The 57,671-nt window shown below is 55.8% G+C and carries 54 protein-coding genes, 1 tRNA gene and 2 riboswitches (2 of these 57 running past the window's edge); of the genes, 35 read left to right on the top strand and 20 right to left on the bottom strand.

The features are described from left to right. The 3 genes in view from hypE to L2W48_RS05625 are tightly spaced (each overlapping or abutting the next) and all read right to left on the bottom strand, a layout consistent with a single transcriptional unit that may run on beyond the window. Positions 1-909 carry the 5' portion of a hydrogenase expression/formation protein HypE gene (hypE, locus tag L2W48_RS05635; protein WP_236098463.1) on the bottom strand. It extends 78 nt beyond the left edge of the window, so only the first 909 of its 987 coding nucleotides appear in the window; the start codon lies at positions 907-909; its stop codon lies beyond the left edge, outside the window. After that, positions 897-1,982 carry a hydrogenase formation protein HypD gene (gene hypD / locus L2W48_RS05630; protein ID WP_236098470.1) on the bottom strand — a complete coding sequence of 362 codons (1,086 nt, stop codon included), beginning with the start codon at positions 1,980-1,982 and terminating at the stop codon, positions 897-899. The genes hypE and hypD overlap by 13 nt, the downstream gene beginning before the upstream one ends. Next, positions 1,969-2,214 carry a HypC/HybG/HupF family hydrogenase formation chaperone gene (locus L2W48_RS05625; protein WP_236098472.1) on the bottom strand — a complete coding sequence of 82 codons (246 nt, stop codon included), beginning with the start codon at positions 2,212-2,214 and terminating at the stop codon, positions 1,969-1,971. The genes hypD and L2W48_RS05625 overlap by 14 nt, the downstream gene beginning before the upstream one ends. A gap of 301 nt (positions 2,215-2,515) precedes the next feature. Here L2W48_RS05625 and L2W48_RS05620 point away from each other — a divergent pair, with 301 nt between their 5' ends. From L2W48_RS05620 to L2W48_RS05560, 13 genes are all read left to right on the top strand, one after another. Next, complete coding sequence (locus tag L2W48_RS05620) at positions 2,516-3,859, top strand: sodium-dependent transporter (RefSeq protein ID WP_236098474.1); 1,344 nt, start codon at positions 2,516-2,518, stop codon at positions 3,857-3,859. A 156-nt stretch (positions 3,860-4,015) separates the two neighbouring features. Next, positions 4,016-4,333, top strand: a complete 318-nt coding sequence (locus L2W48_RS05615; RefSeq protein WP_236098475.1) for a thioredoxin family protein — start codon at positions 4,016-4,018, stop codon at positions 4,331-4,333. 156 nt (positions 4,334-4,489) lie between these two features. After that, a riboswitch (glycine riboswitch) is annotated at positions 4,490-4,603 on the top strand. Positions 4,604-4,683: 80 nt separating this feature from the next. After that, positions 4,684-5,079: a GrdX family protein gene (locus tag L2W48_RS05610; RefSeq protein ID WP_236116509.1), complete on the top strand. Its 396-nt coding sequence runs from the start codon at positions 4,684-4,686 to the stop codon at positions 5,077-5,079. A 374-nt stretch (positions 5,080-5,453) separates the two neighbouring features. Then, on the top strand, positions 5,454-6,740 hold the full coding sequence (locus L2W48_RS05605; RefSeq protein WP_236098478.1) for a glycine/sarcosine/betaine reductase component B subunit: 1,287 nt from the start codon (positions 5,454-5,456) through the stop codon (positions 6,738-6,740). Between the two features lie 75 nt (positions 6,741-6,815). Next, on the top strand, positions 6,816-7,292 hold the full coding sequence (gene grdA / locus L2W48_RS05600) for a glycine/sarcosine/betaine reductase complex selenoprotein A (RefSeq protein WP_236098486.1): 477 nt from the start codon (positions 6,816-6,818) through the stop codon (positions 7,290-7,292). Between the two features lie 24 nt (positions 7,293-7,316). Further along, complete coding sequence (gene grdB, locus L2W48_RS05595; RefSeq protein WP_236098487.1) at positions 7,317-8,633, top strand: glycine reductase complex selenoprotein B; 1,317 nt, start codon at positions 7,317-7,319, stop codon at positions 8,631-8,633. Between the two features lie 471 nt (positions 8,634-9,104). Then, positions 9,105-10,463 (top strand): alanine/glycine:cation symporter family protein, encoded by a 1,359-nt coding sequence (locus L2W48_RS05590; protein ID WP_236098489.1) that lies wholly within the window; start codon positions 9,105-9,107, stop codon positions 10,461-10,463. Between the two features lie 128 nt (positions 10,464-10,591). Next, a riboswitch (glycine riboswitch) is annotated at positions 10,592-10,682 on the top strand. A gap of 297 nt (positions 10,683-10,979) precedes the next feature. Next, positions 10,980-12,074, top strand: coding sequence for a glycine cleavage system aminomethyltransferase GcvT (gene gcvT, locus L2W48_RS05585; protein ID WP_236098491.1), 1,095 nt, complete (start codon positions 10,980-10,982; stop codon positions 12,072-12,074). 14 nt (positions 12,075-12,088) lie between these two features. Then, positions 12,089-12,475: a glycine cleavage system protein GcvH gene (gene gcvH, locus L2W48_RS05580; RefSeq protein ID WP_236098498.1), complete on the top strand. Its 387-nt coding sequence runs from the start codon at positions 12,089-12,091 to the stop codon at positions 12,473-12,475. Positions 12,476-12,494: 19 nt separating this feature from the next. Then, the gene (gene gcvPA / locus L2W48_RS05575; protein ID WP_236098499.1) at positions 12,495-13,832 is read left to right on the top strand and encodes an aminomethyl-transferring glycine dehydrogenase subunit GcvPA; all 1,338 of its coding nucleotides are present in this window, start codon (positions 12,495-12,497) and stop codon (positions 13,830-13,832) included. Between the two features lie 4 nt (positions 13,833-13,836). After that, positions 13,837-15,306 carry an aminomethyl-transferring glycine dehydrogenase subunit GcvPB gene (gene gcvPB / locus L2W48_RS05570; protein WP_236098500.1) on the top strand — a complete coding sequence of 490 codons (1,470 nt, stop codon included), beginning with the start codon at positions 13,837-13,839 and terminating at the stop codon, positions 15,304-15,306. A gap of 10 nt (positions 15,307-15,316) precedes the next feature. Continuing rightward, complete coding sequence (locus tag L2W48_RS05565) at positions 15,317-16,678, top strand: dihydrolipoyl dehydrogenase family protein (RefSeq protein WP_236098501.1); 1,362 nt, start codon at positions 15,317-15,319, stop codon at positions 16,676-16,678. Positions 16,679-16,763: 85 nt separating this feature from the next. Then, the gene (locus L2W48_RS05560; protein ID WP_005658650.1) at positions 16,764-16,937 is read left to right on the top strand and encodes a putative motility protein; all 174 of its coding nucleotides are present in this window, start codon (positions 16,764-16,766) and stop codon (positions 16,935-16,937) included. A 50-nt stretch (positions 16,938-16,987) separates the two neighbouring features. Here the strand turns inward: L2W48_RS05560 and L2W48_RS05555 are convergent, their stop codons facing one another. The 13 genes from L2W48_RS05555 to L2W48_RS05495 form a co-directional block, all read right to left on the bottom strand. Beyond that, positions 16,988-17,950: a P1 family peptidase gene (locus L2W48_RS05555; protein WP_236098503.1), complete on the bottom strand. Its 963-nt coding sequence runs from the start codon at positions 17,948-17,950 to the stop codon at positions 16,988-16,990. 158 nt (positions 17,951-18,108) lie between these two features. Continuing rightward, positions 18,109-18,184: transfer RNA gene (locus L2W48_RS05550), tRNA-Glu, on the bottom strand. A gap of 49 nt (positions 18,185-18,233) precedes the next feature. Continuing rightward, a complete protein-coding gene (locus L2W48_RS05545; RefSeq protein ID WP_236098504.1) occupies positions 18,234-19,031 on the bottom strand; it encodes a DUF4198 domain-containing protein in 798 nt (265 codons plus the stop codon). Between the two features lie 209 nt (positions 19,032-19,240). After that, positions 19,241-20,521, bottom strand: a complete 1,281-nt coding sequence (locus L2W48_RS05540; protein WP_236098505.1) for an amidohydrolase — start codon at positions 20,519-20,521, stop codon at positions 19,241-19,243. Continuing rightward, entirely contained in the window at positions 20,518-21,741 is a 1,224-nt protein-coding gene (locus L2W48_RS05535) for a M20 metallopeptidase family protein (protein ID WP_236098508.1), read from the bottom strand. Before L2W48_RS05535 ends, L2W48_RS05540 begins: the two co-directional genes overlap by 4 nt. Positions 21,742-21,850: 109 nt before the next feature. Further along, complete coding sequence (gene grdD / locus L2W48_RS05530; RefSeq protein WP_236098509.1) at positions 21,851-22,999, bottom strand: glycine/sarcosine/betaine reductase complex component C subunit alpha; 1,149 nt, start codon at positions 22,997-22,999, stop codon at positions 21,851-21,853. 19 nt (positions 23,000-23,018) lie between these two features. Further along, positions 23,019-24,554 carry a glycine/sarcosine/betaine reductase complex component C subunit beta gene (gene grdC / locus L2W48_RS05525; RefSeq protein ID WP_236098510.1) on the bottom strand — a complete coding sequence of 512 codons (1,536 nt, stop codon included), beginning with the start codon at positions 24,552-24,554 and terminating at the stop codon, positions 23,019-23,021. Positions 24,555-24,720: 166 nt separating this feature from the next. After that, positions 24,721-25,041, bottom strand: coding sequence for a rhodanese-like domain-containing protein (locus L2W48_RS05520; RefSeq protein WP_236098512.1), 321 nt, complete (start codon positions 25,039-25,041; stop codon positions 24,721-24,723). A gap of 142 nt (positions 25,042-25,183) precedes the next feature. Beyond that, positions 25,184-26,689: a BCCT family transporter gene (locus L2W48_RS05515; RefSeq protein ID WP_236098513.1), complete on the bottom strand. Its 1,506-nt coding sequence runs from the start codon at positions 26,687-26,689 to the stop codon at positions 25,184-25,186. A gap of 103 nt (positions 26,690-26,792) precedes the next feature. Then, positions 26,793-28,103 carry a glycine/betaine/sarcosine/D-proline family reductase selenoprotein B gene (locus tag L2W48_RS05510; protein WP_499776491.1) on the bottom strand — a complete coding sequence of 437 codons (1,311 nt, stop codon included), beginning with the start codon at positions 28,101-28,103 and terminating at the stop codon, positions 26,793-26,795. 18 nt (positions 28,104-28,121) lie between these two features. After that, positions 28,122-29,435, bottom strand: coding sequence for a glycine/sarcosine/betaine reductase component B subunit (locus L2W48_RS05505; protein ID WP_236098515.1), 1,314 nt, complete (start codon positions 29,433-29,435; stop codon positions 28,122-28,124). 252 nt (positions 29,436-29,687) lie between these two features. Next, entirely contained in the window at positions 29,688-30,335 is a 648-nt protein-coding gene (locus L2W48_RS05500; RefSeq protein ID WP_236098517.1) for a response regulator, read from the bottom strand. Next, on the bottom strand, positions 30,313-31,416 hold the full coding sequence (locus L2W48_RS05495; RefSeq protein WP_236098519.1) for a PAS domain-containing sensor histidine kinase: 1,104 nt from the start codon (positions 31,414-31,416) through the stop codon (positions 30,313-30,315). The genes L2W48_RS05500 and L2W48_RS05495 overlap by 23 nt, the downstream gene beginning before the upstream one ends. 103 nt (positions 31,417-31,519) lie before the next feature. On the opposite strand from L2W48_RS05495, the gene thrC reads away from it, so the two are divergent. After that, positions 31,520-32,716 (top strand): threonine synthase, encoded by a 1,197-nt coding sequence (gene thrC / locus L2W48_RS05490; RefSeq protein WP_236098521.1) that lies wholly within the window; start codon positions 31,520-31,522, stop codon positions 32,714-32,716. A gap of 63 nt (positions 32,717-32,779) precedes the next feature. On the opposite strand, the gene L2W48_RS05485 is transcribed toward thrC, so the two are convergent. Both L2W48_RS05485 and yedE read right to left on the bottom strand, forming a co-directional pair. Beyond that, positions 32,780-33,001 carry a sulfurtransferase TusA family protein gene (locus L2W48_RS05485; protein ID WP_236098522.1) on the bottom strand — a complete coding sequence of 74 codons (222 nt, stop codon included), beginning with the start codon at positions 32,999-33,001 and terminating at the stop codon, positions 32,780-32,782. A gap of 14 nt (positions 33,002-33,015) precedes the next feature. Further along, positions 33,016-34,107, bottom strand: coding sequence for a YedE family putative selenium transporter (gene yedE, locus L2W48_RS05480; RefSeq protein ID WP_236098524.1), 1,092 nt, complete (start codon positions 34,105-34,107; stop codon positions 33,016-33,018). A 257-nt stretch (positions 34,108-34,364) separates the two neighbouring features. Between yedE and L2W48_RS05475 the strand changes: the two genes are divergently transcribed. The 21 genes from L2W48_RS05475 to fusA all read left to right on the top strand — a co-directional run bounded on the left by L2W48_RS05475 (position 34,365) and on the right by fusA (position 56,155). Beyond that, positions 34,365-34,550 (top strand): putative Se/S carrier protein, encoded by a 186-nt coding sequence (locus tag L2W48_RS05475; RefSeq protein ID WP_407928672.1) that lies wholly within the window; start codon positions 34,365-34,367, stop codon positions 34,548-34,550. Positions 34,551-34,568: 18 nt separating this feature from the next. Beyond that, entirely contained in the window at positions 34,569-34,760 is a 192-nt protein-coding gene (locus L2W48_RS05470) for a hypothetical protein (RefSeq protein WP_005658615.1), read from the top strand. After that, positions 34,760-35,170: a translation initiation factor gene (locus tag L2W48_RS05465; protein WP_236098526.1), complete on the top strand. Its 411-nt coding sequence runs from the start codon at positions 34,760-34,762 to the stop codon at positions 35,168-35,170. The genes L2W48_RS05470 and L2W48_RS05465 overlap by 1 nt, the downstream gene beginning before the upstream one ends. A gap of 29 nt (positions 35,171-35,199) precedes the next feature. Further along, positions 35,200-37,107 (top strand): transketolase, encoded by a 1,908-nt coding sequence (locus L2W48_RS05460; RefSeq protein WP_236098527.1) that lies wholly within the window; start codon positions 35,200-35,202, stop codon positions 37,105-37,107. Position 37,108: 1 nt separating this feature from the next. Then, the gene (locus tag L2W48_RS05455; RefSeq protein WP_236098528.1) at positions 37,109-37,915 is read left to right on the top strand and encodes a tRNA (adenine-N1)-methyltransferase; all 807 of its coding nucleotides are present in this window, start codon (positions 37,109-37,111) and stop codon (positions 37,913-37,915) included. Further along, entirely contained in the window at positions 37,902-38,462 is a 561-nt protein-coding gene (locus tag L2W48_RS05450; RefSeq protein ID WP_236098530.1) for an epoxyqueuosine reductase QueH, read from the top strand. The genes L2W48_RS05455 and L2W48_RS05450 overlap by 14 nt, the downstream gene beginning before the upstream one ends. Continuing rightward, on the top strand, positions 38,455-39,447 hold the full coding sequence (locus tag L2W48_RS05445) for an AIR synthase related protein (RefSeq protein ID WP_236098531.1): 993 nt from the start codon (positions 38,455-38,457) through the stop codon (positions 39,445-39,447). Before L2W48_RS05450 ends, L2W48_RS05445 begins: the two co-directional genes overlap by 8 nt. Further along, on the top strand, positions 39,448-40,563 hold the full coding sequence (locus L2W48_RS05440; RefSeq protein ID WP_236098534.1) for a M24 family metallopeptidase: 1,116 nt from the start codon (positions 39,448-39,450) through the stop codon (positions 40,561-40,563). A gap of 87 nt (positions 40,564-40,650) precedes the next feature. After that, positions 40,651-40,809 (top strand): rubredoxin, encoded by a 159-nt coding sequence (gene rd / locus L2W48_RS05435; RefSeq protein WP_005658603.1) that lies wholly within the window; start codon positions 40,651-40,653, stop codon positions 40,807-40,809. A 188-nt stretch (positions 40,810-40,997) separates the two neighbouring features. Next, positions 40,998-41,759: a transporter substrate-binding domain-containing protein gene (locus L2W48_RS05430; protein ID WP_236098536.1), complete on the top strand. Its 762-nt coding sequence runs from the start codon at positions 40,998-41,000 to the stop codon at positions 41,757-41,759. Positions 41,760-41,896: 137 nt separating this feature from the next. Then, the gene (gene miaB / locus L2W48_RS05425) at positions 41,897-43,225 is read left to right on the top strand and encodes a tRNA (N6-isopentenyl adenosine(37)-C2)-methylthiotransferase MiaB (protein WP_236098538.1); all 1,329 of its coding nucleotides are present in this window, start codon (positions 41,897-41,899) and stop codon (positions 43,223-43,225) included. Positions 43,226-43,243: 18 nt separating this feature from the next. Continuing rightward, complete coding sequence (locus L2W48_RS05420; protein ID WP_236098539.1) at positions 43,244-43,927, top strand: ComEA family DNA-binding protein; 684 nt, start codon at positions 43,244-43,246, stop codon at positions 43,925-43,927. Beyond that, entirely contained in the window at positions 43,928-45,340 is a 1,413-nt protein-coding gene (locus L2W48_RS05415) for a ComEC/Rec2 family competence protein (RefSeq protein ID WP_236098541.1), read from the top strand. It abuts the gene before it with no gap. A 16-nt stretch (positions 45,341-45,356) separates the two neighbouring features. After that, on the top strand, positions 45,357-46,118 hold the full coding sequence (locus L2W48_RS05410; protein ID WP_236098543.1) for a type III pantothenate kinase: 762 nt from the start codon (positions 45,357-45,359) through the stop codon (positions 46,116-46,118). Next, positions 46,102-47,139, top strand: coding sequence for a tRNA dihydrouridine synthase (locus tag L2W48_RS05405; RefSeq protein ID WP_236098550.1), 1,038 nt, complete (start codon positions 46,102-46,104; stop codon positions 47,137-47,139). Before L2W48_RS05410 ends, L2W48_RS05405 begins: the two co-directional genes overlap by 17 nt. After that, positions 47,132-48,643: a lysine--tRNA ligase gene (lysS, locus tag L2W48_RS05400; RefSeq protein ID WP_236098553.1), complete on the top strand. Its 1,512-nt coding sequence runs from the start codon at positions 47,132-47,134 to the stop codon at positions 48,641-48,643. Before L2W48_RS05405 ends, lysS begins: the two co-directional genes overlap by 8 nt. A gap of 7 nt (positions 48,644-48,650) precedes the next feature. Further along, positions 48,651-50,675: an NAD-dependent DNA ligase LigA gene (ligA, locus tag L2W48_RS05395; protein WP_236098559.1), complete on the top strand. Its 2,025-nt coding sequence runs from the start codon at positions 48,651-48,653 to the stop codon at positions 50,673-50,675. A gap of 3 nt (positions 50,676-50,678) precedes the next feature. Beyond that, a complete protein-coding gene (gatC, locus tag L2W48_RS05390) occupies positions 50,679-50,972 on the top strand; it encodes an Asp-tRNA(Asn)/Glu-tRNA(Gln) amidotransferase subunit GatC (protein ID WP_236098560.1) in 294 nt (97 codons plus the stop codon). After that, on the top strand, positions 50,972-52,444 hold the full coding sequence (gene gatA, locus L2W48_RS05385) for an Asp-tRNA(Asn)/Glu-tRNA(Gln) amidotransferase subunit GatA (RefSeq protein WP_236098565.1): 1,473 nt from the start codon (positions 50,972-50,974) through the stop codon (positions 52,442-52,444). The genes gatC and gatA overlap by 1 nt, the downstream gene beginning before the upstream one ends. Beyond that, positions 52,444-53,913 carry an Asp-tRNA(Asn)/Glu-tRNA(Gln) amidotransferase subunit GatB gene (gene gatB / locus L2W48_RS05380; RefSeq protein WP_236098567.1) on the top strand — a complete coding sequence of 490 codons (1,470 nt, stop codon included), beginning with the start codon at positions 52,444-52,446 and terminating at the stop codon, positions 53,911-53,913. Before gatA ends, gatB begins: the two co-directional genes overlap by 1 nt. A gap of 163 nt (positions 53,914-54,076) precedes the next feature. Next, positions 54,077-56,155, top strand: a complete 2,079-nt coding sequence (gene fusA, locus L2W48_RS05375; RefSeq protein WP_236098569.1) for an elongation factor G — start codon at positions 54,077-54,079, stop codon at positions 56,153-56,155. Positions 56,156-56,199: 44 nt separating this feature from the next. On the opposite strand, the gene L2W48_RS05370 is transcribed toward fusA, so the two are convergent. Then, positions 56,200-57,441, bottom strand: coding sequence for a glycerate kinase type-2 family protein (locus L2W48_RS05370; RefSeq protein ID WP_236098571.1), 1,242 nt, complete (start codon positions 57,439-57,441; stop codon positions 56,200-56,202). Positions 57,442-57,521: 80 nt separating this feature from the next. Further along, positions 57,522-57,671: the final stretch of an FAD-dependent oxidoreductase gene (locus L2W48_RS05365; RefSeq protein WP_236098575.1), read on the bottom strand. 3,078 nt of this gene lie beyond the right edge of the window; only the last 150 of its 3,228 coding nucleotides appear in the window; its start codon lies off the right edge, out of view; it ends in the stop codon at positions 57,522-57,524.

Genomic DNA, 57,671 nt, shown 5'->3' with positions numbered 1-57,671 from the left:
CATGGAAGGGTGTCCCTCGACCACCGTTCCTATCGAGGTCGCTTGGATCCCGGAGGGGTGGGATCTGAGGATCTCGATTATCCGGTCCTCATCGTCCGGTGAGTAGGCTATCAGGGCGCATCCTTCGCATGCCAGGTGGAGGGGATCGAAGCCGAGTATGTCACAAACCGACGACACCCCTTCGTCTATAGGTATAGACGATTCGTCTACCTCAATTCCCAGTCCGGTTCCCTCCGCCCATTCGCACAGGGTGGTGCCCAGTCCTCCTCTGGTGCAGTCTCTCATGGCTCTTACGCCTGGAAGTACTGCCAACGGTTTTACGAGAGGCCAAAGCGGAGCACAGTCGCTGGAGAGGCCCTCCACGTTCAGGTCGAACCTTATCGAGCCTATGGTGGCTCCATGTCTACCTATGGAGGTCGTGACGGCTAGTCTGTCGCCGGGCTTTATGCGCTCCATGCCCAGTGGTTTAGCTAACGGTTGCCCCATGGAAGCTACCGTTAGGAACAGCCCGTCGACGGTCCCCCTGGGAACCACCTTGGTGTCTCCCGCTGCCAGTTTGACTTCAAGCTCGTGGCATACCGACGCGGCGCTCCTGCCGTATCTCAATAGTTCCTCTTCGTTCAGACCCTCCTCGGCTATGACGCTCAGGGTCACGAACTTAGGCTCTATCCCACGGACCGCCAGGTCGTTGGTTCCGCCGCATATGGCCAATTTCCCTATATTTCCTCCAGGGAAATCCATGGGTGATACGGTGAAACCGTCTATGGTGACGGCCCATTCCGGAGAGATCATGGTGCAGTCCTCCAGGTCTCTTTGGACGTTTACGTCGTCGAATTGAGCCTTGAATTTCCCTATCAGCTCGGAGGTAAGCCTTCCTCCGCTTCCCTGGCCTAGGTTCAGCTTTCCCACTTGAGGTCTCCCTTTCTTCCATATCTGTACCAAGCCGAACAGGTCCCCTCGCTGGAAACCATACAGGGGCCTATCGGGTTTACCGGTGTGCATCCTGTTCCGAAGAGGGGGCATTCCTTGGGAGTTATGGTTCCCGAGAGAATCTCTCCGCACCTGCATCCCTTCGGTTCAGGTACGTTCCTGACGGCAACGTCGAATTTCCTAGATCCGTCCCAGAGGGAATATTCCTCCTTTATGGACATACCCGATGCGTCTATCGGACCTATTCCTCTCCACGCGGATGTGCTCGTGTCGAATACTCGGTCCATCAGATCGACGGCCTTGACGTTGCCCTCCGGCCTCACCGCCTTTTCGTAGCGGGAGGTCAGAGAAGGACGATTTTCGCCTATCTGTTCCAGCAGGTCCACCAAGGCCAACATTATTTCGTCCGCCTCGAAGCCGGCTACCGTGCAGGCTATGCCGTGTTTTTCAGGGATGAATTTAAACGGTTCATGCCCTAGAATTACCGCTACATGGCCGGGCAATAGAAAGCCGTCGACCCGGTTTCCGTCGGCCTTTGAGAGCACTTCAAGTGCAGGAGGCACTCTTTTGTGCAGACACAGCACCGACAGATTCTCGAGTTTCCTTTTTCGGGCTTCTATCATCAGAGCTGCCGTCGCCGGTGCGGTGGTCTCGAATCCCACCGCTAGAAACACTATCTCTTTGTGAGGCATCTCCTCGGCCATCCTAAGGGTTTCCATGGCCGACAGCACCACCCTCACGTCTGAGCCCGATCCTCTGAGCTCCCCTAAGGTACCGTTCGATCCGGGAACCCTCATCATGTCCCCATAGGTTGCCATTACCACGTTTTTTCTCGTGGCCAATTCGACGGCTCCGTCTATCTCCCCCTGAGGTGTTACGCATACCGGACAGCCCGGACCGGATATCAGTTTTAGATCTTCCGGGAAAAGAGATCTCAGCCCCTGTCTGAAGATCGACACGGTGTGAGTTCCGCAGACCTCCATGATGGTCGTCGGCCTTTTTGTCAGCCTTTTCAGGGCCGAGGACAGCAGCTTTGCTCTATCTGAACTCATCGATTTCCTCTCCGGCGAGCTCTCTTATTTTGTCCCACATGGCCGTCAGCTCCTCCGAGTCCTCCGGAGATACCTTCTCTATGGCGAAGCCAGCATGGACCAATACCGTGTCTCCTACGGTAGGTTCGTCTATGAGATCGGTCCTGATCTCTCTGACTATCGCTCCTGCCTTAGCCATCGCCGATCCATCCTGAGCCAAATCGATTATGACGTGCGGTACTGCAAGGCACATGGATTTCTCCCCTTTCCTATATCGACGCTTACCCTATTGTACAACTCTTCGTGGATTTTACATGTAGATCTTTTTTTTGATGAAACCCACTGTTCTAAAATGCATACTATGGTGTATAATGCGGTCAGATCCATCTAAACGACGAATTCAGATAATTTGCTTGATTCTCTGTCTTCTTTATGTCTCGTCGTTTGTCATTTCCTCGGAGAAGGAGGTGTCGAGAGCCGGTTACGATGTAGGTCTGTAAGAGGGGTATTTTTTCGGGATCTGTATTATTCACCCTAAAAGGAGGTAAGGGTTTATGGCGAATCAGGTAGAGCAGCAGAGAGAACAGTGGGGAAGCAAGATAGGCTTTATTCTCGCCGCGGCGGGATCCGCCGTCGGTCTGGGAAACATATGGAAATTCCCTTACGTTACTGGCACGAACGGCGGCGGAGCCTTCGTCGTAATATACGTGGCCATGGTTGCCTGTATCGGTTTTTCCGTCATGTTGGCGGAGTTGGTCATCGGCCGTAACGCTCAGCTCAACGCGGTCGGAGCTTTCAAGAAGATAAAGGGCGGCGCCTGGCCGGCGGTAGGTTGGTTGGGGCTAGCCTGTGGCTTTCTCATCCTCTCCTACTACGGTGTCGTAGGAGGATGGACTATAAAGTATATCCTCCACTCGTTTACCGGGCTCATGGAGGTAGCGGCGGCCGGTCAGGCTGGAGATGCCTTCGGAGGCTTCATATCCAACCCCATAATGGTCATACTCTATCAGGCCCTGTTCATGTTCGTCACCATCTGGGTCGTCTACAGAGGTGTCGGCGAGGGGATAGAGCGTTACTGCAAGGTCCTCATGCCCGGGCTTTTCATCCTTCTGATCGTCCTCATCGGACGTTCGGTTACGCTTGAGGGAGCTGGAGAGGGTATCTCCTTCTACCTCAAACCCGATTTCTCTAAGGTTACCGCCGGTACGGTTCTAGCCGCCTTAGGACAGGCGTTCTTCTCCCTCTCTCTCGGAATGGGCTGTATGATAACTTACGGCAGCTACCTTCAGAAGGACATCAGCCTTCCCGGAGCGGCTGCGCAGGTCTGTTTCCTCGACACGATGGTCGCCTTGCTTGCCGGTCTGGTCATATTCCCGGCGGTCTTCGCCTTCGGCGTCGAGCCAGGAGCGGGACCTGGTCTCACATTTATAACCCTGCCTGGGATATTCGCCCAGATGCCGGGAGGGATGATATGGTCCGCCCTGTTCTTCCTGCTTCTCTTCGTGGCGGCTCTTACCTCCGCCATCTCTCTTCTTGAGGTGGCCTGCGCCTACTTCATAGATAAGGGTTGGAGCCGTGCCAAGGCTGCCTGGACCATGGGTACTCTGATATTCCTCCTTGGGATTCCCTCCGGTATATCCCTCGGCGGTGGTCTCAAGATAGCCGGCAAGGACTTCATGGACGTGGCCGGTTTCTTTACGGATCAGATAATGATGCCTCTGGGCGGAATGCTCATATCCATCTTCGTCGGATGGGTCATAGCCGATGTCGCCAAGGACGAGGTCACTGGAAACGGCAGGATCCCTGTGTTCGCCGGATTCGACATCTGGATGATCTTCGTCAAGTTCGTCTCCCCCCTGGCCATCCTCTACATCTTCATAACCGGGCTCAAATGGTGACGATATAACCGAATTGTAGTAACTTAGGGGCCCGGCATGCCGGGCCCCTAAGTCTTCGATTTTCTTTTTCTCTTGACGGAACTTGTCGTTGGGGTACAATAGTCGTTGTTGGAATGGAGTCTATCCCTACATAACGATAACAAGGAGCTGATCTTCGTGATTGAACTGGATAAGGATACCTTTGACGCCGAGGTAAAGGAAAGCGATCTTCCCGTAGTGGTGGATTTTTGGGGTCCCAAGTGCACCCATTGCCTGGCCCTTATGCCCGGAGTGGAAAAACTTGCCGAGGAGTTCGACGGTAAGGTTAAGTTTTGCAAGGTCAACATTCAGGGTAACCGCCGTGTGGCCATAGCCCACAAGGTTATGGGGCTTCCCGCCTTTCTCTTCTGGAATGGCGGCGAGGAGAAGGCCCGCATGAGTGGAGATGCTGTCACTATCGATCAGATCAAGGCAGAGATCGAGAAGCTTCTATAATTTATAACGTTTATCAATTTAATCGGGGACGACTTTAGAAGTCGTCCCCGATTAATGTTTTCTTGTTTTGCTCCACGAGCCTAAAAATAAAGAGATTTTTTTCACAGAAAAAACCTTGACGGCCTGTACTTTTCCGGTACAATCTGAAGTGTACGGATGAACGTCGCAAGAGAGACCTCTCTATATCCATGCTTTCTTGGAATGGAGGCGCCGAAGGTGCAAGGCCGGTATACGGTCGAAACTCTCAGGCAAAGGGATTGCGACGGGACGTTACTCTGGAATAGGCTAAAAGGGCCATACGACAGAGACGAACTTCTCCAAAATAGGGGTGTTTGTTCTTGAACTGTCGTATGGTATTTATAACCAATAATCCCGCTTTTTCCTCTCTTCATCAGGAGGGGCTCGAGTTGATCTTCCTGGATGGCTCCGCTTATGACGTAGTCGTCGCCGCAAGGGATCGCATTCACCTGGGCTGGACCCTCCTTAATCATCCTCTCTATGGAAATTTCAGACCTTATCATCAGCCGTTTAGATCCATGTTTCTCCGAGCTCCTATGGACCAATCTCGTCCTGTGGTCGACGAGACCTCGTTGTCTTTGGTCGAGAAGGCCATAGAGGTCTATCTCTCCTGCTCGGACCGATGGTTGATTCCCAATGAGACTCCCGAAGTCATGTACAGAGATTGTTCCGTATTGGACTACGATCTTATGAAAGAAACCCTCTACAAAGAGGGCGTCCTGCGATAGATATCCGTAATATCATTAAAAGGAGGTGACCGTGGCTCGGTAGGCATCTCTCTTGAAAGGTTTTTCTTTAAGATTCAGTTTCCCCGTGTCGCGAGGAGGTATGTGGTCATGGCTAAGGCCAAGGGCGTTAATTCTATATGCTTGTGGTCCTCGGATGCCTTGAGGAGTTCCCTGTTGCTAGGGGGTTGAGTCGCCCTCTCCGGTTCCCGGTTCGGGAACCAGGACTCCTTCCTCGAGGTGTTCGGTACCGTTTTCGCCGCTTTGCCGTCATGACGAAGGTGAGCGGAGGAGCGGGCGGTACCGTTCGTTTCGACGCTCCAGGCGCGTCGTTCGTCTTTTCGTTCGACGTCGATTTTTAGAAGGGGGGAGTCGCTTTGAAACTCGAACTCCATAAGGTGAAGGTTAACAAGCTGGTTTTCGGTGAGAAGACCTCCGTTAAAGACGGTGTCCTCACCATCAACAAGCAGGAAATGATCGATATGCTCTCCGGTATCGAGGGAGTCGCAGATCTCGACTTGGATCTGGCGCATCCCGGGGAGAACGTTCGTATCCTTCCTGTGAAAGACGCTATCGAGCCTCGCTGCAAGATAGAAGGTACCAACGAGGTATTCCCCGGCTGGATCGGTGACGTCGACCCTGTCGGAGAGGGAAAAACCCTCGTCCTTGATGGCGCAGTGGTCCTGACCACCGGTCGTCTCGTAGCCCCTCAGGAGGGTATCGTGGACATGTCCGGTCCCGGTGCCGACTACACTCCTTTTTCCAAGACCAACAACCTGGTGGTCGTCATCACTCCCGACGAGGGAGTCGAACTCCATGCCCGTGAGGCCGCTTGCCGCGAGGTCGGTCTGAAGTCCGCCCATTATCTTGCCAAGTGCTGTAAGGACGCGGTGGCCGATAACGTGGAGACCTATGATTTCCCCGCTTTCACCGAGTCTATGAAAGCACATGAAGATCTTCCCAAGGTCGCTTACGTCTACATGCTTCAGACTCAGGGCCTTCTTCACGATACCTGGGTGTACGGTGTCGACGCCAAGAAGATAATCCCCACCATGATCAGCCCCACCGAGGTCATGGACGGAGCGATCATCTCCGGAAACTGCGTCTCCGCCTGCGATAAGAACAACACCTATGTCCACCTGAACAATCCCGTCATCAAGAATCTTTACGCTCACCATGGGAAGGACTTCAACTTCGTCGGAGTGATCATCACCAACGAGAACGTCACCTTGGCGGACAAGAAGCGCAGCTCTTCCTATGCGATCAAGCTGGCCAAGATGATGGGCGTCGATGCAGTGGTCATCTCCGAGGAAGGTTTCGGTAACCCCGACGCCGACTTGGTAATGAACTGCTGGAAGGCTGAGAGAGCCGGAATCAAGACAGTTCTCATCACCGACGAGTATGCCGGTCGCGACGGTGCCAGCCAGTCTCTGGCCGACTCCTGCCCCGAGGGCGACGCCTGCGTTACCGCCGGCAACGCCAATCAGCTGGTCATGCTTCCTCCTATGGAGAAGGTTATAGGCGAGCTTCCCGTCGCCGACGTCATCGCCGGAGGTTTCTTCGGAACCCTTCAGGAGGACGGAAGCCTCGAGGTGGAGATCCAGGCTATACTGGGAGCCACCAACGAGCTCGGTTTCAATAAGATCGGCGCTTACACCATATAAGAGGTCAGCAGCGACGTCCATGTGCCTTAGGCACTTGAGGAAACATAATTACGCATAGAAGGAGGTGCTGCTGATATGGGTAAGTTGGCCGGAAAAAAACTCATCCTTCTGGGCGAACGCGATGGCGTTCCCGCCCCGGCGATGGAGGCCTGCTTCAAAAACAGTGGCGCGGAGGTTATTTTTTCGGTGACCGAGTGTTTCGTCTGAACGGCCGCCGGAGCGATGGACCTGCAGAACCAGCAGCGTGTTAAAGACGCTGCCGAAAAGTACAACCCCGAGGATATCGTGGTCGTACTGGGATCGTCCGATGCGGAAGGCGCAGAGATCTATGCCGAGACCGTGTGCAACGGAGATCCGACCTATGCAGGGCCACTTGCTGGCGTCCAGTTAGGACTTGCCGTTTACGATATATTCGACCAGGAAATCCGCGAAGAGGCAGACCCGGAGGAGTGGGAGAACCAGATCAGTATGATGGAGATGGTTCTCGAGCCAGAAGCTCTCGCCGAGGCCGTTAAAGGTATGCGGGAGCAGTACTCCAAGTACTCCCTGTAGACCTGTGAGTAAGGAGGGGAACAAATGACCTATCGTGTGGTTCATTACATCAACCAGTTCTTCGCCGGCATCGGCGGGGAGGAAAAGGCAGACATCAAACCGGAGGTCCGCGAAGGCGTAGTCGGTCCCGGTATGGCTCTTAAAGGAGCTTTCAAGGGCGAGGCCGAAGTGGTCGCTACCATAATCTGCGGTGACAACTACTTCGCCGACAACATCGACTCGACCTCCGAGTTCGTGGCCGAGACCGTCAAGAAGTTCGAGGCCGACGGGTTCGTCGCCGGTCCGGGATTCAACGCCGGACGTTACGGCACCGCCTGCGGCGCCGTATGTAGCGCCGTCGGAGAGAAGCTGGGCATTCCCACCGTTACCGCTCTCTATCCCGAAAACCCCGGTGCCGAGATGTACAAGAAGGGCACCTACGTGGTCGAGGCTGCCGACAGCGCTCGCGGCATGGGCAAAGCAGTGCCCGCCATGGCCGCTCTTCTGCTCAAGCAGATGAAAGGAGAGCCCATCGGGACCCCCGAGGAAGAGGGTTACATCGAGAAGGGCGTCCGTATCAACATGTTCTACGAAAAGGTCGGTGCCGAGCGTGCCATCGACATGCTGATCAAGAAGCTCAAGGGCGAGCCCTTCAAGACCGAGTACAAGCTTCCTGTGTTCGACAGGGTGGATCCCCGTCCCGCCATCAAGGACATGGCTCACTCCAAGATCGCTCTTGTGACCTCCGGCGGTATCGTTCCTTTCGGAAACCCGGATCACATCGCAGCCTCCAGCGCCCAGAACTACGGCGAGTACGACATCGCCGGGGTTATGGATCTTAAGGAGGGCGAGTATCAGACCGCTCACGGCGGATACGATCAGACCTACGCCAACCAGGATTCCGACAGGGTCCTTCCGGTGGATGTCCTCAGAGACCTGGAGAAAGAGGGACGCATCGGTTCCCTTCACAATCTCTTCTACACCACCGTCGGTAACGGTACGGCCGTGGCCAACTCCAAGAAGTTCGGCGTAGAGATCGGGAACAAGCTGAAGGAAGCTGGCGTAGACGCCGTTATCCTGACCTCCACCTGAGGAACCTGCACGCGTTGCGGTGCAACGCTCGTGAAGGCTATAGAGGAGACCGCCGACGTCCCCGTGGTTCACATGGCCACCATCGTCCCGATCTCCCTCAGCGTCGGTGCCAACAGGATCATTCCCACCGTCGCCATACCTCACCCTCTGGGAGATCCCAATATGTCTCCTGAGGACGAGAAGGCTCTTCGTCGTCACCTCGTGGACAAGGCCCTCGTTGCCCTGGAGACAGAGGTCTCCGAGCAGACGGTCTTCAAAGACGAGGACTAGTCGTCGAGCTCAAATCAAGAGAAACATCGCGGATCGCAGCTGTTACAGAGGAGAGAGGCCCTTTGGGGTCTCTCTCCTTTTTTTATGGGTGACAGTATACTATAGTCCTTTTCGTTCGTCAAAACCCTCATTCTTCGAGAACTAAATTGAACATATCCTCCCTTTTTGCCGATGAGGCTCCTTTAATTTCTTCAATCATCAGTGTCTTTTAAATTTTGCGGCAAAAATGAAATTATGCCAAAGCAAGACTTTCTCATGGATGGAATATACGGTTCTTTTTTCATTCCAGTGGGTGTAGAATACAGAAAGTGAAGGCGAAAACGACGAATAAAAGAGGGCTATTCAGTCGTTTTCTGCTATCATGATTTTTATGTAAAAAAAGAGAGGGGAGTGTCAATGAAACAAAAAGATACTGAATGGTTACAAAAAATGACTTAATATATTCTTTCGTGGAACGAGGAGGTTTCTACTATGGATCAGCTTATGAGCATCGTGCAGGCAATCAACGGAATTCTCTGGGGTAAACTTCTTATCGTGCTCCTCTGCGGTACCGGTCTCTACTACACTCTGAGGCTTCGTTTCGTCCAGATCAGGAAGTTCGGTGCGGTTATCAAACAGACCTTCGGAGGTTTGACCCTCTGCGGCGAGAAGGCCGATGCCGAGGGGATGACGTCCTTTCAGTCTCTGGCTACCGCTATCGCCGCTCAGGTAGGTACGGGGAACCTTGCCGGTGCCGCTACTGCTATAGCAGCCGGTGGACCAGGCGCCATCTTCTGGATGTGGATCGCCGCTTTCTTCGGTATGGGCACGATCTTCGCAGAAGCCGTTCTGGCTCAGACCTACAAGGTCAGGGACGACCATGGACAGGTAACAGGCGGTCCCGCCTACTACATAAGGGATGGATTCGGTAGCAAATGGCTGGCCGGATTCTTCTCGGTAACGATAATCCTTGCTTTGGGCTTCATCGGCAATATGGTCCAGTCCAATTCCATAGCCGATGCCTTCAACAGTGCCTTTGGCATTCCGACTCTCTATGTGGGAATAGGCGTCGCCATCTTGGGTGCGTTGATCTTCTTCGGCGGGATCGGACGCATAGCCTCCTTTACCGAAAAGGTAGTTCCCATCATGGCCGTCCTTTACCTTCTCGGCGGTCTCTATATATTGATAACCCAGGCGGCCAACTTTATCCCCGCCGTTAAGATGATCTTCGTGGGTGCCTTCGACCCCAGAGCTGCTACCGGCGGTCTTATCGGAGTCGGTGTCAAGGAAGCGGTCCGTTACGGTGTGGCCAGGGGGCTGTTCTCCAACGAGGCTGGCATGGGCTCCACCCCTCACGCTCACGCCGTCGCCAAGGTGAAACATCCGGCCCAGCAGGGACTGGTTGCTATCATGGGCGTTTTCATCGATACCTTCATAGTCTTGAACATGACCGCTTTGGTCATCTTCTCTACCGGTGCTATCGATGGTCAGACTACCGGTATAGCTTTGACCCAGAGGGCTTTCGAGCTGGGGCTAGGTTCCTTCGGGAATCCCTTCATCGCTATTTGCCTCCTGTTCTTCGCTTTCTCCACGATAATAGGCTGGTATTTCTTCGGAGAGGCCAACATAAAGTTCCTCTTCGGTTCCAAGGGGCTGACCCCCTACAGGATCCTGGTCATGTTGTTCATAGTTCTAGGCGCAACATTGAAGGTCAGTCTTGTGTGGGAATTGGCCGATATGTTCAACGGTCTGATGGTCCTTCCGAACCTCATCGCCCTAATAGGGCTGGCGAAGGTCGTCAGCAGGGCCTTGGACGATTTCGAGTCGGACGGTACTTTGAAGACGAAATAGACGGTTTAGAGGCGGAGGGTGTCCTTCGCCTCTTTTTTGTATTTTGTATTATTATTTGTGAAGCTTTAGCCAAACTTGACGAACGACCCCTAGGCGATGTATATGGTCTATAGACACTTCGTTTCCGGATGAAGGCAGTGGGAGAGTTCGATATATTCGAACGCCGAAGGGGCAAGGCTTAGAGCCGAAACTCTCAGGCAAAAGGACCTCTGCTGGACGGACCTCTGAAAGACGCTGCCTCGGGGCTGTGCGACAGAGAATCTCTTTTGCTTTGTCGTCAGGATCCAGGTTGCCTTTATTTTTCCTCCATCCATGACCTTGGAACCGACGACCTTGATGAGTCCGAATTTGCTGGACCGAACAGTCGATCGGGAAGGTCTTTCCTATCTCGATATCTGTTTATAAAAACGAATAGTCCGGCCAATGGGCCGGAGGTGGAGTTTTTCCTCAGGGCCCGAGGAAAAACCCCTCGTCGTACCGCCAGAGGCGGTCGAGAGCAGTGGAGGTGAGATTAAAATGAAGACTCCAATGTTTCAAGATCACGTCGCATTAGGAGGGACGATGGTCGACTTCGGGGGATGGGATCTGCCGGTGCATTACGCTCCGGGAATAAAAGACGAGCACCGAAACGTCAGGACCAAGGCCGGTCTTTTCGACGTCTCCCATATGGGAGAGTTCTGGATCACCGGTCCCGACGCGTTTCCCTTCGTGCAGAGCCTGGTTTCCAACGATATATCCGTCATGTGCGACGGTCAGGTCCAGTACAACATGATGTGTTACCCTGAGGGAGGAGTGGTCGACGATCTGCTCGTCTATAAGGCATCGAACGACAGGTTCCTGCTGGTGGTCAACGCGTCCAACGTAGACAAGGATTTCGAGTGGGTGGAGTCCCATCTTTCGGGAGACGTCAAGGCCGAGAACGCTTCTCCCTCTACGGCCGAGGTCGCCCTGCAGGGGCCCTTGGCTCAGGAGATCCTTCAGACCATAGTGGACGTCGATCTGTCGGAGATAGGCTTTTTCTTCTTCAAGGAGAACGTCACCGTAGCCGGGGTAAAGGCACTTGTCTCCCGTACTGGTTATACCGGAGAGGACGGTTTCGAGGTCTACGTGGACTGGGAAGAGGGCTCTAAGGTCTGGAACGCCATTATGGAGGCGGGAAAGTCTTTCGGTATATTGCCGATAGGGCTTGGGGCCAGAGACAGCCTGCGTTTCGAGGCCTGTCTCCCTCTTTACGGTCATGAGATAGACAGGGATATTTCCCCTCTGGAGGCCGGACTGGGGTTCTTCGTAAAGCTGGATAGCTCGGATTTCATAGGGGCCGAGGCTCTGAGAAAAATGAAGTCCGAAGGCCTTCCGAGAAAAACCGTCGCACTGAAGATGGTGGATAAAGGGGTTCCCCGCCACGGTTATCCCGTATCGATCGACGGTCGAGAGGTCGGTCACGTTACGACCGGTGGTTATTCTCCTACATTGGAGGAAAACATAGCCCTTGCCCTGGTGGAAGCCGGCTCCACCGAGGTCGGAGGAAAGATGAACGTCGTGATCAGAGGTAAGGATAAGGCGGCGGAAGTCGTCAAGAAGCCTTTTTACAGAAAAAACTATAAAAAGTAGAGGAGGATTACGTCATGGCCGAGATCAAAGCGGGACTTAAGTACACCAAGGAGCACGAGTGGATAAAGGTAGAGGGAGAGAAGGGCTACGTAGGCATCTCCGATTACGCTCAAAACGCCATGGGAGATATCGTATTCGTAGAGCTTCCAGAGGTTGGTCAGGATGTGTCGGCCGGAGGAGATCTCTGCGTGGTCGAGTCCGTCAAGGGAGCCAACGACGTCTACTCTCCTGCTTCCGGAAAGATAGCCGAGATCAACGAGGATCTGGAGGACTCGCCGGAGAAGATCAACGAAGATCCCTACGGGAGTTGGATAGCCTTGGTGGAACTGAGTGACCTGTCCGAGTTGGACGGTCTGATGGACGAAGAGGCCTATCGTAGCTATTGCGAAGGGCTGGAGTAGTCGGGAGTCGGAGGAAGATATGAGATATATACCGAATACCGATGACCAACGGTCGGAGATGTTGAGGACCATCGGCGCAGGGTCGGTAGACGATCTCTTCTCCGATCTTCCCGCCTCCGCAGTATTGGACGGAAAGCTCGATCTTCCAGAACCAATGTCGGAGATGGGGTTGATGAAGCATCTCAACGAGCTGGCAGGAAGAAACGTCGACGCCTGTTCCCAAACGTGTTTTCTCGGAGCCGGGGTCTACGATCATTTCGTTCCCCTGGTGGTGGATCACATCATCTCCAGGGAGGAATTCACCACCAGTTACACGCCCTATCAGCCCGAGATCAGCCAGGGGACCCTACAGGCCATATTCGAGTATCAGTCCATGGTTTGCTCTCTCACAGGTATGGAGGTCGCAAATGCCTCCATGTACGACGGGGCCAGTTCGATAGCAGAGGCTGCCTTCATGGCCTGCGCTTCCACCAAGAGGAACGTGGTCTTGGTCGCTCGATCGGTCCATCCTCATGGGAGAGCCGTTCTGGAGACCTATGCCAGTCTCAGAGGGATTACGGTCAAGGAGATCGGCTATTCCGACGGTACTTTGGACATGGGGGATCTCAAAGGTAACCTCTCCGACGAGGTCGCTGCCGTTATAGTCCAGTCCCCCAATTTCTTCGGCTCCCTGGAGGACCTGAAAGCCCTGGCCGACGAGGCCCACAGCGTCAAGGCCCTGTTCATAGCTGTGTCGGATCTTCTGGCTCTGTCGGTCCTTGAAGCTCCCGGCAGGTTGGGTGCCGACGTGGTCGTAGGTGACGGTCAGAGCGTTGGAAACGCAATGAATTTCGGTGGCCCCCATTTCGGATTTTTCGCCACGACTCAGAAACTGATGCGCAAGATGCCCGGGCGAATAGTGGGGGAGACCTTGGACCGCAACGGTAAGAAGTGCTATGTCCTGACCCTTCAGGCCAGAGAACAGCATATCCGTCGAGAGAAGGCATCGTCCAACATATGTTCGAATCACAGCCTGAACGCCCTAGCCTCGGCGGTGCATATGTCCCTTATGGGACTGTCCGGCATGAAAGAGGCGGCGAGCCAGTCTCTTCTTAAGGCTGCCTATGGAAAGGAGAGGCTTATCGAGACCGGATCGTTCCGTTCCGCCTTCGACGGGCCCTTCTTCAGGGAGTTCGTGGTCTTTTCCGATGAGGCTCCCAGGTCGATAAACGACAGGCTCCTCTCTGAGGGTATGATCGGAGGCTACGATCTTTCCAACGACTATCCCGAGCTGGAAAATGCCTGGCTGGTGGCAGTTACGGAAAAACGAACCAAAGACGAGATAGACCGTTTCGTATCGGTAGCGAGGGGGGAGTAGAGAGATGCTCAGCCAGGAAAAACTCATATTCGAGAAGAGTCGTAAGGGCCGTGTCGGAGTGTCCCTTCCCCGGTGCGATGTTCCGGGAGACCCTTCTACCCTTTTGCCCGAGTCGTTTCGCCGATCCGAGGATCCTTCTCTTCCCGAGGTATCCGAGGTCGACGTAGTACGCCATTTCACCAACCTGTCCCAGCTGAACTTCGGTGTGGACGAGGGGTTCTATCCTTTGGGTTCATGTACGATGAAGTACAACCCGAAGCTAAACGAAAACGCGGCTAGGCTGTGCGGTTTTTCCAACATCCACCCACTTCAGGCGGAGAAGACCGTTCAGGGAGCTCTAAAGCTAATGTACGATCTGTCGACCATGCTATGCGAGATAACCGGTATGGCCGGCATGACCCTTCAGCCCGCGGCAGGAGCTCATGGAGAGCTTACCGGGGTTTTCCTGATAAAGGCCTATCACCGTAAAAACGGAGACGAGGGAACGAGAACCAAGATAATAGTTCCCGACTCCGCCCATGGGACCAACCCCGCTACCGCTTCCGTCGCGGGATACGACGTGGTAGAGGTGGCATCCAACGATAGAGGCAACGTGGATATAGAGGCTCTCAAGGCGGTGGTGGGCGAGGATACCGCCGGTATAATGCTGACTAACCCGAATACCCTGGGTCTGTTTGAAAAGGACATCCTGGAGATCGCCGAGATCGTTCACGGTGCCGGTGGTCTGCTCTATTACGACGGGGCTAATGCCAACGCCATCCTGGGCAAGATTAGGCCGGGGGATATGGGATTCGACGTACTCCATCTAAATCTCCATAAGACTTTCAGCACCCCTCATGGAGGAGGAGGACCCGGGTCTGGACCGGTCGGTGTCAGCCAGAGGCTTCTGCCGTTTCTGCCGACTCCGGTCGTGGTGGAGAAGGGCGACGGCTATTCCCTGGATTTCGATCTTCCTGATAGTATAGGAAAGGTCCGGTCTTTCTACGGTAATTTCGGGGTCCTGGTGCGGGCCTACGCCTACATAATGTCCATGGGAGCCGAAGGACTTTTGTCGGCCTCGGAGAACGCCGTCCTGAACGCCAACTACATAATGAAGAAGCTCGAAGGAGAGTTCGATATACCTTTTTCGGACGTGCCCTGTAAGCACGAGTTCGTCATATCCGGCGAGAAACAGCACGATGAAAACGGCGTATCCACCCTTGATATGGCCAAGAGGCTGATAGATCACGGAGTACATCCACCGACGATATACTTCCCCCTCATCGTCCACGAGGCTATGATGGTCGAGCCCACCGAGACTGAGGGCAAGGAGACGCTGGATAGATTCGTCGACGCCATGATCGAGATAGCCAAGGAGGCCAAGGAGAAACCGGAGATTTTTCACGATGCTCCCTATACTACGGTGGTCTCCCGACTCGATGAGACTCGGGCGGCGAGGAAGCCGATTCTCCGCTGGACCGAGGACAAAGGTTAGGGAGCGTTATATGGTTTACGACCTCGTTATCCTGGGAGGAGGGCCCGGTGGCTACAGAGCTGCCGAGCTCGCCTCCCGAGAGGGATTCAAGACCGCGCTGGTGGAGAAGGACCGACTGGGGGGAACCTGTCTCAACAGAGGCTGTATCCCGACTAAATCCTACTATTCCGATGTGGTCGGAAAGCTCGGTCCCCTGGATGCCATGTGGGAGAAAAAGGAGAAGGTTGTGGATAAACTCCGAAAGGGAGTATCCACTCTTATGAATCGCTCTTCCGTCGAAGTTATAGAGGGGGAGGGGCGGATAACGGACGTGTCCCAAGAGGTCAAAAGGATTTCCGTGACCACCGAAAAAGGCGAGGTTATCCTGGAGTCCAAGAGGCTTTTGATCGCGGTGGGAGCGATGTCCCGACCTCTGAGTTTTCCCGGAAGCGATCTTGAAGGGATCGTCGGAGGCGACTGGGCGGTCACGGACAGAGCTCTCTGGGATCCTTCCTTCGAGGACGGGGCCAAGTCGGTCGCCGTCGTAGGTGCCGGGGTCATAGCGGTCGAGCTTGCCGGCATATTGAAGGAGATGGGCAAAGACGTGACTTTGCTCAAACACTCGGATCAAATCCTTCGACGCAGCGACGGCGAGATAAAGAAGAAAGTCAAGCAACTGGTCAAAAAAAGGAAGATACCCACCGTGGATTTCTTCCGCATCGGAAAGGTCGTCCGAGAGGATGGCAGGTTGACCGTATGCGGAGAAGCCCAGGGAGAGTCGATAGAGATCGGCTGCGACAGGCTCATATTGGCGGCCAGCATGGTCCCGATCCTGAAGGGTTACGGCCTGGAGGAGAGTGGCATAGCCTTTACCGATAAGGGGATAGAGGTAGACGAGTTCATGGAAACCTCGGTACCGGGAGTCTATGCCGTAGGCGACTGCACCGGCGGAGCGATGTTGGCTCATCTGGCGGAATATCAGGCTTTATCCGCGGTGGAGCGTATGGCTGGCAGGGAATACAGGATAAACCCCGACGCAATTCCATCCTGTATCTTCTTCGATCCTGAGATAGCTTCAGTAGGGCTCACCGAGGAGGAGGCCACGGAGAGAGGTCTGGATTTCGTGGTGGGCAGGGTGTTCTTCGTCGCCAACGGTATGGCTCTGGCTATGGATCGCTCCGACGGATTCGTAAAGGTTCTGGCCGATCGTGAAAGCGGCAGGATGCTGGGCGTTCATATAATAGGTCCAGAGGCGGCTACTCTGATATCAGAGGCGGCGTTAGCGGTCGACAGAGGTTTGACCGTAAAAGAGGTGGCCTATACAGTCCACCCTCATCCTACCTTGAGCGAGTGCTTCAAGGACGCTCTCTTCAGGATACTCGAGGAGATTTGATCCTTCCTGAGAGGCCGGGGTTATGTCCCTTTCGGTTATATCCGAAACAGATAATAGGACGAACTCTTTTTAGGAGGTGAGGCACATGGATATGGGTATGGTTCAGAGCGTGTCCGGAATGAAGCAGGCTGAGACCGCCGTCAAGGTCGGTTTCGCCGTTCAGAAAAAGGCCATGGATCTTGCCGAGACCCAGGGGCAGATGCTCCAGGAGATGATGGCCTCCATGGGACTCGGAGGCAATCTGGATATCCAGGCCTAGTCCAAAGCATAGGGGTTTCGGAGGTTCATCCTCCGAAACCCCTTACTTTTTTAGAGATGTCCTCCGGTTGCTGAAGGTACTCCGCATAGATCTCGGGCCGATCTGACTCCGGCGATCACGGCTCTCTCCATAACCCTGGCTGCGATCGCTCCCAGGGAGCTTATGTCCGCCTGAACCTCGCCGGTTCCCATGGCGAATATGGTATCTCCGTCGAAAAGGGTGTGAGCAGGTCTCATGGTCCTTGCGTATCCGTTCTGGGCCATGGACGCTATTTTCGTTGCCTGGGCTTTTGTCAGCTCGGCGTTCGTCAGTATGGCACCTATGGTAGTGTTGCCGGCGAAAAGGTTTTTCTTCTCTCCCAAGGACTGAGTTAAAATATCCTCGGTGTTACCTGGTCCCGAATCGGTCCTACAGGCGGCCACGACTGTTCCGTCAGATGGGTCGATCACGTCTCCGAGACAGTTTACCGCTACTATGGCGCCTATCTTTACGTCCCCTATCTGAAGGGCACAGGTTCCCAGACCGCCTTTAACGGCTCTTTCCATGCCGAGTATCTTTCCTACTGTGGCTCCCGTTCCGGCACCTACGTTTCCTCTCGGGCAGCTTTGGTTTGAGGCGTTCAGACAGGCTCTATACCCCATTTCTCCGTCGGGACGCGTTTTCCAGTCTCCCACAGTCAGGTCGAACAGTACCGCTCCGCAGACTATGGGAACTTTGGTAACCCCTACGTCGAAACCGATTCCCTTTTCCTCGAGGTATCTCATGATCCCCGAGGCTCCGTCCAGTCCGAATGCGCTTCCTCCCGCCAGCATCACGGCGTGGACTCTGTCTACCAGGTTGGTGGGGTTCAGCAGGTCGGTCTCCCTGGTTCCCGGGGCGCCGCCCCTGACGTCGACTCCCGCAGATGCGCCTTCGGGACAGATGATCACCGTGAGCCCTGTAGCTCTCTGGATGTCCTGGTCGTGTCCTATGGTGAAGCCGTATATCTCGTTTATCCCTATCTCTCGGTTCATTTCCTACCTCCGATCAGCCCTTTTAGCGCTGGCTATAGGAGGATGCTATCCTATCGAACAAATTAAATCAATAGAAATATCGTAGGTCTTATCCTTGATAACATGTCGGTGAAAAAAAAAGAGAGGTCGGAAAAGATCCGACCTCTCTGACATTTACATGGCAGTCCCTAGGGGGTTCGAACCCCTGTTACCGGGCTGAGAACCCGGCGTCCTAGACCACTAGACGAAGGGACCGTGCTTGGACGAAGAGTATTTTATAACAGGTTCTCGCCTTTTGCAACGGTTATTTCTCTACCTCGAAGGTGAGAGTGGCTACCAGGATTACCTCGTCGCAGATAGATTTATCCTCGTTTTCTATGATGTGGGTGACCTCGCTGAACCAGTAACCGTCTTTTAGGGTCACGATGTCGATTCTTCCCTTGAGATCGCAGCGTCCTACGAAGGCCTTGTGCTCCTTGTTGCTGGAGAAACCATCGAATGTCGCCTCCAGCTTGGCCAGCTTGAGGGGTTTGCCGTCGAGAAAAACCTGAACAGGGAAGGTCTCTCCGGCATGGACCTTCGCCGGATTCTTAAGAGGAACGATCTCGAGCCTGTGGCCGAGGGGCTTGGTTATAAGGCTCTCGTCCTGAGATCCGTTCACGTTGAGGATAGTTTTGGCGTACATTATGGCTTCCTCGGCGTGAACCGCGTCGGGACGCTGTTTTCTGTTGGTCTGAGTCCAGGTTCCGTCGGGGCCTTTCGACCAATAGGTGGGTTTGTAGGTTCCAGCCACGATATAGCTGCCTTTGTCCAGCTTCTTCTCCACCGTATAGGAGAAGTTTTCTCCGGATTGAACCATGTCCACGTTGCCTTCAGGGGTTACGAGATAGAGAGGGTTGAACAGATGGGTTCTTCCTTCCGGGATAGTCTCGGGGTTAGGGAAGTCGTGGCCGTAACCGATATCCGCTTTGATCGTGCTTCCCTCGGGGTTATGGGCGTTTACCCAGAAATCGTGAGCCTGAGCGCCGGTCGCTGCCGTGGCGACGCAGATGGCAGCTGCCATAAAAACGGAGTAGACCTTTTTTTTATCGAAGCAGAACATTTTACATCCTCCCTATTTTAAAGTGTTAGTTTTTGACGACATAAGCTTTTTGATAATCAAAGTTCACCTCCCTTGCAGCTTAGTCGCTCCATTCAGTTCGAATACACTAACTTAGGTAGTATGATTTGTCAAGGAGGTGCTTTAGTTATATCTCACATCAAGAAAGCAGGGACTCCGACTTTGTTCGGAGTCCCTGCTTTCTTGATGGTTTAGATTTTGTTTAGTTTAAGGGTGAGTTTTTTCAGAATATCCAGACCTATGGGCAGAGCCTTCTCGTCGAAGTCGAATCGATCGTTATGGTGTCCTGCGGCGGTGGTTGCTCCCAGTCCGATATACGTGGCCAGACCTCCCTTGCTTTGCACCCTCTGCATCATCCAGCAGGCGTCGTCGCTTCCGGCCATCCTGCGGAATCTCTCGGCTGAGGATACGCCGGGGACGCTTTCAGCCGCTTGGACCACCAGATCGGCCAGTTCCGGGTCGCTTTCCGCTACTATGGATTCTCCCCGTTTTGTTACGGAAATACCTACGTCGTACATGGTGGCCGCTCCGGAGAGGACTTTTATTGCTCTATCGTAGACGTAGTTTGCTATGTCATTGGTCTCTCCTCTGGTCTCTATCTTCATGTGAGCTTTGGGAGGTACTACGTTTCTTCCCTCTCCGGCGTTGAGGACTCCTACGTTGAGCCTTGTTATCCCTCCCGAGTGGGGAGCTATGGCATGGAGGTTCAGAGCCGCTGTCGCCGCTGCGAGGAGCGCGTTTTTTCCCTTCTCCGGCTCTCCTCCTGCGTGGGCCCCGGAGCCGGTGTAGTCCACGTCGAATTTGGTGGTGCAGAGGAATCCTCTTACCCCTCCGAAGATAGTTCCCGTCGGCTGGCCCAGTCCCAGATGGAGGGCCACGAATCGGTCCACGTCGTCCAGAAGTCCCGATTGGGTCATGGCGTAGCCTCCTCGGACTCCTTCCTCTGCCGGCTGGAAGAGCAGCCGTATCTTGCCCGAAAAATTTTCCCTCTGGGCGGTCAGGGTTTCGGCCAAGGCCAGTCCGAGGGCTGTGTGTCCGTCGTGACCGCAGGCGTGCATCCATCCGGGGTTTTGGGATCGAAAGCCTTTCTGGACCGGAAGATGATCCGATGCGGAGGTCTCGTCGGTGTCGACGCAGTCTATGTCGAATCTCAGGGCGGTGGTGGGGCCAGGGCGCCCTGTGTTAAGCTCCGCGCTTAGACCGGTGTAGCCGCCGGTCCTCTTCACCATGGACGGATCGGCTCCCTGAGATATCGCCCGTTCCATCTCGACCTCGGGGTCTATGGTTCTTCCCATGACCGTTTCGGGGTCAATGAAGTCTCCTCCGAATTGGATTTCCCAGCCGAGGGATTCCATAATAGTGGCGATGGCGGCGGTCGTCCTGAACTCGGCCCATCCCGTCTCCGGATAGCGATGGAAATCCCTGCGCCTTTCGATCATACGGGAGAGGATCTCTTTTTTAGCCGTTGTCATTTTATGTCCTCCAAAGGCGCCTCCAAGAGGTCAACGGCGCTCTGTACCAGATAGCTTACCCCCAAGGGAAAGCTCTTCGGGTCGGGCAGAAATTTATCGTTGTGCAGTGCCGGCATGTCTTCCGGGGAAACTCCCTCGGGGCGGCATCCGAGCCAGGCGAAGGTAGCTGGGACCTTCAGGGTGTAGAAGGCAAAGTCCTCGCCTCCGGGAGGAACCGGCAGAGGGGGCAGCACGCCGTCTTCGGGGAGGATCTTCCCCGCCGCGTTTCTGCATATCTCGACTATCTCAGGGTGGTTCATGGTGGAGGGGTAGCCCTTCTGGTAGTCGATCTCCACCTCCGCTCCCATAGCCTGTGCCGCGTGGGTAGCGGTTCTCTCGATCCAACAAGGTAGCTTTTCGTGAATCTCCTGGCTGAAGCATCTTACCGTGCCGTCGTAGTCCACCCTACTGGGCACGATGTTATAGCGATCCCCTCCGTGGACAGTCCCCAGGGTTATGACAGCCGCCTCGTGAGGGCTTACGTTTCTGGAGACTATGGTCTGTAGCGCCATGACGACCGACGATCCTGCGACTATGGCGTCCACTCCCTGGTTGGGCATGGATCCGTGGCAGGATTTGCCTGTGACCGTCAGTTTGAGATGATCGGATGAGGCCGATACCGCTCCGGACTGTATTCCCATCGTGCCGGTCGCCAGGGTCGGCCATACGTGGATGCCTATGATGGCGTTGACCTTGGGGTTATCGAGGGCTCCATCCTCTATCATTCCCTGAGCCCCTCCTCGGGGGGTCATCTCCTCGGCGGGCTGGAACACGAATTTAACCGCTCCCGCCAGGTCGTCCTTCATGGAGCAGAGCACTTCCGCCGCGGTAAGGAGCATTGCCGTGTGGGAGTCGTGTCCGCAGGCGTGCATTACCCCAGGGTTTTCGGATGAGAAGGGCACACCCGTCTCTTCCTGGATGTTCAGGGCGTCTATGTCCGCCCTGAGAGCCACCACCGGTCCGGGACGGTTGGCCTTTAGGAGAGCGGTTAGACCGTGTCCCCCAACTCCTTTTTTGATCTTGTCCATAGGCAGTTTCTCGAGTACCTGGGCTATGTATGCCGCAGTTTTTTCCTCTTGGTAGCTGAGTTCAGGGTGACGGTGTATGTGGCGGTAATGGTCCATGCAGCGTTCTCTTGTGGCCTCGATCAGTTCCTTTATCCTATCTGTAGTCGATTTCATATGAGTTCCCTCCTTTGATCCTTACCCTCGTCACTATATCACAGTATCGACAGAGGATCCCATACAAAAAGGGCCTCCTGAGGAGGCCCTTTCGTCTTTTGTGGACTGTTTACAGGTATCCGGCCTGTGCGAGTAGCTTTTTGGCCTTTTCCATGTGTTTGCCCGGTAGCTTGACCACCGGTCCGGTACATCCCATGGACGACTCTGCGTAAATCTTGTTTTTCCAGAGCTCTCTTACGGCATCCTCTATGGAGAGAACGTCCACTCCGTGGATTTCCTCATCGGTAGGCTCTGCCGGAGGCGCCACTACTTCCTCGGAGCATTCCGGCTTGGGGAGTACGCCCTTTATTATGTCCTCGAGTCCGGCTTTCTTCGCCGCGGCGACCTCGGAAGCGACCTTTTCCGAGTGTTCTCCCTTGGCGACCTCCCCGTTGTATGCTACCGCGTTGGCTATGACGGGAGCTCCGGATGCCCTGGAGATGATGGATATTACCTTGCTCCATCCCTCTCCTGCGGAGGGACCGTAACCCCATCCGAGGGCCTCGTAGGATCCTCCTGTGTTGAAGGAGGAGAACATCTTCATCAGGACGTTGCCCGTGAGGGTGTCGCATACGCAGACGTCCACCGCTCCGGCCAGTATGTCGTTGCCCCTTAGGACCGATCCTCCGTCGGCTCTTAGGCTCTCTCCGAAGGTGATGTCGTAGCCGTTTTCCTTGAGCTTGTTGAGGGCCTTGAATACCAGCTGGGCTCCCTCTACGTTCAGTATTCCCACCGTCGGATTCGTCTTGCCCATGGCCTTGGCCGTGGCTATGCCGTAGATGGCGTTTCTTATCATGGCTTCGACCCTATTTATGGCGGATGTGCCGGTGGAAGACGCTACTATCATGTCTTTGCCTTTCGCCGGGGTCAGCACCCTTCCGATGGTGGTGACTCCCATGGGGAAGGGGTAGTGGAGTGCCACCGCCCCCGCTATGGTTCCATCTGATATGGCGGTTTCCATAGCCTTGGCGATGTCGGCGTCGCAGGGATCGGTCTCGATCCACTGAAGATCGTCGTATCCCTCGACCTTGGGGCCTATCATGACCACCTGGATGCTCTGGTTATTCTGCTGAGCCAGTCTTCCGCCTATGGCGAGCTCCTCCGGGCCGTGCTCGCTTCCGTGAGCCATCAGTCCCACCTTTACCCTAGGACCGCCGGTGCGGGCCGCCTCGATTATTTCCGAAAGGGCTCCGCCGATCAGTTTTTTAACGTCAGACATAGGTTATACCCCTTCCTGCTTACTTCGTCAGGGAATCGGAGATCTCGGAGAGGGCCTCCAGAAGTATGTTCTTGACGTCGTCCTTGCTCACCGCCGCCACGGAATCGGCAGAGGCGGGCGTCTCGATCAGGAAGGACGCTCCGTCGGCCAGGTTGGTCAGTCTGGCGAGGAAAAGACTTCCTTTTCCTATTATCATGGCCCTCTTTATCTTCCCGTCTTTTATCCATTCGGCTGCCTGGCCTATGAAGGGCGCTCCGGCAGGGATGTGTCCCTGGGTGTGAGCGAATCCGGGGAGTCCCTTCTCCTTGACGAAGTTCATCATGTTGGCCTTCTCTATGGACTTCTTCATCACGGCAAGAGCAGCGATCATCTTTATGTTTGCCATAGGAACGTCTCCTGCTCCGGCAGGAAGGGTTATCTCCGGTATGTGGAGCTCAGCCCCGAACTTATCGACGTCGGCTAGGTCGAGGCCGACCTTCTGGAGGGGCTCCCAGGTAAGAGCCTGGGTTACGGCCTGAGGAGAGGCTCCTGCTCCGACTGTGTGCTTGCCTATGGCGTCTAGACGCATCTCTGGGCTGACTCCGTCGCAGGGGGTGATCAAAACGGCGAAGCTTCCGAGACAGTCCTCCAGGGCTGGGAGCTCTTTTTTCACATGGTCCTTGCTGTTCATGTAAAGTTTGGGAACCGCTCCTCCAGCGAGGACGACAACGTTGGAGCGAGCTTCCGCGGCGACCTGGGACGCTCCGGCTATCATGGCGTTGACCGGTCCGGCACAGAATCCTCTGACGTCGCATCCGCTGGCGTTTTTACAGCCCACTATCTCGGCTATGGCCTTGGCGAAGTTTCCTCCGGCCCTCTGGCACATGTCTCCGGCTCCCTCTTCGGAGCACTCGATGACGAAGTCCACCTCTTCGGCCTTCATACCTGTGTTCTGAAGAAGGTGGAGAAGGGAGAGTACCGCGCTGGATTTACTGGCGATGTTTTCCAGGAGGACGTGGGCGCTGAGGTTCTCGTCGACCTCGTGTCCCTTCCTGACGCAGCCAACGATCTTACCGTCGAAATAGAGTGGAAGGGCACCGTGTTTCTCGTCGCAGTCGGCCTCTATCTCCGCTCTGTCTCTGCCTTCCTCCAGACGAGCCAGCATGGATTCGGTCATGAATTTGTGGTCGGATAGTTTTTTCTTCACCGATGCGGCGAAGTCCTTCTCGAGCCATACGAGGTCGAAGACGTCGCATATGTCCATCAGTCCGATGAACTCGTCCTCGGGCATTATCTCTCCGAACTTTCCGTAGCGGTCGGCGCCGGAAAGGCGGTTTTCGTACATGGGCTTGGCCTGATTCTCCAGGTCCTCGAGGGGAAGGGTGCCTATGTAGGCCATGTTGGGGGCGTAGTCCTTGGCCTCCTCGAAGCTCTGAGCGTGCTCAGGGAGCTTCTTGAGGTAATCGGTCTCGCCGTGAGAATGGCGCTCGACGTGGGGAGTGTTGCCGTAGTGGAGTCCCAGCTCGGGGGTGTGCTGGAGACAGTAAGCTGATCCTTTGATTGCGACACGTGACATGACAGAAAACGACCTCCTTGAATATATCTCTAATCTCACGACGAGAGGGGTCGGAACTCCCTACCCCTCTCGTCTTTCGCGCTACTATTATAGTATAGACCGCCAAAAAATGGTGATCGATTTCATAACTGAAAGTCTCCGAACCGGAGACATCTGTATTCTAACCTCAGGTGGCGCAGGAATGGGCGGTCGGAAGTTTGAATGCCTTCCAGCCCTTTTCGATTCCGCCTTCGAGGTAGGAAGCGTCGAAGCCCTTTCCCTTGAGCTCTTCCGCTATGATCTTGGAGGTCTCTCCGTCTCCGCATACGACCAGGATCTTCTCGTCCTTGGGAAGATCGTCGGAGCACTCGACCACCTCGTCGGACGGTATGTTGAATGCGTTCTTTATGTGAGCGTCTGCGTATTGTTCAGCTTCTCTGACGTCCACTATGAACGTGCCTTCCTGTTTCATCAGTTTGCAAAATTCCTTGGTGTTGATTGCTGTCATGTCTAAAACCTCCTGTCAAATCTCTTTGGAGAGTATTCCCTCCAGTGTAGCGACACGGCAAGATTCTACACCAAAATGGAATGTAAAGCACCCTCTTCAAAGGGGGAGAGCTGGATTGCTCTCCCCCTTGGCTTGAGTCTTTTTACAGTCTTCCTTCGGCTTCTTCTTTCAGAAGAGCCTTGTAGAGGCAGTAGCAGGCCAGCACCATGATGACGGCGAAAGGTGGAGCGGCAGCCAGTGATATGGTCTGAAGGTTCTGAAGTCCTCCGGTCATCAGGAGCACGATCGCTAGAGCGGCCATAAGCACTCCCCATATTGCCATCTTGTTCTTCGGAGGGTTCAGATCTCCGTGGGTAGAGTACATGGACAGGACGAATGTTCCCGAGTTTGCGGAGGTTACGAAGAAGGTCGTTATGAGCACCACCATTAGTATCGACATGGCCGTTCCGAGGGGGTAGTTGGCGTACATCTCGAATACGCCGGTGGACATATCGGCTAGTATCTTCTGGGAGATCTGGACGTTTTTAGTTATCTCCAGATCCAGAGCGGAGGTTCCGAATATGGCGAACCACGTGAAGCTTCCTAGGGCCGGGACAATGAGAACTCCAGCGACGAACTCTCGAATTGTACGGCCTCTGGATATTCTGGCCACGAAGGATCCCACGAATGGAGCCCAAGCAATCCACCAGGCCCAGTAGTACAGGGTCCAGCTGCTCAAAAATCCTTTGTACTCTCCGCCGTAGGGAGCCATGGTGAAGCTCTCGGAGACGACGTTGGAGAGATAGTCTCCCACCCCTGTCATGAGCGACTCTATTATGGGAAGAGTCGGTCCCACCAGGAACAGAGCAAGCATCAATATGCCGCATATGAGCAGATTGAAATCGGCCACTTTCTTTATGCCTTTTTCGATTCCCATCACAGCCGAGCCGGTGTAGAGTACAGCCAGAATGGCTATTATGGCTATCTGTACTATCAGGCTTTTGGGGATCCCGAATACCTGGCTGAGGCCGCTGTTAAGTTGGAGGGTCCCCAGCCCAAGAGACGTGGTTATCCCCGCCAGGGTGGCGAAGATCGCCAGGACGTCTACGGTCTTGCCGAAGGGGCCTTTTATTCCTTTTTCACCTACCAGGGGCAGGAACACGCTGCTGATGAGTCCGGGCGAGTTCTTGCGAAACTGGAAGAATGCCAGCGAAAGGGCTATGACCGAATATCCCGCCCAGGGGTGAAGCCCCCAATGGAAGAAGGATATCCTGATGGCGTCTCTGGCGGCCTGGACCGATCCGGGCTCAGCCCCGAAAGGAACCGATCCGAAGTGGTATATAGGTTCCGCCGCTCCGTAGAAAACCAGCCCGACTCCCATACCGGCGGAGAAAAGCATGGCAAACCACGACATGGTCTTGAATTCCGGTCTCGAGTCGTCCGGACCGAGCCTGACCTTTCCGAAACGACTGGTGGCTATGAAGATGCAGAACAGGACGAACAGGTTCATCGAAAGCAGATAACCCCATCCGAATTTATCGGTCAGAACGTTGAAAAGCCCTCCTGCAAAGGCTCCGAAGCTATCGGGGGAAAACAGGCCCCAAAGAACGACTCCCATGGTTATCCCCATGGATATGACGAAGACAGAGTTGTCTTTTTTGGCACTCATTCTCTCTACTCCTTCCGTTTTTTGTTAAAAATCCCCTCGCGACACGGAGCGAGGCAAAAGGGAGAGGGATAAGGCTCCTCCCTCTCCCGGAAGGGGGGCTTCGTCAGAGTTTAGTCGGGTAGACCTTGGGTTCCTGGATCTCGTCGGTGAGAGAGTCCAGAGCGATGCCGACCCTGTGTTTCCTCAGGGCCCATTCGTCCTCGGGGCTCATCTCCGGGTCCCCGAGGGGGTAGGGGACCGACACTGTCTGTACCATTCTGTTGGATCCCACGGTCTTGGCCACGTCGATTAAGTTGCACATGACTACGACCGGGATTCCGGAGCGCTCTATCTCTTTTCCCATCGTTGCACCGCAACGAGTACAGGTGCCTCAGGTGGAGGTCAGGACCACCGCATCGACCCCGGCATCCTTAAGCTCCTGGGCGATCTCCTTGCCGAACTTGGCGGCGTAGGCCTGGGTTGTTCCCGTTCCTACAGTTACGTAATAGTGGTCGAACAGCTTGCCGAATTTACCCTCGCTCTCCCAGTGTCTCATGGCGTCGACCGGGACACCACGGTCGGGGACGGCGCACATGGCGGCGGGGTCGAATCCGGCGTGGATGGTCTTGAACACTCCTTCTGGGAGTTTATCCAGCTTGGATATGTCGTATTTTCCCCACTTGGTGGCGGATGCCGACTGTATCCGATCGGGGTTCTCCACCGGGACGACTCCGCTGGAGGACACCAGGGCGATGGTCGCCTTGCTCAGGTCCTTGAGAGGCGTTGCCGGAGGAATCTTGTCCATCTTGGGGATAACCAGTTCGCTGGTGAAGCTTTCCCCTCCGAGTTTCTTGATGAGCATGTCCACCACTCGGTCAGAGGCCAACCTGCCCTCCGGATGGGGCATCTCGAAACGGACTCCTCTGGGGAAGTAGCCTTCCTCCGAAGCGGGCTTGAGAGATTCTCCTTTAGCTATCTTCTCAGCGAAAGTGGCCATCTTCTCCATGTCTTCCTTCATGAAGGTGGCCTTTCTGCCGCCATGGAAGACGTAGGCATCAGACTTGAACTGCTCGACTCCGGGGTTCTCCTCGTTCATAGAGGTTATGACCGGTACGTCGAATTTCTCCTTGACAGCCTTGCATACCAGGCCACAGCCTACTCCGTATCTTCCAGCCATGAAGGCAGGTCCGGCGAAGAACATGTCGAACTCCTGCTTCTCGAGCCACGACATGATCTCTCCGAGGGCCTCGTCGGTGTGTCCGGTCACGTAGTTGTCGCCGCAGACGATCGTATGGGTTACCTCTACGTCTGGCATCATCTGGTTCAGCATGTTGGAGCATCCTACCAGCTCGGAATGGAAGCTGGGTTTGGAGTCGGCGGCTTCCTCGCCTCCGACCTGACCGAAAAACTGGTTTATGTAGTGAATTGCTTTCAGCGCCATCTTCTTCACCCCTTAAAATTCAGCGCAGGTTTTTCTGGAAAAGCCGCTGATATGGTTGCAGCAGAACATACCGTTGTTCTCCATGGTGGCCGAGCCGTCGGGTTTTACACAGCCCTCCCAGCCTCCGGAGTTCCCGTCTCTGGCAAGAGCCTCGAGCTCACCTATGACTTCCATGGGCTCGAGCTCGTAGACCTGGGAGACGTTGCCGGTGGAGACCAAAGCGTCGGTCATGGGATTCATCGATACCAAAGGCTGAGATCCGCCGTCTCTGCCGGTGGCCTCGTCGGAGATACCGACGGTCTTGACCCCTATCTTCTCCAGTTCGACCAAGGCGGCGGTGTAGTCGACGTCGGGGTTGCCGTAGCCTTCCTCGGCTACTATGGCTCCGGTGGCTCCCAGGTTGTGGGCCATCTGAGCGATCATCTTGGCGCAACGGTCTTTCTCGTTCATTTTGACGTTGAGGTTCGCCATTATTACTCCGAGGAAGTTGATCGTCTTGCCGTGTTCGGCCATAAGCCTCTTGACCACCGGGTTTACCCCGAATTCATAGGTCGAGATCTTGGAGGAGGTGGGCATGAAGCTGCCGGATATCATGCAACCGTCCAGAAGCTCATTGGGATGCATGAATGTGGGCAGCATGTGGTTGCCGTCCCAGCCGTAGATGAGGGTGTTGTATCCCATGGCCTCCATCTGAGTCTGAGGCTGAAGGACGTAGACGACTCCGGGAAGGGAATCGACCTCGGCGGTCCTGTCCGTCACGGCCGGAAGGTCGAAAACCTCGATGTCCTCGGGATCCATCTCCTTGACGCACTGACCGATGTACTCGGCGAGCTTCATCCCCCCCCAACGGAGGGCCTTGTTTTTCTTCTGCTGTTCGAACCTCTCGAAATCCTCGTTGGTGTCCGCTACTAGGACGAGGTTGACCATGTCTCCGAAGATGGTCTGATCCTGGTATTTCCCGCCCATGTCGATAACGCCGTCCTGGAATCCGCCCATATGCTCTCCTACTACTATGAGGCTGCATCCCTTGAGGGCGTGGGTCCTGCCGTGGCCTGCCTGGCCCATGGGAGAGGTCACCCCGGGGAATATGCCCTGGCTCTTCCCGGAGACCTTGCATCTCATCTCGATGGCCTCCTTGACGGGGCAGAGTCGCACCATCTCTCCGGGCTTGACTACCCTGAGATCCGCGGTGGTGATCCCCGGTTCCTCCTCCTTCACGTAGCTCAACAGCTCCTCCTTGTCGACGGTGAGAACTCCGTCGGCGTAGGAGGTGCGGTCTCCGAAGACGATGTCTTTCACGTGGAAATTACCCATCTCAAGTCTCATTGACGTGACTCTCCTTTTCCTCGGTCTTCTGCAGGATCTCTACGATGTCCTTCCTGTCAGAGCCTCCTCAAACCACTTTAGAGCGGTTCGTTATAGCTACTAAAAGTTATGTCTTTAACTATCGTAACGTCGTTACGGTTATAATTATGATCTAGATTTCACGTCTGGACTATCGAGGTATCCGTGAATCACAGGTAACGAAAAACGTGAGCCTCCGATCACGTTTTTCGTGGTCGGAGGCTCACGTAGGTGTCATCCCAGGTCTATGAGGCCTTCTCTTATGGCGAATCGGGTCAGTTCGGCTATGTTTCCACAGTCCAGCTTTTCCATTATCCTTCTCCTGTGGGTGTCCACAGTGTTTTTGCTGATGTGTAGGGAGGAAGCCACCTCCTTGGTGCTGGATCCCTTAGCCAGAAGCGAAAGCACCTCTCTTTCCCTGTCGGACAGCAGCGAGGCCTGTGACGGAATCGCCGTGTCCAGCAACTTGAGATAGTCTTTTATCAGTATGGAAGCTATCTTTGGGCTCAGGTAGGTCTCTCCGGAGGATACTATGTGTATGGCCCTTATCAGCTCCTCCGAGCTTCCCTCTTTGAGAGCGTATCCCGATGCTCCCGCCTTGAGTATCTCCGCTATTAGCCTTTTGTCTGCGTGCATTGAGAGGGCCAGTATCTTGACGTCCTCCAAGGAGGATTTTATCCTCCTCGAGGCCTCTATGCCGTTCATCTTCGGCATGGTGACGTCCATCACTACCACGTCGGGATGGTGCTGTAGTGTGAGCTCCAGGGCCTCCTGTCCCGTCCTGGCCAGAGCCAGGACGTCCAGGTCGTCCTCTCTGGAGAGTATGTCCCTGACTCCCTCCAGAAACAGCTCGTGATCGTCAGCTATTATGAGCGGTATCAAGAGGTTCGCCTCTTTCTTCGTGAGACGGCATGTTCAGAGGTGCCGTCATAGCTACAGTGGCTCCTTTGCCCGGTTCGGAGATTATCTGTATCGATCCCCCTATGGGGTGAAGCCTCTCCCTGATGCTGAAGAGCCCGAACCCATCCAGCTTTCCCCATTTGAAGGTGAAGGGAGAGGGGAAGCCTATTCCGTCGTCCTCTACGACAACCTGTATCTTCCCCGGGCCTCTGTGGACCCTTATCGATACGTGGGATGCCTTGGCGTGTTTGATGACGTTGATGAGCAGTTCCCTGGTCATCTGATAGAGGAGGACGCATATCCTGTCGTCCGCCTGGTGTACGAGGTTCCCTCCTTGGAAGTCGTAGCTTATTCCCTGAGGGGCCAAGAGGTGTTCTGCCAGGGATTCCAGGGCTGGGTTGAGGCCGATATCGTAGAGGGTTGGCGGACTGACCTGGAATATCAGTTCCCTGCTCTGGGCTATTACCGTCTCCACCGATTCTATGGCGTCGTCGAGCTCCTCTTTGGAGCATCTCCTTTCCCTGAGGGACTGTAGCTTATGTAGTAAAGTTACCAGGGAGTGTCCTATGGAATCGTGTATCTGTCCGGCTATGGATCTCCTCGTCTTTTCCTCCGACAGGGTTAGCTGAGCTGCCAATTCACGGAGCTCCTCCCTGTAGTCCAGGAGTTCTTTTTGTTTTTCCCTCAGCTTTTCGTCCGATTTCTTCCATCTCGTACGGTCCAGGAATATCACCGATACCCGGTCCGGCAGAATCGGAAAGGCTATGGCTTCCAGGTACTTGCCTATGGAGGCGCAGTAACTCTCGCAGTGCACCGACCCCTCCGTATTGAGACATTCCATGATGATGTCGTGCCAGCAGGGTTCCACGTCGGGCCATACCTCCAGGAAAGTCCTTCCGACGATGTCCTCTTTCGGTGTCCCCATTACCTCTTCGTAGGCCGGATTTACATCGATGAATCGAACCTTCCCCGCCTCCACCTCGTAGAGGGAGATCGGGTCGAAGGTTCTCTCGAAAAATATCCTGTAGGATAGCTCATCCAGCCCTTTTTCCTGTCTTTTCATGCGGGTCTACATCCCCTTCCGGTATAATCATACGGGATTCTTCTCGATGTTACCATCCGAAAAGCCATGGCAATAGATACACAGCTTAGGAGGGACTTGGATTATGGGTGTTAGTTTGGTATGTACCGGATGTGGAGAGCAGGTCGACGACGAAAAAGCGCTTCGTTGTCCCGGTTGCGACGGTCCGCTGGAGCTGCCCGAGATCGTCGGGAGCAGACCGGGCCCTTGGGTTCCCGGCGAGACCCTGATAGAACGATACAAGGACTTTTTCCCTTTCGCAAACGGAAGGGCCGATCTATCCCTGGGAGAGGGTTTCACCCCCTTGGTAAAGCTCGACGGAATTGGAAAACGGCTAGGGCTTTCCGTCTTGTGGGGGAAAAACGAGGGGGCGAATCCGACCTGGTCCTTCAAGGACAGGGGAACCCTTGCAGGGGTTATACACGCATTGGAGTCGGGGTACAGCAGGATAGGCACGGTATCCACCGGCAATATGGCCGCCTCCGTGGCGGCATACGGAGCCAAGGCCGGACTGGAGACGGTTATCCTGGTCGGAAGAGGGCTTCCCAGGGAGAAGTTGGGGCCGATCGCCATGTACGGTGCCAGGCTCATAAAGGTGGATGGAGACTACGGCAGGCTCTATTACGAGAGCCTCAGGCTCGCCAAGGACAGAAATATAGCTTTCATCAACTCCGACGCCCCATTCAGGGTTGCCGGATCGAGGACCATCGCCTACGAGATATGCGAACAGTTGAACTTTACCGTGCCTGACTGGGTTTTGATACCGGTCAGCGCAGGAGGAAACTTCAGAGGGATAGCCAGGGGGTTCAGGGAATTTTTCCTATCTGGCCTGATAGACAAGGTGCCTAGGCTTATGGCGGTTCAGGCCGACGGCTGTTCTCCGGTCGTAAGGGCCTTCGAGGAAGGAAGTCCAAAGGTGGACAGGTTTGACTCTCCCCACACCGTGGCCCATGCCATAGAGAATCCTTTTCCTCCCAGCGGTAACGAGGTTCTTCGCCTCGTCAGAGAGAACGGATGGAGCTGCCGGGCGGTTTCGGAGGATTCCATACTGGAGGCCCAGAGGGAGCTGGCGATGGAGGGGTTGTTCGTTCAGCCTGCCTCGGCGGTCTCCCTGGCTGCCTTGAAGGATGCCGTCAGAGACGGCCTGGTCGAGTCGGGTCAGTCCGCAGCACTAGTGTTGACCGGGAGCGGCCTCAAATACACGGCGGTGTTCGGACAGCACGATCTAACCTGGGAGGAAAGCACCCTGGAAAACCTAGGGAACGCTTTGGACCGACGGTAACACGATCGGCGAGGACGGAAATCACACCTCCGTCCTCGCCGATCGTCCTTCTCTATCTTCCTTTTACTTACGGGAGAACGTGACCTTGTACTCTCCGTTTTGTTCCTCCCAGGATGCCGACCATCCCTTGCTCTTACCGAACCTCTCGACGTTGTTTCTGGCCGTCTCCGTGTCCACCAGGATGGACACCACGTCAGAGGATGCCTTGTCCAGGGCCTTTTTTGTCTCCAGGACAGGTTGAGGGCAGGAAAGCCCTCTGGCGTCTACCGTAGTCTCCGAAGCCATATCGCGATCCCTCCTCAGTCCAACTTCTGGCGCATCATGAAGCCGATCGCCAGACAGAATATCATCCCTACTATCCAAGCTCCCGGCGCGTAGGGGGTTATGCCTTTCGGGGAGCTGGCCAGGGAGAAGTTGTGGGCTATTCCCGCTCCGGCCACCATGCCCAGCACGAAGACCGCCGCGTCTCCGTCTCCCTCTCCACTCATGATGAGCTGTCTACCGGGGCAGCCTCCGGCGAGGGTGAAAGACAGACCGGCCAGAACCATCCCGAGGAAGTTCCAAAGGCCGTCGGTGTGAGCCACAGGTTGACCGGCGAAGCCCGGTTTGAACAGTCCCAGTGCGTAGTTAGTGGCGACCGCGGCGATCAAGAGGGCTATTATGCCGTTGAACAGGTGGGAGTCCTTCAGCATGAAAAGGTCTCGGACCGAACCGACCGTGCAGAACCGGCTTCTCTGGGCCAGCCACCCTATGGATAAACCCACGATAAGGGAGATTGCCCAGGGAGCGTACATAGATCCCGGGCCCTTGGCGGAGAAGAAGACGGGGCCTGAACCTTCCGCCCCGAATTTAGGTGCTATCAGGAGAAGAGCCAAAAGCCCCAGGGCCATCAGGGGCATCATCAGTCCCGAGCCTCTCTCTTCCGAGTGGCTTCTTCCCAGGCTGAACCCCCTCCAGAGGAAGAATATGCCTATTCCTATGCCTACGAAAAGACCGGCCAAGCCGAATATGGCGTTCCAGTCTCCTCCTGCCAGTCTGAGATAGCCTCTCCAGGGACATCCCAGGAAAATCAGGGCTCCTATCATGGCGAACATCCCCAGGAAGAACCGGACCACCGGAGACGAACCGGACCGAGGCCTGTATTCTCCGAAGGCCATGGCGGAGATGAAGGCTCCCAGTATTATTCCCATTATTTCCGGCCTGAGATACTGGACCACTCCGGCCCTATGGAGTCCCAGGGCGCCTGCTATATCCCTCTCGAAACAGGCCACGCATATTCCCATATTGCCTGGATTTCCCCAGTGGACCAACAGGGGAGCCAGAACCCCTACGGCGATTCCCGCTACTATAGGACCCATCCTGGACAACAGGATCCTGTCCAAACCTTTCATATCGACGAACACCTCTTCTTTCGACTTGAATTGTCCCTAGAAACGACACGGATAAAAGCTGAAACAAAATACTAAACGGCGGTATTAGAGGGGCTTTATTACCTCCTTTATAGAACTTATTCTTTGAAATTATAGATCAGGCGAGGGAATTGTTCAACCCGATCCTTGCCTACCTTCAGGGGTGGCGTTATCATGACCTGGATAAAGGTTGGGAGGTGTGTGTCATACGCTGTTTAGCCACTTTCGACGTTACCAGCATGGCTATAATGTTCGAGCGGCTTTTTCGTAAAAAGGGCCTCAACGTCAAGGTCGTTCCGGTGCCCAGAAGTCTTTCGTCGAGTTGTGGGTTGGCCTGCGAATATCCTTGCGAGGACGAGGAGGAAATACGATCCATATGTGACGATAGGGATATCGACGTTATCGGTTGGCATCGTCTGGACTGAAGGGATTGATAGATAGAGATGTTGGACAGAAGGTTGATAGAGGAGATGCGTAACACCGCCGGGGCAAGCGATCTGGAGGGAGCTCAGGTTGCCGCTGCGGTGTACGAAAGGATGTTGTCCATGGAGGAAGGCCAGTCCATGACGGTGCAGTTCGAGCCGGGAGAGGATTTTTCGATAAAATGTGTTCCCGGTGGCTATGATATAGGCTGATGGCCAGGGATAAGAAACGCAAAGTTCCCCTGGCGGAGGAGCTTCCCACAGGGGAGGATGCCTTTGCCGAGGCCGCTGCCTCTCTGGGATTCGACGTTCGTTTCGAGGATGATTCCCTTTCGAGCGATAAGGAGTTACCCAAAGAGGATTCTCCCTCCGACGTCTCGGATCTCCTAAGGGAGAGGAAAGCGGGGCTCAGAATAGAGAGAAAGGGTCGACGGGGAAAGACGGTGACCCTGGTTGAGGGACTGGGCTTGGACGATGTCTCTCTGAAGTCGGTGGCCAAGGAGCTGAGAAAAGCCCTGGGCTGCGGATCCTCAGTGGAGGATTCCGGGGTGGTGCTTCAGGGAGACAACCGAGAACGAGCCGGTCGTTGGCTATCGGACCGAGGCGTTCGGGTTAGAGTTTGACGCCGCTGCGTCGAGGAGGATTCATACGAATGGTAAAGTACGACTTGAACGACGTTAAATTGAACGAGATGGAGGAGGCCGCACGACGGTGTTCAGGGTTGGCGGTGTCCATGGTGGCCAGGGCCAAGAGCGGTCATCCGGCTGGATCCCTGTCGAGCATGAAGCTCTACCTGGCGGCCTACGATATGGCGGATTTGACCCCGGAAAACTGCGACGGAACCGACAGGGACTACGTGGTGATAAGCCACGGACATACCTCCCCGGCGGCCTACGCGGTGTTGGCTCATAACGGCTTCGTGGACCCCCTGGAGGCGGTCGCCGATTTCAGACGGTGCGGCAGCGCCTTTCAGGGACACGTGGAGAGGGCCATCCCGGGAATAGACTGGGGCAGCGGTAACCTCGGACAGGGACTCTCCGCCGGTGTCGGTTACGGATTGGCCCTTAAGAAGAGGGGACTCGACCGTCACGTTTACGTCCTCATGGGAGACGGAGAGCAGCCCAAGGGACAGATCGCCGAGGCCAGACGGATAGCTGTGGCCCACGGTATAAAGGACATAACCGTGCTTGTGGATATGAACGATATCCAGATATCCGGTAAGGTCGAGGACGTCATGCCGGTAAACGTCGAGGCTCTATGGAAGGCCGACGGTTGGGCAGTACTGGAGGCCGACGGTCACGACTTCCGTTCCATATATCGCGCTATGGAGGAGGCTCGGGGTATGGATGTTCCCGTGGTCATCCTGTGCAGTACCGTGATGGGAAAGGGAGTCTCCTTCATGGAGGACCGCCCGGACTACCACGGCAAAGCCGCCACCGGAGACCTGTACCGTCAGGCTATGGAGGAACTCGGCCAGCCCGATATCCTTGTCGAGGTCGCCTCTTTAGGCGATCGGGTCCACTATAGAGGAAGATCGTTGGAGATACCTGCCGTTTCGATCGATATCGGTTCTCCAAGGACCTATGGGGTAGAGGAAAAGGTGGATAACCGCTCCGGATTCGGTAACGCCCTGGCCGATCTGGGATCGCTTAACTGTGGTGTGGAGGGTAGGACTCCCATACTGGTATTCGACTGCGATCTGGCAGGGTCGGTCAAGACGGCCTCTTTCGCCAAGGCCTGTCCTGATGGCTTCATCCAGTGCGGAATACAGGAGCACTCTACCGCCACCGTGGCCGGGGCCGCAAGCTGCTGCGGAGTTATCCCCGTATGGGCCGATTTCGGGGTTTTCGGTCTTGCCGAGGCCTACAACCAGCAGAGGCTCAACGACATAAACCACGGCAACCTGAAGCTGGCACTGACCCATGTTGGACTGGACGTGGGAGAGGACGGCATGACCCATCAGTGCATAGACTACGTGTCTCTCCTGGCCAATACCTTCGGATGGAAGCTCGTGGTGCCCTCCGATCCCAATCAGGCGGATCGGGCAACCAGATGGGCCCTGGCCGATAGGGGCAACGTGTGTCTAGCCATGGGACGCAGCACTCTGCACCCCCTGTCGGATGGCAAGGGCAAGCCCTTCTTCGGAGGAGACGAGGCTTTCCGATACGGCGATGCCCACCTTCTGAGAGACGGCGGTGACTGTGCCGTTCTAGCCCTGGGAGCCATGGCTTCGAAGGCTATGGAGGCGGCGGATCGTCTGTCCGACAAGGGAATTGAGATCAAGGTCTATGCAGTGTCCTGTCCTCTTGAGGTGGACATGGACGCTCTGAAGGACGCCTGTTCCACCGGGAATGTGATAGCCCTGGAGGACCACTGTGCCAGGACCGGCATGGGCTCGATATGGTCCTCCGCAGCGGCCGAGGCCGGCCTGACAGGACGTTGGAGCTTCATGGGAGTCAAACGTTACGGAGACTCGGGGCCCAGTTCGGATGTTTACGAGGCAATGGGACTTTCCTCCGAAGGCCTGGTGGCCGAGGTGGAGAGACTCCTTCGGGGATAGGATGGCTAAACCCATAGAGGAGGGGGACTACGTCAGGCTCTGGGCCTCTAACAAAAAAGGAGACTCTTTTCTGATTCGTATCGCCAAAGGGGGATCCCTGGGGAGCAGGATGGGGGCCGTCCGCCACGACGACGTACTCGCCGCCGGTTTCGGAGGCGAGGTCCTCTCGACGAAGGGAGAGAGGTTCTTCGTCGTGAGGCCTACCGTCTCCGATTTCTGCCGAAAGATACACAGGGTCACTCAGGTGGTCTATCCGAAGGACGCCGGAGTTCTGCTGACCTCGTTGGACATCCGGCCCGGAGCCTCCGTGTTGGAATGTGGCTCCGGATCCGGAGGAATGACGGTATTTCTCGCCCATTTCGTGGGCCCAGGGGGCAGGGTCTACAGCTACGACGTCCGGGAGGATCATCAGAAGGTCGCCATGGATAACTGTAGACGCTGGGGGGTGGACGATCGGGTCCTCTTCAAGGTCGCCGACGTGGAGGAGACGGGATTCCAAGAGAGGGATCTGGACGCTCTGTTCCTTGACGTGCGTTGTCCCTGGAAGATCGTGGAGCCCGCCGTGTCTGCCCTGGCTCCTGGAGGTCGGCTTGCCGTCTTGGTTCCCACGGTCAATCAGGTCGAGATGGTGCTGGAAAGCCTTAGGGAGGCCGGATGTGCCGATCTGGTTGTTACCGAGACCTCTCAGAGAAACTGGAAGACCAATCCCAAGAGGCTTCGTCCGGAAGACTCCATGGTCGCTCATACCGGGTTCATGGTGTTCGCCTCCACCTTGAAGGAGGGGGTGGCTCCCGATGAGTACTGGTGATGCCAAAAGAATTCTTCTCCATATATGCTGCGGTCCGGACGCCACCGTTCCCTGGCCGGAGCTGGTCTTGGAGGGGTTCGACGTCACCGGCTTCTTCTACGGTGGCAACATCCATCCGGCAGGCGAATATACCCGAAGGTTAGAGGCGGTCGAGGCCGTTGCCAGGAGTAACTCCGGAAATCTGGCTCCCTGTCGGTATCTGACCGATCCCTGGTTCGAGGCGGTGAGAGGGCTGGAGGGTGAGCCTGAGGGGGGGCGGCGTTGTCCCGTCTGTTTCAGGGTTCAGCTAAGGGCGGCAGCCGAGGTGGCCTCTGGAATCGGCATCGATCGTCTGACCACCACTCTGACCATAAGCCCCCATAAGGATCCGGAACTTATAAACTCCATCGGCAGAGAAGAGGCGGATAGATTGGGCCTTATCTGGGAGGACCGGGTATGGCGCAAGAGAGACGGGTTCCTACGGTCCGTGAGAGAGAGCCGTCGTCTCGGGATCTATCGCCAGAATTACTGTGGCTGCATATACAGCATGAGGAATCGAGATGAGTAGCATGACCGATAGGAAATACCAGGTTGGAAAACTGCCTCCGGCGGAGCTGGAGAATCAGATATTAAGATACTGCGGAGCTCCCAGGCCTGAGGTCATAGTAGGCCCCGGCATCGGAGAGGACGCCGCCCTCATAGAGTGGCCCGAGGGAGCTCTTCTGACCGTATCCTCCGATCCCATAGTGGGGGCGGAGGAGGGAGCCGGTCGGTATCTGGTCCACGTAAACGCCAACGATATAGCCTGTAAGGGAGGGGATCCTGCCTATCTGGTGGTGACCTTAATAGTGCCGGTCTCGATGGGAAAGGCCTTCGCCGAGAAGACCATGGCGGAGATAGATCAGGTCTGCCGTGAGATAGGAGTGGCCGTGGTAGGTGGGCATACGGAGATGACCGATCGTTACGAAAAGCCGGTAGTGATGGGTACAATGATAGGGACCACCTCCTACCGTTACAGCTCTGCCGATCTCGCCCCGGGGGACGGCATAATCGCCACCAAGCACATAGGACTGGAGGGGATGGCCATACTGGCCAACGACAGGCCCGACCTGCTTTCCTTCATGTCCCGGGATGAGATCTCCTCGATTCGATCCTGGCTGGACGAAATATCGGTGGTGCCGGAGGCACGTAAGATCAGGCATCTGGCTAAATACATGCACGACCCCACCGAGGGCGGATTTCTGGGAGGGCTTTCGGAGCTGTCCAGACTCGGTCGTACCGGGGTGGATCTGTACAGGGAGAATCTGCCCTTGCACCCTTTGACCATCAGGGCTTCGGAGGAAATAGGTTTCGATCCCCTGAAGCTTATATCCTCCGGGGTCCTCCTTGTTGTAGTCTCCTACGAAGACGTGGAGGAGTCGCTCCGTATACTGGAATCCTGCGGTATAGCGGGGAGTCTGGTGGGCAGGATAACCGAGAAAAAGGGAAATTTGGAGATCTCCACGGAGGAAGAGCTGTGGAGAGTTTTAGGCATGGCCGGGAGGCGCATCTGAATGTCAAGTTTCGATCATCTGTGGAACAGAGTCGGCCGTCTTCGTAAGGAGATGGCCGTCAGGGGGCTGGACGGGGTCTTGCTTACCGACGTCGAAAGGTACGGATGGGAGAACGTGTTCTATCTCTCCGGTTTTAGAGGGAGCTCCGCGGCGGTTCTCATAACGGACGACGATGCCGTGCTGTCCACCGACAGTCGCTACGTGTCCCAGGCGGCGGAACAGACCCCCTTCAGGGTGCTGGTCCAGAGCAAGCAACAGACCATATTCGACATGATCGAGGAGATGCTTCGGAGACACTCGGTCCGTCGTTGCGGTTTCGAGGGAGAGACCCTGAGCTACGGAACCTATCGGAGACTGTCTGATTTTTCCGTTGTCTGGGAGGATACGGACGGAATGATCCCGGCCATCCGAAGGACCAAGGACGACCTGGAGATCTCCACGATAGTGAAGGCCTGTCGAATAGCGTCGGAGGCCTACGAGAGAGCTTTAAAGGATGTCTCTGTAGGTATGACCGAGCTGGAGTTCTCCAAATGTCTGGAAGGTCATATCGTGTCCTTAGGAGGCGAGGGAGGATGGCCCGATCACCGTTTCATAGTGGCCTCCGGGGTAAGAAGCGCCCTGCCTCACGGCACCGCGTCGGACAAGAAACTCTCCAAAGGAGAGTGGGTCACGGTCGATTTCGGAGCGGCCTACGGCGGTTATATGTCGGATCTCACCAGAAACTTTTCCCTTGGAGAGGTGTCCGATCCGGAGTTTCTCGAGATCCACTCGCTTCTGGAGGAGGCCCACAGAGCGGGAGCGGAGGCCATAGCCCCGGGGAAGACCGGCAGGGAGGTCGACTTTGTGGCTCGTTCCATGATAGAGAAGGCCGGTTACGGAGACTTCTTCGGTCACGGTCTGGGGCACGGCCTCGGGGTCGAGATACACGAGTCGCCTCGACTGTCTCCCAGGTCGGTTGAGATCCTATCTCCCGGAGATGTGGTGACGGTGGAGCCTGGGGTGTACATCCCTGAAAGAGGCGGTCTGAGACTGGAGGACGACTACCTCGTGACAGATGACGGTCATCGTCGTCTTTCCTGCGATCTATCTCAGGATTTCAGAATACTTTCTCTGTGAGATTTTGATCCGTCGTCTCGGTAGTGTATAATCCGGTTAGAGTACGTCCTAGGGGACGTAAGCCAATACAAAGGGGGATATATAGGGATGAAAAAATACGTTTGCACCGTTTGTGGCTGGGAATATGATCCTGCCGTAGGCGATCCCGACAGCGGAATCGCTCCGGGGACGGCGTTTGAGGACATCCCCGACGATTGGGTCTGTCCCGAATGCGGCGTCGGCAAGGATATGTTCGAGGAGGCCTAGATCCGGCCCTGAAATCGTTTGATGGCACATTATCTAGGAGGAGCCCTATGGGCTCCTCCGCTTTTTAGGTACGATTGTTCACATTTCCGTTCTGGACTTGACAGGATTTTATCGTGATCTATAATATCATGAGGTTTTTTAAGGTAGTTATGGATAAAGTGAAGTTCAAACCTTTGGAGGTGTAGATCATGAAAAAAGTATTGATCCTATGTATGGCAGTCCTGTCTCTCTTCGTTATGTCGTCGGCGGTTTTAGCCGCTTCAGTCATGGATAAGGACGTTATTTTGGTGGGAACCGAGTCGACCTTTAAGCCCTTCGAGTTCAGGAACGAGAAAAACCACATAGTCGGTTTCGATATCGACCTGATAAACACTATCGCGGATAAGATGGGCAAGAAGGTAGAGATAGTGGACATGGCTTTCGATGCCCTCATACCGTCTCTTCTCACCGGCAAGATAGACATGATAGCGGCCGGCATGAGCGCTACTCCCGAGAGGGCAAAGAGAGTGGCCTTCTCCGACGTGTACTACACGACCCCTGATGCCTTCACAGTGAAAGCGGACAGGACCGATATAGCCTCACTGGATGATCTAGACGGGAAGAAGGTCTCGGTGCAGCTTGGGACCATCCAGGACGCCTTCGTGTCGAAACGGAAGGGGCTCGAGGTGAAGAGATATCAGAAGACCGACGACGCTTTCAGAGAGGTCCTTCTAGGCAGGGTAGACGTCGCCTGCGTGGACGGTACTGTGACCAAGGAGAATCTGAAGAACAACAAGGATTACACCGACACGTTGAAGGTAGCCTTCTTTCATCCCATATCCCAGACCGGCATGGCTCTGGCCATGAGTCTGGAGGATCCGGAGCTGAAGAAGAACGTCAACGCAGCTCTCGGAGAGGTGCTTTCTGGTCCCGCTTTCCAGGAACTCAAGGATAAATGGGGTATAGAATAGGCTTTACGGACTTCAAATTCGACAGGTTCTAAAGGAGGGCTCTGGCCCTCCTTTTTTAGTGCTCGTTTTTGGGGTAATATACTCTGGCTGGGCGATGTCGGGGCGACAGTTTTCCGCCCGCAATTGGAGGAGATCTAGTGTTTGGTTTTTGCATAAAGGTATATGGGTGTCAGATGAACGTGTACGATGGGGACAAGATTAGGACCGCAATGATCCTCAAGGGATGGCGGGAGGTTCCCGAGATCGACGCCGATGTCGTGGTCTACGTGGGCTGCAGCATAAGGGAGAAGGCGGAGCACAAAATATGGAGCGAGATGGGAAGATACCGTCCCGCCTGGGAGGGCAAAAAATCCCCGATAGTGTGCCTCGTGGGATGTATGGCTCAAAACGTCGGAAGGGACATGATGAAGCGTTTCCCCTGGATAAGGATGATAGCCGGTCCCAGAAGCATCGGTTTCATCCCGGACGGATTGATCCGAGCGGTCTCCGGTGAGAGGGTGGACCTCCTGGACGCCGACGCCAGGGAGTTCAACGATCTCGACGTGGTTCCGATAAAACGGGACAACCCCTGGAAGGCCTATGTTACCATAGCTCACGGTTGCGATTATTTCTGCACTTACTGTATTGTTCCTTACGTCAGAGGACGTTTCATGTCCCGAGACAGCGGGGAGATACTGGAGGAAATACGTGCGTTGGTGGACGACGGCGTCAGGGAGATCTCCCTGTTGGGGCAGAACGTGGATACCTACGGTGCCGATTTCGACAGGCCCTACCGTTTTGCCGACCTCCTCAGGGACGTGGCCGAGACCGACGGCGTGGACCTTATAAGGTTCATGACCTCCTATCCCAAGGACTTGACCGCCGACGTGGTTTCCGTCATGGCCGAATATCCTAAAATATGTCCTGGGATAAACCTTCCCATACAGTCGGGAAGCGACAGGATTTTGAAGAGTATGAACAGACACTACTCTCTTGCCGAATACACCGAGACTGTGAGGATTATAAGGGAAGGATTGCCGGAGGTCGGCCTTACGTCGGATCTAATAGTCGGTTTCCCCGGAGAGACGGAGGAGGACTTTATGGCCTCGATGGAAGCGGTGAGACGATTCCGTTTCGACCTGGTCCATACCGCTGCCTATTCCCCCAGGGCTGGTACCCCGGCGGCGAAAATGGAGGATCAACTGCCGGAAGAGGAGAAGTTCCGGCGGCTTTCCGAGATAAATCGGCTCCAGTCGTCCATCGCCATGGAGATAAACGAGGCCACTGTGGGGCGACGTTACCGTATACTTATAGACGGCCCGGCACCCAAGGGTGATGGACTCGTGCAGGGAAGGACCATGACCGATAAGGTCGTCATATGTCCCGGAGAGGCTTCGTGGGCAGGCCGTTTCGCCGAGGTGGAGATAGTCAGGGCGGAGAACTGGTGTCTTCACGGCGAGATATCAGAGGTGGAGGGGCTATCATAGATTTCGGGAGGTCTTAATATGAAGGGGAAGAACCGGATTCTCCATATAGGATTGATCCTGTTGGGACTGGTGTGTTTCGGCTGCGCCGGGCTTATGATTCGCTCTTTTTCGGGACGCTGGGAAGGTATGTCCGAACCCACATCCAAGGCGGGGCCGGCCCTGTCCGTGAAGGAGGCTCCCAGGGTAGAGGACGAACCAGCTCCCAGGAAAGCCCCCGAGAGCTGGGTGGTCTACGTGACCGGGGCGGTCGAATCTCCCGGGGTCTATCACCTGCCCAGCGGTAGCAGGGTGTACCACCTGGTGGAGTCCGCCGGAGGAATGACCTCGGGGGCCGACGACGTTTCGGTCAACCTAGCCGCTCCACTGGTCGACGGTGCCCACGTACACGTCCCTCTTCGATCGAAGGCCGTGAGGGCTCCGATCGATACCGGCCGATCCGGAAGTCCGTCGTCGGTCACGGCTCTGTCCTATGCCGGATCTTCCACCGGTTCAGCTTCGACACGTTCCGGAGCGGTGAACCTCAACTCCGCTTCGTCGGAGGAATTGCAGACCCTTCCCGGAATAGGGCCTAAAACCGCCGCGGCAATCCTTTCCTACAGGGAAAAGATCGGTCCATTTCGTTCGGTGGATGAGCTAACCAAGGTAAAGGGCATAGGTCCTAAAAAGCTGGAGACCGTCAGGACTCTGGTCACGGTGCGTTAGATGGATCTTCTGGTGGAGGCTCCGGCCGTCCCAGTATTGCTGTCGCTTTGTCTGTCCCTCCCCTGGTCCTCAAGGCTCCCTCCTCTTGTCATGGGAGCGATAGCCGCCCTTTTCGCTCTGGGATCTCTGATGGTTCTGTCGGTTAAGTGGGAAAAAAGACGTTACGTCATGGCGGCCCTGGTGACGACGATATCCTTCGTCGTCGCCTTTTATTGTTCCGTAAGGCTGGATGGAAGTTCTCCATTCGGTCCTATAGACTCGACCGGTATCGTCGTGGCCGAGCGTAGCTGGGGCAGGGGCAGGGCCATGGTTATAGATACCTCGGAGGGGCGTTTCGTGGCCAAGGTCCCTGCGATCCGTTCCTCTCTCGAGGGAACCGAGCTGGCTCTGTCCGGGGAGGTTGTACCTCTGAGAGGGGCGAGAGATAAGGGAGGTTTCGACGAGAGGCTCTACTGGCTGGCCAGGGGAGTTTCGGGAGAGCTGATAGTCGGGAAGTCGGTAGACAGGGGCCGGACTTTCTCATTGGGGTCCCTGAGATCGAACCTCAGGAGACGGATACTTCTCAGGCTACCCCCTCTCACGAGAGGCTATCTCCTGGCGTCGTTGCTGGGAGGGAAGGACCCTGACCTGGAAAAGTCTCACAGGAGATGGGGAACAGCCCATCTCCTGGCGGTCTCCGGTTTTCACGTAGGAGTGGCGGCCGCTTTGGCCTGGGTGGCTTTCAGACGGCTTCGTCTGGCCTGGTTATTCGTCTCCGCCGTCGTGTGGCTCTATGTACTTCTGGCAGGAGGGGCGGCTAGCTCGGTCAGGGCTGCCCTGATGATACAGCTGGCGACCTTGGGGCCGGCGATCGGACGACCTTCCTCCGGGGTTAACTCGGTGGCTTTGGCCGCTATAGCGCTATTGGCCTGGCGTCCCTGGTGGTTCTGGGATCTGGGGTGGCGGCTGTCGGTCTCCTGTGCTCTGGTGGTGACGGCCATGGCGTCGATCAAGGGAGTCTCCACCTGGAAAAAGGCACTGGCTATGAGCCCTATCCTATGGGTCGTAACGGCTCCTATGATAGCGGGAGCCTTCGGATCGGTATCGGCCAATGGATTGCTCCTCAATCTCGTAGCTCTGCCTGTTTTCGCGGTGCTGCTTCCCCTGGCGGTGCTCTGCTCGCTTCCTGTCCTTCTCGGTCTTCCGGGAGGAGATATATTTACCCTGATTCCCGAGGGGGCCTTCGAGCTTTGGGCTCTGGGGGCGGACTCTATCCCCTTCGTGTCCGTAGGTTGGAATCCATGGTTTCCGGCTTTGGCCGTCGGGGTGGTGACGATAGTGATGATCCTTAGATTCAGAATACCTATCTACAGAGGCGGGGTCCTTTTGCTGGTCCTCGTCTCTCTCGAGAAGTTATTGATGGATTTTTTGTGAGAGGAGAGTGTAGACCATGATTCTGGTCATTGACGTAGGGAACACGACGACCGTTATAGGAGTATTCGAGGGAGACCGTCTGGTCCGACATTGGCGATTGGTGTCCGAGAGGAAAACTTCCGACGAGGTGGGGATCCTCCTGCTGAACCTGCTTATGCTTTCGTCAATCTCTCCGTCGGACATAACCGGGGCCGCCATGTCCAGCGTGGTCCCCTCTTTGGATCTCATAATAGCGGAGGCGGTCGAGTCCTACATAGGGGTTGGCTGTATAAGGGTCAACGCCGATCTCGACATAGGGCTTCTCATAGCATACGAAAACCGCTGGGAGGTCGGGGCCGACAGATTGGTCAACTCGGTGGCGGGAATATCCAAATATGGGGCGCCTCTGATAGTGGTGGATTTCGGAACAGCCATAACTCTGGACGTCATATCCGAAGACGGAGCTTATCTCGGAGGCACGATATCGCCGGGGTTGGTAACCAGCATGGACGCCCTTTTCGGCAAGACCTCCAAACTGCCGCAGGTGGCGCTGGAGGCTCCGGGATCGGTAATAGGGAAAAACACCAGGTGGGCCATTCAGTCCGGCGTAGTCTACGGTACCGCCGGTTCGGTGGATGCTCTGGTCCGCAGGATATGGAAGCAGATCGGAAGTGAGAGTCCCGTGATCGCCACCGGAGGACATTCGGCGACAGTCGCGTCGGTCTCGGAGACGATCTCCTCCCTGGAACCCTGGCTGACCCTGGAGGGATTGAGGTTGATATATGACAGGCTCACTTAGGCCTGGTATGGTGGGACCCTCCGTCATCGTAGGGGGGCTGGAACTGTCCAATCCGATAATGATGGCTCCTATGGCAGGAGTCACCCTTCCGGCGGTTAGAAGGATGTTCTGGCGGCTCGGAGCCGGGTTGGCTCACACCGAGATGGTCAGCTGTGCCGGACTTACGAGGAAGAACAGGAAGACTACGGAAATGCTTTTCAGGGCTCCCGGAGAGGGGCCTCTGGTTCTCCAGCTTTTCGCAGGGGACTCGGATACCCTCATGCGGGGTGCGGAGATCGCCCTGTCTTTGGGAGTTTCGTTCGATGCTTTGGGCATAAACATGGCCTGTCCCATGCCTAAGGTCCTCAAGAAGGGGGCCGGAGCCAGGCTCCTGGACCGACTGGATCTGGCGGTCGATATGGTCCGACGTCTGAGTTGCCTTGGCCTTCCCGTGTGGCCCAAGATAAGAAAGATAGTGCCGGACGGATCGGGACCGGATACGCTGGAGTTCGCGTCGGCTCTGGTGGAGGCAGGTGCGGCTAACGTAGGGGTCCATGGCAGGACCGCCTCTCAGAGATACGAGGGGACCTCCGATTTCGAAGAGGTCCGTCGGGTAGCCCAAGCTTTGCCCGGTGTTATATCCGCCTCCGGAGATATCTCCGGTCCTGAGGACGTGTCGAAGGCTCTGTCTGGAGGCTGTGTTTCGGTGTTTCTAGCCAGGGGAGGCGTGACCGATCCCTTCGTGTTGCCCCGAATCCTCTCTCACTTGGGCTATAATATCGGAGATCCGGTCTACGACGATCCGCCGTCTATCGAGACTAGGGCGGCTTTGTTTTCCGATCTCGCGGAAGATCTGTCGACCTTCCACGGGGAGAGGGTGGCCTTGGTCTTGTTGAAAAGATTGATGTCGGGGATCTTCCGGGGCGTACCCGGTTGTTCCTCCTACAGAAGGGCTATAGCGTCCGCGTCCGACTGGGGTGCCATGTACTCCCGTATCAGGGACTGGAGGCAATTTTTCGAAAGGGGAATAAAAGATGAGTGATATGGAACGGGGATCCTTGACTCCCGAGGAGGAGATACTCAGCCAGAGGATGGACAAGCTGAGGAGGTTGAGGGAGGAAGAGGGATACGATCCCTATGTCAACGAGAGCTGGGAAGTCGAGCAGACCCTGGTCGAGGTCCGTAGAGATCACGACGATATCGTCGTCGACGAGTCCAGAGAGGATGTCTCCCTTTCGGTGGCGGGCCGTCTTATGACAGTCAGAAAACAGGGAAAGGCCTCTTTCGCCAACATGCAGGACGAGACGGGGTCCATGCAGCTCTATTTCCGTCTGGATTCCATGGGAGAGGATCCCTACCGGTTCTTCAAGAAATGGATAGATGCCGGGGATATCATCGGTGTAGAGGGACATCCCTTCCGTACCAGGAGAGGGGAGCTTACCATAGCGGTAACTCGGTGCGTGCTTCTCAGCAAGGCATTGAGGCCCCTGCCTGAGAAGTGGCACGGTCTTACCGATACTGAGGTCCGCTACCGTAAGAGGTACGTCGACCTGATGGTAAATCCCGAGGTCAGGGACGTCTTTCGTCAGAGGGCGAGGATAATATCTTCGGTTAGAAAGACCCTCGAGGATCACGGTACCTTAGAGGTTGATACCCCTATCTTGTCTTACTTGGCTGGAGGGGCGAACGCCAGACCCTTCGTGACCCACCACAACGCCCTTGATTTGGATATGTACCTCCGTATAGCCACGGAGCTTCACCTCAAGAGGCTTGTCGTGGGGATGATGGGGCGAGTCTACGAGATGGGCAAGAACTTCCGCAACGAGGGAATGGACGCCATGCATAACCCCGAGTTCACTTGCATGGAGGTCTACTGGCCCTACAGCGACTACGTCGACATGATGGACCTCACAGAGGAGATAGCTAGAAAGGCGGCTATCGACGCCACAGGCAGCACCACGGTCACATGGCAGGGAACCGAGTTGGATCTTGGCAAACCCTTCCGTAGGGCCACCATGGTGGAGTTGGTCAAGGAGCATTGCGGGGTGGACTTCGACGGCATAGACGACGATAACGAGGCCCGCAGGATAGCCGAGGGCGAGGGACTGGCGCTGGAGGGCGACGAAAGTCGCTTCAAGGTTCTCACCATGATGGTGGAGGAATTCGTGGAGGAACATCTCGTGCAGCCCACCTTCGTCATGGGCCATCCCACCGAGATATCCCCTCTGTCCAAGAGGAATCCGGATAAGCCGGACTACACCCATCGTTTCGAGCTGTTCGTCTGCGGCAGCGAGGTGGCCAACGGTTTCAGCGAGCTCAACGACCCTATAGATCAGAGGGCCCGCTTCGAGGATCAGGCAAAATTGAAGGCGGCAGGAGACGAGGAGGGCCATCCCTTCGACGAGGACTTCGTCAACGCCCTGGAACAGGGGCTTCCTCCGACGGGAGGTCTGGGGATAGGCATAGACAGGCTGATTATGTTCCTGACGGACAGCAGATCCATAAGGGACGTTATCCTGTTTCCGACGATGAAGCCCAAGGCCTGATACCTCCATGGTCTCTCGGGATATCCTGAGGCGGTACGAAAGCCTCAAGAAAGAGATAGCCAGGCACGATCGTCTCTATTACGTGTTGGACAGCCCTGAGATCGACGACAGCTCTTACGACCGCATGATGAGGGAGCTTCTGGAACTGGAGAGAGAGCACCCGACCCTCGTATCAGACGATTCTCCCTCTCGCCGAGTAGGAGGCCGTCCTATGGACGGCTTCCTCAAGGTGGTACACTCCCACCCAATGCTGAGCCTGGACGACGTCTTCGACGTCTCGGAGCTTCGATCCTTTCTCTCCAGGGCGACCGGCCCCGTAAGTTCCTTCCCCTGGGTATGTGAGCTTAAAATAGACGGGCTGGCGGTCTCTCTGATCTACGAGGACGGGGTATTCGTAGGAGGGGCCACCAGAGGGGACGGTTCCGTCGGGGAGGACGTCACTTCCAACCTCTTGACGGTGAGATCGCTGCCTCTCAGGCTAGACATCGATGTGCCGGGAAAGCTGGAGGTCAGAGGCGAGGTCTACATGGCGAAGGACAGCTTCGCCGGGCTGAACGAGCGGAGGGAGGAGAAGGGGGATCCCCTTTTCGCCAATCCCAGAAACGCCGCTGCCGGAAGTCTGAGACAGCTGGACCCGAAGGTGGCAGCTGCAAGGCGGCTCGATTTGTTCGTCTACGCCGTGGTATCTCCAGAGGAGAGAGGCATAAATTCCCAGTCCGGTCTTTTGTCTTGGTTGAAAAAAGCGGGTCTGCCGGTCCAGGATGCATGGAAACTCTGTTCTGACCTGGATGAGGTGGAGGCATTCGTGGCCCGGTGGCGGGAAGAGCGTTTCTCTCTTTCCTACGTCACCGACGGGGTGGTGGTGAAGGCCGATCCCGTGGAGCAGTGGGACAGGCTCGGTCGAACAGCCAGGGCTCCGAGATGGGCCGTGGCCTATAAATATCCTCCGGAGGAGAAGACCACCGTCCTGAAGGAAATAGAGATATCGGTGGGCAGGACCGGTGCCATGACCCCGGTGGCCATACTGGAACCGGTTCAACTGGCCGGCAGCGTTGTCCGTCGTGCCAGTCTGCATAACGAGGACGAGATACATAGGAAGGACGTCAGGATAGGAGACAGGGTCAAGGTCCGAAAGGCCGGCGAGATAATACCGGAGATAGTGTCGGTGGACTTGGAGGCCCGTAACGGAACGGAGATTCCCTTCGAGATGCCTCGCAACTGCCCTATCTGCGGCTCCGAGGCGGTTCGTCTTCCCGACGAGTCCGCCTGGAGGTGCCCCAATAAGTCCTGTCCCGCCCAGATGAACGAGGAGCTGAGGCACTTTGCCTCCAGAGGATGCATGGATATTAGAGGTCTCGGAGAGAGGGTGGCTTCTCAGCTGGTGGGATCCGGTTTGGTTAGGGACTTGGCCGACCTCTACGACCTTAGAGAAGAACAGATAATCTCGTTGGACAGGATGGGTCCTAAATCGGCGTCCAATTTGATCTCAGCCATAAGGGGATCCAAGGACCGTCCTCTGGCGGCTCTTTTGGCGGGGCTGGGTATAAGGCACGTAGGCAAGGGGGTGGCCGAGCTTCTGGTGGAACGTTACGGATCCATGGAGGCCCTTCGTCAAGCCGATCCGGAGGAACTCGGTTCTGTCGATGGTATCGGTCCCGCCATAGCCGCGTCGCTGGAGGCCTTTTTCTCCGACGACGGAAACATCCGAACTCTCGATAGGTTGATGGATCACGGAGTCCGAATGGAGGAGAGGCGGCCTGAGACGTCGCCGGACTGGAAACCGCTCTCGGGAACGACCTTCGTCTTCACCGGAGAGCTGAAAAGGGCGAGTCGTTCGGAGGTTCAGGAGCTGGTGAAGTCCATGGGAGGCAAGGCCACATCTTCCGTGAGCGGCAAAACCGGCTACGTGGTGGCAGGAGAATCGCCGGGGAGCAAGCTCGATAAGGCCGTATCGCTGGGAATCCCCGTCTTGGACGAAGATGGATTCTACGAGATGGTCGACTCCCTTGCCGGTAAAGAAAAGGAGGAATAGACGATGAAAATAACCCCTGAAGACGTCAGGAAGGTGGGGTTGCTGGCCCGACTTGAGGTAGGAGAAGACGAAGTCGGACCTTTGACGGAGCACTTCAACACGATCCTGGACTATTTCGGCAAGATGGAGGAGCTGGATCTGTCCGATGTGGATCCCTTCACTATAGAGGACGCCGAGCCCCTGAAGCTCCGCAAGGACGAGCCGGTTCGCTGGGAGAACAGGGACGCCATATTGGATCAGTCCCCCTCGCGGGAGGGCGATTTCATAAAGGTGCCTAGAATAGGAGGGGATGCGTGATGGAGCTTTTCAGACTTTCCGCGATGGAGATAGCGTCCGGCGTCAGAGATGGACGTTTCTCCGCCGAGGATGTCGTTCGTTCCTGCCTCTCCAGGATAGAGTCCAAGGAGCCCGAGATCCATGCCATGCTTACCGTTACGGCCGACGCCGCCATCGCCCGAGCCAGGGAATTGGACGGGCGAAGATCTTCCGGAGAGGACCTGGGGCCTCTCGGAGGGGTTCCGGTGATACTGAAGGACAACATGTGTACGGCAGGGATAAAGACCACCTGTGCCAGCAGGATACTCGAGGAATGGGTCCCCCCTTATGACGCCACGGTGGTGAGGCTTCTATTCGAAGCAGGAGCGGTCCTTCTTGGCAAGGCCAACATGGACGAGTTCGCCATGGGCGGATCCACCGAGAACTCGGCCTTCGGTGTCACCTCCAACCCCTGGGCGCTTGACAGGGTTCCAGGGGGAAGTTCCGGAGGAAGTGCCGCCGCGGTCGCAGCGGGATATGCCCCTATCGCCTTGGGCAGCGATACAGGCGGTTCCATCCGTCAGCCCGCTTCTTTTTGCGGAGTCTACGGCCTGAAACCTACCTACGGAAGAACGAGCCGCTACGGCTTGGTCGCCTTTGCGTCCTCTCTGGACCAGATAGGTCCCTTCGCCAGGACCGCCGAGGACATTGCCCTGGTGATGGAGGTTCTGGGAGTTCACGATCCAATGGATTCCACCAGTCAGCCGGTACCCGCGGACGAGTTCTCCCAGGCCCTGGCCGCTCGAGATCTGAAGGGAAAGAGGATCGGCTATCTCAAAGAGGTCGCCGAGTACGATTATGATGAAAGGATGAAAAAGGCTCTCTCCGAAGCGATGAAGGCCTGTGAGGAGGCCGGGGCGGAGATGGTCGAGATATCTCTGGGAACCGCCATCGATCACGGATTGGCCAGCTATTACATACTGGCTCCTGCCGAGGCTAGCTCCAACTTGGCCCGTTTCGACGGAGTTCGTTATGGATCGTCCTCAAAGGATTCTGAGAGTCTGATGGAGCTTTATCTCAAGACGAGAAAGGACGGTTTCGGGGACGAGGTCAAAAGGCGTATCCTGACAGGGAATTACGTTCTGAGCGCCGGTTTCTACGATGCCTATTATCTGAAGGCTCAGAAGGTGCGAAAGGTCATCAAGCAGGAGTTTGCCAAGGCCTTCGAAAAGGTCGATTCCATAATACTGCCGCCCTCTCCGACCCCGGCCTTCAAGGTCGGTGAGTTGATAGACGATCCGATCGCCATGTACATGGCCGACGTTTTCACCATTCCGGTCAACATGGCGGGGCTTCCGGGAATATCCATCAACGTCGGTTTTTCCGAGGAAGGCCTTCCTCTTGGAGTCCAGTTCATAGCTCCCCGATGGGGCGAGAAAGAGCTTCTCTCCACCGCTGCGGTGATGGAACACCGTTTCGGAGGGGCCAAAATAGCCGATGGAGGTGATCTGTGATGTCCCTGACCTTTACGACCGTCATAGGGCTGGAGATACACGTACAGTTGAACACCAGGACAAAGCTTTTCTGCGGCTGTTCCACCGATTACATAGGAGCGACGCCCAACACCAATATATGTCCTCTCTGCACCGGTCAGCCCGGAACCCTTCCGGTTCTGAACGAGAGAGTTGTTGAGCTCGGTGTCAGAGCCGGTCTGGCCTTGGGGTGTACTATAAACCGGGTTACCCGCTTCGACAGGAAGAACTATTTTTACCCGGATCTGCCCAAGGCATACCAGATCTCCGAGTTTTACGTTCCTCTTGCGGAGAAGGGAGAGGTTACTGTCACAGGCGACGACGGTAAGCCCTATAAAGTCGGCATAACCAGGCTTCATCTCGAGGAGGACGCGGGAAAGCTGGTCCACGGAGCCTCGGACGGTCGTATCGTCGGATCCACCCAGTCCTTCGTTGACTACAACCGCTCCAGCGTTCCCCTGGCGGAGATAGTATCCGAGCCGGACATAACTTCCCCCAGGATGGCCAAGGAATACGTCGCCACCCTCCGTCAGATGGTCAGATATCTCGGCGTTTCCGACGGGGACATGGAAAAGGGGTCCATGAGGGTCGACGCCAACATATCCCTCAAGGTATCGGATGGACGGTGGGGCAACAGGGTCGAGGTCAAAAATATGAACTCCCTCAGAGCCCTGGAGAGGGCTTTGGAGTTCGAGATTAGACGTCAGGGCGCTATCCTCTCCGACGGAGGAGAGATCCATCAGGAGACCCGTAACTGGGACGACAGCGCCGGAGAGACCAGCTCGTCCAGGAGCAAGGAGGAGTCCAACGACTACCGTTACTTCACCGAGCCCGATCTTCCCCCACTGGTTCTGTCGGATAGCTACGTAGAGGACATAGAGAGGGATTTGCCCGAGCTTCCATGGGACAAGAAGGCCCGATATGAGAGGGACTTCGACCTCCCCCAGGACGATATCTCGGTACTTACGGAGCAAAAGGACCTGGCCGAGTATTTCGAGGCCTGCGTGGAGGCCGGGGCGTCTCCCGCCAGGGCCTCCAACTGGATAAGGACAGAGGTGCTTCGGGTATTGAACGAAAGGGGAGGGCATATCTCCGAGTTCTCTCTGTCTCCGGCCGCTCTTGTCGAGTTGCTGCGGATGGTGGAGGGCAAAAAGCTTTCGACCACGGCGGCAAAAGAGGTCTTCGACGCCATGGTATCCAGGGAGATCTCCCTGAAAGAGGCCATAGATGCCTGTGGTGTGACCGCCGGGAACCTCTCGGGAGACGGACTGGCCTCTTTGGTCCAATCCGTCCTGGAGGCCAACGGAGACGTAGTCGAAGTGATCCGTTCCGGCGATGACAAAAAGGACAAAAAACGCAAGTTCCTTCAGGGACAGGTCATGAAGGAAGCCAGAGGGCAGGCGGACCCCAGGGAGGTCGCCAAGATACTGGATATCGAATTACCCCGATGATCAGAGACTACTGATCTGGTACAATAGTGGCGGTTCCCCCTGCTCCCGAGGCGTGGGGAGGGGGAACCCGCTTCATCGGGAGTCCCTGTTTTTGGACCGTCGTCGAAGCATCGGAATCTGAATCGTCACCAGCGCTAACGCTGAGTCTCAAGGAGGTACGAAGATGGGGTACAAGCCAGAAGATATTCGATCGATTGCAATCGTCGCACATGGCGGAGCGGGAAAGACCTCGCTGACCGAGGCAATGCTGTTCGACACCGGCGTGATAAACCGGTTAGGTAGCGTAGAGAACGGCAACACCGTAACCGACTTCGGATCCGAGGAGCAAAAGCGTCAGATCTCCATCAGCACGGCCCTCGCCAACGTGGAGTATGGGGGCAAGACCATATTCATGATGGACGTTCCCGGTTACGCCGATTTTCTGGGAGAGATGCGGTCCGCCATGAGGGTGGCCGATTCGTCCTTGATGGTCGTTAGCGCCGTGGACGGAGTAGAGGTCCAGACGGGAAAGGCCTGGGAGTTTGCCGAGGACTTCGGTACCCCCGTCGCTTTCTTCGTCAACAAGATGGACAGGGATAACGCCGACTATCAGAGAACGGTCGAGGATATCCGAGAGCAACTCAGCAAAAAAGCCCATAGTTTCTTCCTGCCGATAGGTCAGGAATCGGAATTCAAGGGCCTTATCGACGTCCTTCGGGAGAAGGCCTATATCTACAAGGGAGACGGCAGCAAGGATTTCGACGAGGTCCCGGTCCCGGCGGATCTAAAGGACACCATGAACGTCCAGAGAGGACAGCTTGTGGAAAACATCGTCGAGGAAGACGACGATATGATGATGCGCTATCTCGACGGAGAGGAGATTCCCCTGGAGGAGATGTGGCCCCTTCTCAGAAAGGCCATATCGGAGAGAAAGATATTCCCCATACTGCCTGGCTCCGCAACTGCCAACGTCGGTATAATGCAGCTTCTCGGGGTGATAGCCGACGAACTTCCATCCCCCTTGGAGACCCGGTCCCGTATGGCCGTCGACGGCGAGGAAGAGGTCGAGATGAGCCCCGATCCCTCCGGCCCGTTTTCCGCACTGTGTTTCAAGGTCATGGTCGATCCCTATGTGGGTAAGCTCAGCTTCATAAGGGTGAACTCGGGAACCTTGACCTCCGATCAGATGATATATAACGTAAACCGTCAGGAAGAGGAGCGCATAAGCGGTTTCAAGATCATGCAGGGCAAGGACGGCAAGGACGTAAAGGAACTTACCGTCGGCATGATCGTCGCCATTCCCAAGCTTCAGAGCACCAGGGTAGGAGACACCCTTTCGGTCAAGGGCGCTACCGCCGTGTTCCCTCCGATAAAATTCCCCCTTCCGGTCTACAGCATAGCTGTAGACGCCAAGAGCAGGGCCGACGAGGACAAGCTTTCCACCGCCATGCACAAGATGTTGGAGGAGGATCCTATACTAAAGTTCGAGAAGAACGCCGAGACCGGCGACAACGTCCTGTCCGGAATGGGCAACCTTCATCTGGACATAGTGCTCTCCCGCATAAAGGAGCGTTACGGCGTAGAGCTGGAGGTCAGGACTCCTGAGGTTCCCTATAGAGAGACCATCAGGAAGACAGCCAAGGCCCAGGGAAAACACAAGAAGCAGACCGGAGGTCACGGTCAATACGGGGACGTTCACATAGAGTTCTCTCCCCTTCCGACCGGAGAGGGATTCGTCTTCGAGGACAAGATCGTCGGAGGGGCCGTTCCAAAACAGTATATTCCGGCGGTGGAGAAGGGGCTCAAGGAAGCTCTCGACAAGGGAGTCCTGGCGGGATTCCGTACCGTCGATTTCAAGGCCACCTTGGTTTTCGGCTCATATCACGATGTGGACAGCTCGGAAATGGCCTTCAAAACCGCTGCACATCTGGCCTTCAAGAAAGGGATATCCGAGGCAAATCCGGTCCTTCTCGAACCGGTCATGAACGTCGAGGTGACTGTTGCGGATGACTATCTTGGAGACGTTATGGGAGACATGAACACCAGGAGAGGGCGTATCATGGGAGTCGACTCTATGGGACGGCTTCAGATAGTGAAGGCCCAGGTGCCCCTGGCGGAGATGTTCCAGTACGCCATTCAGCTTCGGTCCATGACGTCCGGCAGAGGGAACTTCACCATGTCATATTCCCACTACGACCCGGTCCCGGAGGAGATCTCCAAGAAGGTAATAGCAAGAAGGCAGTCTGAGACGGAAGAGGAATAACAGATAAAATCAAGGGCTCGGGGAAAATCCCGAGCCCTTCGCCGTTATCGTTTTAAGAGTAGGATCAGATCGTTCACGTTTGTGCCGGTGGGGCCGGTTATTATCAGGTCCTCCGATGCCTTCAGTGCTCGGTAGCTATCGTTGTCCTCCAGGAGGGCGATCGGATCTATTCCAGAGGCCCTCATTCTGGAGATCGAGTCTCCGTCAACCATTCCCCCTGCCGCATCGGTAGGTCCGTCGGTCCCGTCGGATCCTACCGATGCCACCACGGCGTTCTCGACTTCATCCATCCCTACGGCGGCCGACAGGACCAGCTCCTGATTCCTGCCGCCTTTGCCCTCTCCTTTGAGATGAACCACCGTTTCCCCTCCGAGAATCAAGGCCCTGGGGTTATCCCTGCCTCTTTTCCTGGCGATGGCCGCCAGAAAGCTGCCAGCCTGTCGAGCCTCGCAGTTCAGATCTTCCGCCAGAATTTCAGTCTCGTATCCCAGCTGATTCGCTTTTTCAGCCGCGGAGGTACAGAGTCGGTAGACGTCTCCCAGTACTATGGTCTCGACCTTATCGAGGACTTTGGGCGTCTCCGTTTTCAGCGCTTCTTTCGCCGCCCGGGATAGCCTAATTCCGTATTTTAGGGCTACCTCCATGGCCTCTTCCGCGGTGCCGTCGTCCGGAACTGTGGGGCCGGACGCCACCGAACCGAGATCGTTTCCCAGCACGTCGGAGAGTATCAGGTTGGTTATAGAGGAGGGGGAGGCAGCCAGTGCCAACCGCCCTGCCTTGACCTGCGAAAGCCTCTTCCTTATTTTATTGATCTCCTCTATTGGAGCTCCGGAGGACAGAAGAGAATCGGTGATCTCTGCCATGTCCCTCAGGGAGACCCCTTCGAGAGGGAACTCCATCAGAGAGGATCCGCCTCCGGACAGGAGCACTAATAGACGGTCCTTTTTCGTCGTGGAATGGACCAGGTCGAGAGCGGCTTTACCGGCCTCCAGGCTTTTCCCGTCCGGAACGGGATGGCCGCTCTCGATTATAGACATTCCTGCGACGTCTCCTCCGGAGTGGCCGTATTTCGTCACGATCAAGCCCCTGGAGATCCTGTCTCCGAGCACCTCCGACGTGGCCTTGGCCATGGTCCAAGCCGCCTTGCCCACCGCCAGGCAGACGATGGGGCCCTTCAGGTCCATCGATTGAAGGGTTTCTCTAGTCGATCGGTCCGGAAGGTTTTTCTCCAGGCTGTAACGGATTATCTCCAGACAGTCCTCCCTGAGTTTTTTAGTCTTTCCCATTTGGTCTTTCCTCCTCCGGATCGGGAATAGAGAAGGGGCCGGAGGATTTCCTCCGACCCCGAAAATACCCTGAAAACGGTCTATCTTACCGCTGCCATCTCCAGGTTCATCCTTCTGGCGGTGGCGGACAGGATCCAGCCCAGCTCCTTGGCCTCCTCGAAGATCCTGGGGCCCTGGTTGCAGGACACGGTTCTGCCTGTCATGTTTGTCATGGTGCCCCGTTTCTCCGC

The sequence above is a fragment of the Dethiosulfovibrio russensis genome, assembly GCF_021568855.1.
Lineage (GTDB): Bacteria > Synergistota > Synergistia > Synergistales > Dethiosulfovibrionaceae > Dethiosulfovibrio > Dethiosulfovibrio russensis.
The sequence above is the reverse complement of the archived record's forward strand: the minus strand, read 5'-3'. Positions and strand labels throughout refer to the sequence as shown.

Coding starts and splice junctions, on each gene's coding strand:
- gcvH (WP_236098498.1), top strand. CDS start 12,089: ATGGCCGAGATCAAAGCGGGACTTAAGTACACCAAGGAGCACGAGTGG.
- L2W48_RS05410 (WP_236098543.1), top strand. CDS start 45,357: ATGATTCTGGTCATTGACGTAGGGAACACGACGACCGTTATAGGAGTA.
- thrC (WP_236098521.1), top strand. CDS start 31,520: ATGGGTGTTAGTTTGGTATGTACCGGATGTGGAGAGCAGGTCGACGAC.
- L2W48_RS05455 (WP_236098528.1), top strand. CDS start 37,109: ATGGCTAAACCCATAGAGGAGGGGGACTACGTCAGGCTCTGGGCCTCT.
- L2W48_RS05415 (WP_236098541.1), top strand. CDS start 43,928: ATGGATCTTCTGGTGGAGGCTCCGGCCGTCCCAGTATTGCTGTCGCTT.
- L2W48_RS05535 (WP_236098508.1), bottom strand. CDS start 21,741: ATGAAATCGACTACAGATAGGATAAAGGAACTGATCGAGGCCACAAGA.
- gcvT (WP_236098491.1), top strand. CDS start 10,980: ATGAAGACTCCAATGTTTCAAGATCACGTCGCATTAGGAGGGACGATG.
- L2W48_RS05560 (WP_005658650.1), top strand. CDS start 16,764: ATGGATATGGGTATGGTTCAGAGCGTGTCCGGAATGAAGCAGGCTGAG.
- L2W48_RS05520 (WP_236098512.1), bottom strand. CDS start 25,041: ATGACAGCAATCAACACCAAGGAATTTTGCAAACTGATGAAACAGGAA.
- L2W48_RS05405 (WP_236098550.1), top strand. CDS start 46,102: ATGACAGGCTCACTTAGGCCTGGTATGGTGGGACCCTCCGTCATCGTA.
- gcvPA (WP_236098499.1), top strand. CDS start 12,495: ATGAGATATATACCGAATACCGATGACCAACGGTCGGAGATGTTGAGG.
- L2W48_RS05555 (WP_236098503.1), bottom strand. CDS start 17,950: ATGAACCGAGAGATAGGGATAAACGAGATATACGGCTTCACCATAGGA.
- L2W48_RS05370 (WP_236098571.1), bottom strand. CDS start 57,441: ATGGGAAAGACTAAAAAACTCAGGGAGGACTGTCTGGAGATAATCCGT.
- lysS (WP_236098553.1), top strand. CDS start 47,132: ATGAGTGATATGGAACGGGGATCCTTGACTCCCGAGGAGGAGATACTC.
- L2W48_RS05470 (WP_005658615.1), top strand. CDS start 34,569: ATGTTGGACAGAAGGTTGATAGAGGAGATGCGTAACACCGCCGGGGCA.
- gatA (WP_236098565.1), top strand. CDS start 50,972: ATGGAGCTTTTCAGACTTTCCGCGATGGAGATAGCGTCCGGCGTCAGA.
- L2W48_RS05465 (WP_236098526.1), top strand. CDS start 34,760: ATGGCCAGGGATAAGAAACGCAAAGTTCCCCTGGCGGAGGAGCTTCCC.
- L2W48_RS05485 (WP_236098522.1), bottom strand. CDS start 33,001: ATGGCTTCGGAGACTACGGTAGACGCCAGAGGGCTTTCCTGCCCTCAA.
- L2W48_RS05590 (WP_236098489.1), top strand. CDS start 9,105: ATGGATCAGCTTATGAGCATCGTGCAGGCAATCAACGGAATTCTCTGG.
- fusA (WP_236098569.1), top strand. CDS start 54,077: ATGGGGTACAAGCCAGAAGATATTCGATCGATTGCAATCGTCGCACAT.
- gatC (WP_236098560.1), top strand. CDS start 50,679: ATGAAAATAACCCCTGAAGACGTCAGGAAGGTGGGGTTGCTGGCCCGA.
- L2W48_RS05565 (WP_236098501.1), top strand. CDS start 15,317: ATGGTTTACGACCTCGTTATCCTGGGAGGAGGGCCCGGTGGCTACAGA.
- gcvPB (WP_236098500.1), top strand. CDS start 13,837: ATGCTCAGCCAGGAAAAACTCATATTCGAGAAGAGTCGTAAGGGCCGT.
- L2W48_RS05540 (WP_236098505.1), bottom strand. CDS start 20,521: ATGACAACGGCTAAAAAAGAGATCCTCTCCCGTATGATCGAAAGGCGC.
- L2W48_RS05495 (WP_236098519.1), bottom strand. CDS start 31,416: ATGAAAAGACAGGAAAAAGGGCTGGATGAGCTATCCTACAGGATATTT.
- L2W48_RS05610 (WP_236116509.1), top strand. CDS start 4,684: ATGGTATTTATAACCAATAATCCCGCTTTTTCCTCTCTTCATCAGGAG.
- hypD (WP_236098470.1), bottom strand. CDS start 1,982: ATGAGTTCAGATAGAGCAAAGCTGCTGTCCTCGGCCCTGAAAAGGCTG.
- rd (WP_005658603.1), top strand. CDS start 40,651: ATGAAAAAATACGTTTGCACCGTTTGTGGCTGGGAATATGATCCTGCC.
- L2W48_RS05625 (WP_236098472.1), bottom strand. CDS start 2,214: ATGTGCCTTGCAGTACCGCACGTCATAATCGATTTGGCTCAGGATGGA.
- L2W48_RS05620 (WP_236098474.1), top strand. CDS start 2,516: ATGGCGAATCAGGTAGAGCAGCAGAGAGAACAGTGGGGAAGCAAGATA.
- L2W48_RS05450 (WP_236098530.1), top strand. CDS start 37,902: ATGAGTACTGGTGATGCCAAAAGAATTCTTCTCCATATATGCTGCGGT.
- L2W48_RS05505 (WP_236098515.1), bottom strand. CDS start 29,435: ATGAGACTTGAGATGGGTAATTTCCACGTGAAAGACATCGTCTTCGGA.
- L2W48_RS05440 (WP_236098534.1), top strand. CDS start 39,448: ATGTCAAGTTTCGATCATCTGTGGAACAGAGTCGGCCGTCTTCGTAAG.
- L2W48_RS05420 (WP_236098539.1), top strand. CDS start 43,244: ATGAAGGGGAAGAACCGGATTCTCCATATAGGATTGATCCTGTTGGGA.
- grdC (WP_236098510.1), bottom strand. CDS start 24,554: ATGTCACGTGTCGCAATCAAAGGATCAGCTTACTGTCTCCAGCACACC.
- L2W48_RS05515 (WP_236098513.1), bottom strand. CDS start 26,689: ATGAGTGCCAAAAAAGACAACTCTGTCTTCGTCATATCCATGGGGATA.
- L2W48_RS05475 (WP_407928672.1), top strand. CDS start 34,365: ATGGCTATAATGTTCGAGCGGCTTTTTCGTAAAAAGGGCCTCAACGTC.
- L2W48_RS05445 (WP_236098531.1), top strand. CDS start 38,455: ATGAGTAGCATGACCGATAGGAAATACCAGGTTGGAAAACTGCCTCCG.
- L2W48_RS05460 (WP_236098527.1), top strand. CDS start 35,200: ATGGTAAAGTACGACTTGAACGACGTTAAATTGAACGAGATGGAGGAG.
- L2W48_RS05430 (WP_236098536.1), top strand. CDS start 40,998: ATGAAAAAAGTATTGATCCTATGTATGGCAGTCCTGTCTCTCTTCGTT.
- yedE (WP_236098524.1), bottom strand. CDS start 34,107: ATGAAAGGTTTGGACAGGATCCTGTTGTCCAGGATGGGTCCTATAGTA.
- grdD (WP_236098509.1), bottom strand. CDS start 22,999: ATGTCTGACGTTAAAAAACTGATCGGCGGAGCCCTTTCGGAAATAATC.
- L2W48_RS05545 (WP_236098504.1), bottom strand. CDS start 19,031: ATGTTCTGCTTCGATAAAAAAAAGGTCTACTCCGTTTTTATGGCAGCT.
- gatB (WP_236098567.1), top strand. CDS start 52,444: ATGTCCCTGACCTTTACGACCGTCATAGGGCTGGAGATACACGTACAG.
- ligA (WP_236098559.1), top strand. CDS start 48,651: ATGGTCTCTCGGGATATCCTGAGGCGGTACGAAAGCCTCAAGAAAGAG.